Origin of the sequence: Pseudomonas sp. IT-P74, from assembly GCF_949768175.1 — a bacterium.
In the GTDB taxonomy this organism is placed as follows: Bacteria; Pseudomonadota; Gammaproteobacteria; order Pseudomonadales; family Pseudomonadaceae; genus Aquipseudomonas.
On record NZ_CATKQD010000044.1, the window covers coordinates 56,644 to 114,314 of the forward strand.

At 60.3% G+C, this 57,671-nt stretch carries 39 protein-coding genes (2 of these 39 only partly in view); 19 read left to right on the forward strand and 20 right to left on the reverse strand.

Going from position 1 to position 57,671, the window contains the following annotated elements; all coding sequences use genetic code 11:
• On the forward strand, positions 1-991 hold the 3' portion of the coding sequence (guaB, locus tag ACM6J5_RS18775) for an IMP dehydrogenase (RefSeq protein ID WP_008053208.1). The gene continues 479 nt to the left of window position 1, outside the view; the window shows 991 of its 1,470 coding nt (coding positions 480-1,470); its start codon lies beyond the left edge, outside the window; the stop codon is at positions 989-991.
• Positions 992-1,090: 99 nt separating this feature from the next.
• Positions 1,091-2,668, forward strand: coding sequence for a glutamine-hydrolyzing GMP synthase (gene guaA, locus ACM6J5_RS18780; protein ID WP_008053207.1), 1,578 nt, complete (start codon positions 1,091-1,093; stop codon positions 2,666-2,668).
• An 82-nt stretch (positions 2,669-2,750) separates the two neighbouring features.
• Here guaA and ACM6J5_RS18785 read toward each other — a convergent pair whose 3' ends face one another.
• Positions 2,751-5,711: a membrane-targeted effector domain-containing toxin gene (locus ACM6J5_RS18785; protein ID WP_414929128.1), complete on the reverse strand. Its 2,961-nt coding sequence runs from the start codon at positions 5,709-5,711 to the stop codon at positions 2,751-2,753.
• Positions 5,712-5,950: 239 nt separating this feature from the next.
• Between ACM6J5_RS18785 and ACM6J5_RS18790 the strand changes: the two genes are divergently transcribed.
• The gene (locus ACM6J5_RS18790; protein ID WP_150757937.1) at positions 5,951-7,327 is read left to right on the forward strand and encodes a multicopper oxidase family protein; all 1,377 of its coding nucleotides are present in this window, start codon (positions 5,951-5,953) and stop codon (positions 7,325-7,327) included.
• Positions 7,327-7,824, forward strand: coding sequence for a tRNA adenosine(34) deaminase TadA (tadA, locus tag ACM6J5_RS18795; RefSeq protein WP_095943072.1), 498 nt, complete (start codon positions 7,327-7,329; stop codon positions 7,822-7,824). Before ACM6J5_RS18790 ends, tadA begins: the two co-directional genes overlap by 1 nt.
• Before the next feature lie 133 nt (positions 7,825-7,957).
• Here the strand turns inward: tadA and cmoB are convergent, their stop codons facing one another.
• The 7 genes from cmoB to ACM6J5_RS18830 all read right to left on the reverse strand — a co-directional run bounded on the left by cmoB (position 7,958) and on the right by ACM6J5_RS18830 (position 17,842).
• Positions 7,958-8,914: a tRNA 5-methoxyuridine(34)/uridine 5-oxyacetic acid(34) synthase CmoB gene (gene cmoB, locus ACM6J5_RS18800; protein WP_095943073.1), complete on the reverse strand. Its 957-nt coding sequence runs from the start codon at positions 8,912-8,914 to the stop codon at positions 7,958-7,960.
• Positions 8,911-9,690 carry a carboxy-S-adenosyl-L-methionine synthase CmoA gene (gene cmoA / locus ACM6J5_RS18805; protein WP_172435320.1) on the reverse strand — a complete coding sequence of 260 codons (780 nt, stop codon included), beginning with the start codon at positions 9,688-9,690 and terminating at the stop codon, positions 8,911-8,913. Before cmoA ends, cmoB begins: the two co-directional genes overlap by 4 nt.
• A 180-nt stretch (positions 9,691-9,870) precedes the next feature.
• A complete protein-coding gene (locus ACM6J5_RS18810; RefSeq protein ID WP_414929217.1) occupies positions 9,871-10,506 on the reverse strand; it encodes a lysoplasmalogenase in 636 nt (211 codons plus the stop codon).
• Positions 10,507-10,508: 2 nt separating this feature from the next.
• Positions 10,509-10,901: a protease inhibitor I42 family protein gene (locus ACM6J5_RS18815; RefSeq protein ID WP_150672989.1), complete on the reverse strand. Its 393-nt coding sequence runs from the start codon at positions 10,899-10,901 to the stop codon at positions 10,509-10,511.
• A gap of 217 nt (positions 10,902-11,118) precedes the next feature.
• Positions 11,119-13,536, reverse strand: coding sequence for an endopeptidase La (lon, locus tag ACM6J5_RS18820; RefSeq protein WP_095943077.1), 2,418 nt, complete (start codon positions 13,534-13,536; stop codon positions 11,119-11,121).
• A 298-nt stretch (positions 13,537-13,834) separates the two neighbouring features.
• A complete protein-coding gene (locus tag ACM6J5_RS18825; protein ID WP_414929129.1) occupies positions 13,835-16,246 on the reverse strand; it encodes a glucose/quinate/shikimate family membrane-bound PQQ-dependent dehydrogenase in 2,412 nt (803 codons plus the stop codon).
• 213 nt (positions 16,247-16,459) lie between these two features.
• Positions 16,460-17,842: a carbohydrate porin gene (locus tag ACM6J5_RS18830; RefSeq protein ID WP_414929130.1), complete on the reverse strand. Its 1,383-nt coding sequence runs from the start codon at positions 17,840-17,842 to the stop codon at positions 16,460-16,462.
• Positions 17,843-18,212: 370 nt separating this feature from the next.
• On the opposite strand from ACM6J5_RS18830, the gene ACM6J5_RS18835 reads away from it, so the two are divergent.
• Both ACM6J5_RS18835 and ACM6J5_RS18840 read left to right on the forward strand, forming a co-directional pair.
• Positions 18,213-18,443 (forward strand): VF530 family DNA-binding protein, encoded by a 231-nt coding sequence (locus ACM6J5_RS18835; RefSeq protein ID WP_046041003.1) that lies wholly within the window; start codon positions 18,213-18,215, stop codon positions 18,441-18,443.
• Between the two features lie 2 nt (positions 18,444-18,445).
• Positions 18,446-19,105, forward strand: coding sequence for a Pr6Pr family membrane protein (locus ACM6J5_RS18840; RefSeq protein WP_414929131.1), 660 nt, complete (start codon positions 18,446-18,448; stop codon positions 19,103-19,105).
• Positions 19,106-19,203: 98 nt separating this feature from the next.
• Here the strand turns inward: ACM6J5_RS18840 and ACM6J5_RS18845 are convergent, their stop codons facing one another.
• Both ACM6J5_RS18845 and ACM6J5_RS18850 read right to left on the reverse strand, forming a co-directional pair.
• Positions 19,204-19,986, reverse strand: a complete 783-nt coding sequence (locus ACM6J5_RS18845) for a siderophore-interacting protein (protein ID WP_150672994.1) — start codon at positions 19,984-19,986, stop codon at positions 19,204-19,206.
• Positions 19,983-20,558, reverse strand: a complete 576-nt coding sequence (locus tag ACM6J5_RS18850; protein WP_095943083.1) for a PadR family transcriptional regulator — start codon at positions 20,556-20,558, stop codon at positions 19,983-19,985. The genes ACM6J5_RS18845 and ACM6J5_RS18850 overlap by 4 nt, the downstream gene beginning before the upstream one ends.
• 506 nt (positions 20,559-21,064) lie before the next feature.
• Here ACM6J5_RS18850 and ACM6J5_RS18855 point away from each other — a divergent pair.
• The 6 genes from ACM6J5_RS18855 (at position 21,065) to ACM6J5_RS18880 (ending at position 28,118) form a co-directional block, all read left to right on the forward strand.
• Positions 21,065-21,544 carry a CS1 type fimbrial major subunit gene (locus tag ACM6J5_RS18855; protein ID WP_095943084.1) on the forward strand — a complete coding sequence of 160 codons (480 nt, stop codon included), beginning with the start codon at positions 21,065-21,067 and terminating at the stop codon, positions 21,542-21,544.
• A 111-nt stretch (positions 21,545-21,655) separates the two neighbouring features.
• Entirely contained in the window at positions 21,656-24,178 is a 2,523-nt protein-coding gene (locus ACM6J5_RS18860; protein WP_414929132.1) for a CS1-pili formation C-terminal domain-containing protein, read from the forward strand.
• 89 nt (positions 24,179-24,267) lie between these two features.
• Complete coding sequence (locus ACM6J5_RS18865; RefSeq protein WP_414929218.1) at positions 24,268-25,482, forward strand: hypothetical protein; 1,215 nt, start codon at positions 24,268-24,270, stop codon at positions 25,480-25,482.
• 47 nt (positions 25,483-25,529) lie between these two features.
• Positions 25,530-26,273 (forward strand): molecular chaperone, encoded by a 744-nt coding sequence (locus tag ACM6J5_RS18870; RefSeq protein WP_414929133.1) that lies wholly within the window; start codon positions 25,530-25,532, stop codon positions 26,271-26,273.
• 62 nt (positions 26,274-26,335) lie between these two features.
• On the forward strand, positions 26,336-26,830 hold the full coding sequence (locus tag ACM6J5_RS18875; protein ID WP_095943087.1) for a CS1 type fimbrial major subunit: 495 nt from the start codon (positions 26,336-26,338) through the stop codon (positions 26,828-26,830).
• A 25-nt stretch (positions 26,831-26,855) separates the two neighbouring features.
• Positions 26,856-28,118 carry a hypothetical protein gene (locus tag ACM6J5_RS18880; RefSeq protein WP_095943088.1) on the forward strand — a complete coding sequence of 421 codons (1,263 nt, stop codon included), beginning with the start codon at positions 26,856-26,858 and terminating at the stop codon, positions 28,116-28,118.
• 79 nt (positions 28,119-28,197) lie between these two features.
• On the opposite strand, the gene ACM6J5_RS18885 is transcribed toward ACM6J5_RS18880, so the two are convergent.
• A complete protein-coding gene (locus tag ACM6J5_RS18885) occupies positions 28,198-32,847 on the reverse strand; it encodes a dermonecrotic toxin domain-containing protein (RefSeq protein ID WP_414929134.1) in 4,650 nt (1,549 codons plus the stop codon).
• A 171-nt stretch (positions 32,848-33,018) separates the two neighbouring features.
• Positions 33,019-36,141 carry a transglycosylase domain-containing protein gene (locus tag ACM6J5_RS18890; protein ID WP_414929135.1) on the reverse strand — a complete coding sequence of 1,041 codons (3,123 nt, stop codon included), beginning with the start codon at positions 36,139-36,141 and terminating at the stop codon, positions 33,019-33,021.
• A 752-nt stretch (positions 36,142-36,893) separates the two neighbouring features.
• Between ACM6J5_RS18890 and ACM6J5_RS18895 the strand changes: the two genes are divergently transcribed.
• Positions 36,894-38,315, forward strand: coding sequence for an amino acid permease (locus ACM6J5_RS18895; RefSeq protein ID WP_095943091.1), 1,422 nt, complete (start codon positions 36,894-36,896; stop codon positions 38,313-38,315).
• Positions 38,316-38,428: 113 nt separating this feature from the next.
• On the opposite strand, the gene ACM6J5_RS18900 is transcribed toward ACM6J5_RS18895, so the two are convergent.
• Positions 38,429-39,568, reverse strand: coding sequence for an OpgC family protein (locus ACM6J5_RS18900; RefSeq protein WP_095943092.1), 1,140 nt, complete (start codon positions 39,566-39,568; stop codon positions 38,429-38,431).
• Between the two features lie 244 nt (positions 39,569-39,812).
• Between ACM6J5_RS18900 and ACM6J5_RS18905 the strand changes: the two genes are divergently transcribed.
• From ACM6J5_RS18905 to ACM6J5_RS18915, 3 genes are read left to right on the forward strand one after another with little or no spacing between them, the layout of a single operon-like run.
• Positions 39,813-40,187: a GtrA family protein gene (locus ACM6J5_RS18905; RefSeq protein ID WP_414929136.1), complete on the forward strand. Its 375-nt coding sequence runs from the start codon at positions 39,813-39,815 to the stop codon at positions 40,185-40,187.
• The gene (locus tag ACM6J5_RS18910; protein ID WP_414929137.1) at positions 40,184-41,125 is read left to right on the forward strand and encodes a glycosyltransferase family 2 protein; all 942 of its coding nucleotides are present in this window, start codon (positions 40,184-40,186) and stop codon (positions 41,123-41,125) included. The genes ACM6J5_RS18905 and ACM6J5_RS18910 overlap by 4 nt, the downstream gene beginning before the upstream one ends.
• Position 41,126: 1 nt before the next feature.
• Positions 41,127-42,635, forward strand: coding sequence for a glucosyltransferase domain-containing protein (locus ACM6J5_RS18915; RefSeq protein ID WP_150673002.1), 1,509 nt, complete (start codon positions 41,127-41,129; stop codon positions 42,633-42,635).
• A 27-nt stretch (positions 42,636-42,662) separates the two neighbouring features.
• Here ACM6J5_RS18915 and ACM6J5_RS18920 read toward each other — a convergent pair whose 3' ends face one another.
• Both ACM6J5_RS18920 and ACM6J5_RS18925 read right to left on the reverse strand, forming a co-directional pair.
• Positions 42,663-44,282: an FMN-binding glutamate synthase family protein gene (locus tag ACM6J5_RS18920; RefSeq protein WP_414929138.1), complete on the reverse strand. Its 1,620-nt coding sequence runs from the start codon at positions 44,280-44,282 to the stop codon at positions 42,663-42,665.
• Between the two features lie 148 nt (positions 44,283-44,430).
• Entirely contained in the window at positions 44,431-45,231 is an 801-nt protein-coding gene (locus ACM6J5_RS18925; RefSeq protein ID WP_150673004.1) for a helix-turn-helix transcriptional regulator, read from the reverse strand.
• A 124-nt stretch (positions 45,232-45,355) separates the two neighbouring features.
• Here ACM6J5_RS18925 and ACM6J5_RS18930 point away from each other — a divergent pair, with 124 nt between their 5' ends.
• On the forward strand, positions 45,356-46,177 hold the full coding sequence (locus ACM6J5_RS18930; protein WP_095943098.1) for a carbon-nitrogen hydrolase family protein: 822 nt from the start codon (positions 45,356-45,358) through the stop codon (positions 46,175-46,177).
• Between the two features lie 231 nt (positions 46,178-46,408).
• Entirely contained in the window at positions 46,409-47,734 is a 1,326-nt protein-coding gene (locus ACM6J5_RS18935; protein WP_414929139.1) for an APC family permease, read from the forward strand.
• Between the two features lie 7 nt (positions 47,735-47,741).
• On the opposite strand, the gene ACM6J5_RS18940 is transcribed toward ACM6J5_RS18935, so the two are convergent.
• Genes ACM6J5_RS18940 through ACM6J5_RS18960 form a run of 5 tightly spaced genes read right to left on the reverse strand, consistent with a single transcriptional unit; the run spans position 47,742 to position 56,092 of the window.
• Positions 47,742-49,148, reverse strand: a complete 1,407-nt coding sequence (locus tag ACM6J5_RS18940) for an ATP-binding protein (protein WP_414929140.1) — start codon at positions 49,146-49,148, stop codon at positions 47,742-47,744.
• Positions 49,145-50,959, reverse strand: coding sequence for a DAHL domain-containing protein (locus tag ACM6J5_RS18945; protein ID WP_095943101.1), 1,815 nt, complete (start codon positions 50,957-50,959; stop codon positions 49,145-49,147). Before ACM6J5_RS18945 ends, ACM6J5_RS18940 begins: the two co-directional genes overlap by 4 nt.
• Positions 50,956-51,909, reverse strand: a complete 954-nt coding sequence (locus tag ACM6J5_RS18950) for a cytochrome-c peroxidase (protein WP_414929141.1) — start codon at positions 51,907-51,909, stop codon at positions 50,956-50,958. Before ACM6J5_RS18950 ends, ACM6J5_RS18945 begins: the two co-directional genes overlap by 4 nt.
• Before the next feature lie 47 nt (positions 51,910-51,956).
• On the reverse strand, positions 51,957-53,831 hold the full coding sequence (locus ACM6J5_RS18955; protein WP_414929142.1) for a putative bifunctional diguanylate cyclase/phosphodiesterase: 1,875 nt from the start codon (positions 53,829-53,831) through the stop codon (positions 51,957-51,959).
• Positions 53,828-56,092, reverse strand: a complete 2,265-nt coding sequence (locus ACM6J5_RS18960; protein WP_414929143.1) for an EAL domain-containing protein — start codon at positions 56,090-56,092, stop codon at positions 53,828-53,830. The genes ACM6J5_RS18955 and ACM6J5_RS18960 overlap by 4 nt, the downstream gene beginning before the upstream one ends.
• Positions 56,093-56,344: 252 nt before the next feature.
• Between ACM6J5_RS18960 and ACM6J5_RS18965 the strand changes: the two genes are divergently transcribed.
• A protein-coding gene (locus ACM6J5_RS18965) for an HD domain-containing phosphohydrolase (RefSeq protein ID WP_414929144.1) crosses the window boundary here: on the forward strand, positions 56,345-57,671 show its 5' portion. The gene runs 32 nt beyond the window's last position; the window shows 1,327 of its 1,359 coding nt (coding positions 1-1,327); it begins with the start codon at positions 56,345-56,347; the stop codon falls past the right edge of the window.

A 57,671-nucleotide genomic window follows, 5' to 3' on the forward strand; every position in this document is an offset into this window, starting at 1 on the left:
GGTCAAGGAAGGCGCCGACAAGAACGATGTGCGTGAACTGCTGCACAAGCACCGCATCGAGCGCGTGCTGATCGTCGACGACAAATTCGCCCTCAAAGGCATGATGACCGTCAACGACATCGAAAAAGCCAAGGCTTACCCGCTGGCCAGCAAGGACGATCAAGGTCGTCTGCGCGTCGGCGCTGCAGTCGGCACCGGTAAAGACACCGGTGACCGCGTTGCCGCCCTGGTTGCTGCCGGCGTTGACGTGGTGGTGGTAGACACCGCTCACGGTCACTCCAAGGGCGTGATCGACCGCGTTCGCTGGGTCAAGCAGAACTTCCCTGAAGTGCAGGTCATCGGCGGCAACATCGCCACCGGCGCTGCCGCCAAGGCCCTGGCCGAAGCCGGCGCTGACGCCGTCAAGGTCGGTATCGGCCCTGGCTCGATCTGCACCACCCGTATCGTCGCCGGTGTCGGCGTGCCGCAAATCAGTGCCATCGCCAACGTTGCCGCTGCCCTTGAAGGCACAGGCGTGCCGTTGATCGCCGACGGCGGCATCCGTTTCTCCGGTGACCTGTCCAAGGCCATCGTGGCCGGTGCTTCCTGCGTGATGATGGGCTCGATGTTCGCCGGTACCGAAGAGGCACCGGGCGAGATCGAACTGTTCCAGGGTCGTTCGTACAAGGCTTATCGCGGCATGGGTTCGCTGGGCGCCATGTCCCAGGCTCAAGGTTCCTCCGACCGTTACTTCCAGGACTCCTCGGCAGGCGCCGAGAAGCTGGTTCCGGAAGGCATCGAAGGGCGTGTTCCGTACAAGGGCACCCTGAGCGCGATCATCCACCAGTTGATGGGCGGCCTGCGTTCCTCGATGGGCTACACCGGCAGCGCCGACATCGAAGAGATGCGCACCAAGCCTGAGTTCGTGCGGATCACCGGCGCCGGCATGGCCGAGTCCCACGTTCACGACGTGCAGATCACCAAGGAAGCGCCAAACTACCGCGTAGGTTGAGCCTTCAAGCAACAAGCTAAGCAACCGGGGCTGTTTTATTCAGCCCCGAGTTGTTTCTGAATCACGACTGTTTCCGAATTTTTTAGACGAGACTGAATCATGGCCCTCGACATTCACGCCCACCGCATCCTGATCCTCGACTTCGGTTCCCAGTACACCCAACTGATCGCCCGCCGCGTGCGTGAAATCGGCGTGTACTGCGAACTGCACCCGTTCGACATGGACGAAGATGCGATCCGCGAATTCGCTCCTAAAGGCGTCATCCTCGCCGGCGGCCCGGAGTCGGTTCACGAAGCCAACAGCCCGCGCTGCCCGCAAGCGGTTTTCGATCTGGGCGTGCCGGTCTTCGGTATCTGCTACGGCATGCAGACCATGGCCGAGCAACTGGGTGGCAAGGTTGAAGGTTCCGAGCTGCGTGAGTTCGGTTATGCCCGCGTGGACGTGGTCGGCAAGAGCCGCCTGCTCGACGGCATCGAAGACCACATCGACGCCGACGGCCTGTTCGGCCTCGACGTGTGGATGAGTCACGGTGACAAAGTTACCCGCATGCCGGAAGACTTCCACATCCTGGCCAGCACCCCGAGCTGCCCGATTGCCGGTATGTTCAGCGACGAGCGCCGCTACTACGGCGTGCAGTTCCACCCGGAAGTGACCCACACCAAGCAGGGCGGTCGCATCCTGTCGCGCTTCATCCTCGACATCTGCGAGTGTGAAGCCCTGTGGACTCCCTCGAAAATCGCTGAAGACGCCATCGCCCAGGTGCGTGCCCAGGTCGGCACTGACAACGTCCTGCTCGGCCTGTCCGGCGGTGTTGACTCGTCCGTGGTTGCCGCGCTGCTGCACAAGGCCATCGGCGACCAGCTGACCTGTGTGTTCGTCGACAACGGCCTGCTGCGCCTGCACGAAGGTGAGCAAGTGATGGCCATGTTCGCCGAGAACATGGGCGTCAAGGTGATCCGTGCCAACGCCGAAGAGCAGTTCCTGGGCAACCTGGCCGGCGAAGCCGACCCGGAGAAGAAGCGCAAGATCATCGGCCGTACCTTCATCGACGTGTTCGATGCCGAATCCTGCAAGCTGGACAACATCAAGTACCTGGCCCAGGGCACCATCTACCCGGACGTGATCGAGTCGGCTGGCGCGAAAAGCGGCAAGGCCCACGTGATCAAGTCGCACCACAACGTGGGCGGCCTGCCGGAAGAAATGAACCTCAAGCTGGTTGAACCGTTGCGCGAGCTGTTCAAGGATGAAGTCCGTCGTCTGGGCCTGGAACTGGGCCTGCCGTACGACATGGTCTACCGTCACCCGTTCCCGGGCCCGGGCCTGGGCGTGCGCATCCTCGGTGAAGTGAAGAAGGAATACGCCGACCTGCTGCGTCGCGCCGACCACATCTTCATCGAAGAACTGCGCAAGGCCGACTGGTACCACAAGGTCAGCCAGGCGTTCGTGGTGTTCCAGCCGGTGAAATCGGTTGGCGTGGTGGGCGATGGCCGTCGTTACGCCTGGGTCGTGGCCCTGCGTGCCGTGGAAACCATCGACTTCATGACCGCGCGTTGGGCACACCTGCCTTACGAACTGCTGGAAACCGTTTCCGGCCGCATCATCAATGAAATCGAAGGCATCTCCCGCGTCACCTACGACGTGTCGAGCAAGCCGCCAGCGACCATTGAGTGGGAATGATCGAATTGAACCTGTGAAATCAGGTTCAAATCGATAATACCAAGCGAAGCCCCGGTTCGAGAGACCCGGGGCTTTTTGCGTTTCAAGGGACGCGTGTGGGTTTCAAGCCGTTGCGACTCAGCGCTTGCGAAAGCTCGGCCAGGCTGGTGAATCGCTTGTTATTGATGCTGACCCACTGCGGACGCTCAATGTATATGCCTGTGGCGTCAGAGCGGATGAGGGTGCGCACCAGTGAGCCGTCCCGGGCACGGTGAACCAGTTCGAGCTGGTTGCCGTACTTTTCGATGCTGACCATGCCCGGTTGATTGAGTGCTGCGTCGAGTACCTGTTCTCTGGCAAGCTCGGGGGATTCCAGTTCCAGAAGCAGGTCGTTCTTGACCGTGAACACAGTGCTGTCAATTCCGCCGTTGGTACCGGACTCTCCCGGGTCAGGCTCAATGGTCGTGGACTGACCGACCCTGGCACTTTTTACCCGCAAGCCGATACCACCTTCCAGTTCACTGAGGCCCGCGACACCTTCCCAGGTATTGGAATGAGTATTGCCAACCAGTGCAATCCATCGATGAGGCCCTCTGGCAGCCTGATCCCCTTCGATGATGATTTTGGCGAAGTAATTCATCATTTTTTGCCGGTGGAAGGGGGTTACCCCCTGCATGTTATCGACGCGATAGCTTGCAGCGCAGTCGATCGCCTGCACGCGAATGTGGTTTTTCTGCGCGGTCTTGACCAGTTTCATAAAGGTGAATCGGCCAGAGGGATCGGTGAAATGACCTGCATCGAGATTCTTCAGATAGCGTTTCAGGCTTTTCGACATTACGCCGCTCTTGTTGAAAACATCCAGGTCCGCCTGATGGAAGTCGTTGAGCAGGTGTTCCATGTACAAGGTTTTAACCTTTTGTTTGCCGAGTATCTCCATGTTCTCGATCAGGAACTCTTTGCTGCCAATACTGGAGTGGCCTTCGCCGACGACCAGGGCGGGTGACTCTTCGAACAGCGTCTCGATGATGTCCTTGGGTCGGCTCACCGGGCCAAAGACCGGAGTGGTCGGCCTGGGGGGGAGTTCAGGAAGGTTTTGATAGTAGGCCTGAGCGTCTCGATACAAGGTTTTTCTCAGGGCCTTGAACTGCATCAGAGCGCTGTCGGGATTGAAAATGTCGTCGTAAGCGTCACTGAGCTCTTTGTCGGCGCCAGCTTCGGTGACGTAAGGCTTCAACTCGGCCCGTAGCGCCTGAGGGACGTCATAGGCAGTGGCAGGGCTGGCTATCTCAGGCAAAGGCGCAGGCGATCGGCCCCAAGGCCAATTGCCAAAAATCTTGCCGCCGCCATACAGACCGGGGCGGGTCAGCGGTTCCCATTCACCCTCGGCGTTCAAACGAACCGGCAGGCTGCGGTGAAACGAGAACGGGTTGGCGGGGTCGATGATGACCCAGGTCTTCAGCTCGTTGACGTAGCGCACCAGGTAGTAGTCGTCATTGATCCTGACGTAGTTGCCGCCTGTCGCTGGCTGATAGATGTTGCGGTATTTGCCTTCCTCGGCTGCCACCTCCAGGCCGTCAAGGACTTCATTGGTCTCGAAAGGGGCCAGCGGGTTTTCACCTTCCACGACATAGGTTCGACCGGGGGCGGCGACTGTGATTTTCGGTGGGGCGCCTTCGGGGTGTTCGTTTTCGCCGCCGAGATTCTCCTGTGGGGTGAACTCGTCTTTGGCTTCGCCGACTTCCGCCAACTCGGCCGAGCCACCGAGCGCCAGCGCATTGAAGAGGGTGTCGATGCTGCTGAAGATGGCGCCGAGTACACCGGCCTTGCGTTCCTGGGCGTTCATGCCGTTGACGGCCTGGTCGATGTTCAGGCCGATGTTGGCGATGCCGGCACCCACGGCGGCCAGGGCCACGGGCCAGCCGGCGCAGGACATGGCACCAAAGAGTCGGGTGAACGTACTCAGATAGCCGATCCACATTTTCTCCCGCAGGTCGGCATTGGAGCGTAAGGATATATCCGCGTCGTCGAACATGCGTTCCCTGACCGAGTCTCGGAGCCAGGTGAAGGTGTCAACATCGATATCCGGTATGTCTGGTTCGAACAGGCTATGGTCGTATTTGCCCCACGTCACATACAGCAAATCGATGGTGTGGTTCAGGCCAACGTTGTCCTCATCCTGCTGCTGGGCCGACAAGGGGAAGTGCGCCATGAACCGGGCGCGGTTGTCCGGATGGTTGTTCTGGCACAGCAACCACCAGTGCAGGTCGCGGGGGGTTTCTAATACATGGAAGGCATCCGTTTCCCCCGGGGTATAGAGAATCTGCCGTCCGTCTCGGTCGATGATGCGCAGTATGTCACTGGACATGTAGTTGCCGATGCACAGCGGCGTGGCTCGCAGGCCTTCGACAGGCGGCTCGTGGGCCCTGAGCATGTCCAGGGTAACGGGCCAGGTGAGATGGCCGGCCACTGCCTTGAGCACGGTTTTGAGGTTTTCGTTGCTCAGGCGTGAGCCGTCGTGTTCCTCCAACGCCTTGGAAATGAAATTGAGCTTGGCCAGGGTTCGAAAATTATCCGAATGATTGCGCCAGAAAGCGCCCATCTTCTCCCAATAGCGGTCGTGAAAATTGATGCGCCACAGGTCCTTGATGACCACGCTGGGGTGCATCTTCACTTCGTTGGTTTCGTTGTAGATCCGGGCGTTCGCTCCCTCGTTGTAGAACCCGCCATCACTGTCCAGCAGGTCGGCATTGTCCTGGTCGTGGGCCTGAAAGCGCTGGACCACCAGTTGCGGCAAGGTCAGCGACTCAATGGGCTTGGGATAGTGTTCCCAGAACAGGAAGGCTTTGTTGCTGGTGACCGACGTGTTGTCGAAACGGTGCCACCAGACCCGGTCCGGGTCGATGTGCTGGATGCGGTATTTGTCCAGAATTGCCTGAGCCTCGATATGGGCCATGTCGTGCATGTCGGGACAGGCTTCCACGAACGGAAGCACCAGGTCCTTGAGGGCCTGTACATCGTCGGGGTCCGGGAGTGGGAATTGAGTACTTGTATCTGAAGAATTCATCTCTCTCTCCTTGAGAAATGGATGGGTTTGAGGTCGGCACTATGCGCTGCGGACTACAGCCGGATCTGTAGGGAAAGCGGCGCACGGTGTCAGGGATTAATAGATCTTTGTTGTCAGAGGTCGCCCGGCTGCGGCCCGGCGTCACGTCCGCTTTGCTGTTTCTTTCACAACTGCGGGTGTATCGTATTCGCCTTTTGCGGGCCCCGGGCCTGTCGCTGATACGTGAGGTAGTTGAGTTCATGTCGTTTACCCGTCGCCAAATCCTCGGTGGCCTGGCCGGTCTTGTTGTCGTTGGTGTCGGTGCGGGGGGCGCGTCGCGCTACTGGCTGGGCAAGATGGCGGACGCCGAGGCGGGCCACGACTACGAGCTTATCGCGGCGCCGCTGGACGTGGAGCTGGTAGCCGGGCACAAGACCCAGGCCTGGGCCTTCGGCCCGTCGGCGCCGGGCACCGAATTGCGGGTGCGTCAGGGTGAATGGCTGCGGGTGCGCTTCATCAACCATCTGCCGGTCGCCACCACCATCCATTGGCATGGCATCCGCCTGCCGCTGGAAATGGACGGTGTGCCTTACGTGTCGCAATTGCCGGTGTTGCCGGGTGAGTACTTCGACTACAAATTCCGTGTGCCGGATGCCGGCAGCTACTGGTACCACCCGCATGTGAACAGCAGTGAGGAGCTCGGCCGTGGCCTGGTCGGCCCATTGATTATCGACGAACGCGAGCCGACCGGATTCAAGTACGAGAAGACCTTGAGTCTCAAGAGCTGGCATGTCGACGACGTTGGCAATTTCGTCGAGTTCAGCATTCCCCGGGAAGCGGCGCGGGGTGGTACGGCGGGGCGCCTGGCGACCATCAATGGCGTCCCGCAGGCGGTGATCGACTTGCCGGCCGGGCAGATCACCCGCGTACGCCTGCTCAACCTCGATAACACCCTGACTTATCGCCTGAACATTCCTGGCGTCGAAGCGCAGATCTATGCGCTGGACGGCAACCCGGTCGAGCCACGACCGCTCGGCAAGGAATACTGGCTCGGCCCGGGCATGCGCATTTGCCTGGCGATCAAGGCCCCGCCGGCCGGTGAGGAGTTGTCGCTGCGCAACGGCCCGGTGCGCCTGGGCACGTTCCGTTCAGTGGCCAATAGTGATGCGCCGACCGAGTGGCCGCCGGCACTGCCGGCCAACCCGATCGCCGAACCGGACCTGGCCAATGCCGAGAAACTCAACTTCAATTTCGAATGGGTCGGCTCGGTATCGGTCAACGTTGATAACGGCAAGCCGCCGAGCCTGTGGCAGATCAACGGCAAGGCCTGGGACATCACCGACAAGACCTGCGCCGATCGCCCGATTGCCAGGCTCGAGAAGGGCAAGAGCTACATTTTCGAATTGAAGAACATGACTCAGTACCAGCACCCGATTCACCTGCACGGCATGAGTTTCAAGGTCATCGCCTCGAACCGGCACAAGGTCATTCCGTATTTCACCGACACCTACCTGCTGGGCAAGAACGAGCGCGCGCAGGTAGCGCTGGTGGCGGATAACCCGGGTGTATGGATGTTCCACTGCCATGTGATCGACCACATGGAAACCGGCCTGATGGCCGCTATCGAGGTGGCGTGATGCGTCAGATTCGTCCCGCCGCCATCATCGACCGCAGCCGTGATCGCGAATTCATGCGTGAGGCCCTGGCACTGGCGGCCCAAGGCGCGGCCCTCGGCGAAGTGCCGGTGGGCGCGGTGCTGGTGCAGGATGGAGAGATCATTGGTCGCGGCTTCAACTGTCCGATCACTGGCAGCGACCCAAGCGCCCACGCCGAGATGGTCGCCATCCGCGCCGCCGCCCAGGCTGTAAGCAACTATCGTCTGCCGGGCAGTACGCTGTATGTCACGCTGGAGCCGTGCAGTATGTGCGCAGGGCTGATCGTGCATTCGCGGATTGCCCGGGTGGTGTACGGCGCGCTGGAGCCGAAAGCCGGAATCGTGCAGAGCCAGGGGCAGTTCTTTACCCAAGGCTTTTTGAATCACCGGGTGTTGTATGAAGGCGGGGTGTTGGCGGAGGAATGCGGGGCGGTGCTCAGCGAATTCTTCAAGGCCCGGCGCGCGAAACCAGCAATCTAGAAAACGACATCAAACCCTGTGGGAGCTGGCCTGCCAGCGATGGCGTCGGCACATCGAGCATTGATGTCGACTGAACCACCGCTATCGCTGGCAGGCCAGCTCCCACAGGGGTATTCGGTGTTCGGGGATTGGCTTACTTGCGAGCGACGATCACCGCCCGCATCGGCGCCGGCAGCCCTTCAACGGTCTTGCTGTGATCTTCGGGATCAAGGAAGTCGCTCAGCGACTGATACTTCATCCACTCCGTCCCACGCTGTTCCTCGACCGTGGTGGTGCTCACATCCACGCACTTTACATCGGTGAACCCGGCGCGGCGCAGCCACAGCTCCAGCGCCGGCACCGACGGCAGGAACCACACGTTGCGCATCTGCGCGTATCGGTCTTCCGGTACCAGCACCTGATGCTTGTCGCCTTCGACCACCAGGGTTTCCAGCACCAGTTCCCCGCCCTTGACCAGGCAATCCTTCAGCGCCAGCAAATGCTCGATGGGCGAACGGCGGTGGTAGAACACGCCCATGGAAAACACCGTGTCGAAACCTTCGAGGTTCGGCGGCAGGTCTTCGAACGGGAAGGGCAGGTGCCAGGCATTCGGCTCGGAAAGATAACGCTGCACCGCCTGGAACTGGCAGAAGAACAGCCAGTTCGGGTCGACACCGATCACGCTGTCGGCGCCGGCGCCGAGCATGCGCCACATGTAATAGCCGTTGCCGCAGCCGACATCGAGGATGCGCTTGCCTTTGAGGTCCAGGTGCGGGGCGACCCGTGACCACTTCCAGTCCGAGCGCCATTCGGTGTCGACGTGCACGCCGAACAGGTCGAACGGCCCTTTGCGCCAAGGCGACAAGCCCATCAGCGCAGTGCGCATTTGTGCGCGGGTCTCGTCGCTGCAATCGGTGTCCAGCTTCAGGCCATTGAGCAAGTCGACTTCACTTGGCTGGATCTTCGGCAGGGCGTCCAGCGCACTTTGCCAGCGCTCCAGATCGCCGTGGCCCTTTTCCATTTTCTTGTCGAGTTGTGCTTGCAGGGTGTTGGCCCATTCGGCCAGCGGAGTGCCGGCCAGTCGGCGGGCGAGGGGGGACAGATCAATCATGGCAAGGCAATCAACGAGGCAAAGTTAAGACACTGGAACCACGGCACGACTTTCGAGAACCCGGCGGCCAGCAGGCGTTCGCGGTGTTCTTCGAGGCTGTCGGGCTTCATGACGTTTTCGATGGCGCTGCGCTTCTGGGCGATTTCCAGCTCGCTGTAGCCGTTGGCGCGTTTGAAGGCGATGTGCAGGTCGGTGAGCAACGCGTGTTCCTGCGCGTCTTCGAAGCGCAGTTTTTCCGAGAGGATCAAGGCACCGCCAGGCAACAGCGACTGACGGATGCGCGACAGCAACGCCGTGCGCTGGTCCGGGGCGATGAATTGCAGGGTGAAGTTCAGCGCGACCACCGAGGCCGGCTGGAACTCCAGCGCGAGGATGTCGCCTTCGATCACCTCGACCGGCAGCAGCTCCTGGAACATCGAATCCTGACCGTTGAGGTACTCGCGGCAGCGTTCGACCATGGCGGCGGAGTTATCCACAGCGACCACCCGGCAACCGTCGGTGCGTACATGCCGGCGCAAGGCCTGGGTCACGGCACCCAGCGACGAGCCCAGGTCGTAGAGCACGCTGCCCGGCTGGGCGAACTGCGCGGCGAGCACGCCGAGGTTTTCGACGATGGTCGGATAACCCGGCACCGAGCGCTTGATCATGTCCGGGAACACCCGCACCACGTCCTCGTTGAAGGCGAAGTCGGGCACCTGGGCCAAGGGCTGGGCGAAAAGGCGATCGGATTCTTTGCTCACGGCGGTTCCAGCGGTGTAGGTGGAAAAGGCCGGCATTTTAGCCAAGTTGGCGCGCGGATGCGCGGGTTGTCTGATAAACCGGCGGGCTGAATCAGGAATCTTCGTTGCCCGTGATATGGCTATCGCGAGCAAGCTCGCTCCCACAATGGATCTGTCGAACACAAATCATGTGTTCACAGTCGATCAAATGTGGGAGCGAGCCTGCTCGCGAAGAATTCAACGCGGTCTTTGGCTGAACGCCGAGGCAGTGATACCCCATTGCCCCAGCCAGTAACTGAGGATGATCACATAAGGCGCCGCGTCGAACGGCACCACAAACCGGCTGATACCAATCACGCTGTCGGAGAACACGAACGCCACTGCCCCCGCCGCCGCCAGCAACGCCGAGCGTTTGGGCACATCGGTCCCGAGTCGGGCCAGGGCGCGCCAGAGCATGGCGCTGATCGCCGTGCCATAGACAATCACGGGCACCAGCAATGGCCCGAGGCCGTTGGAAATCAGAATTCCCAGCAGCACGGCGCCGACGCCGAGGGCCAGCACCAGCGGCAGCACGGCCAGGCGTCGGCAATCACTCAGATAAGCCTTGAGATAAGCCAGATGCGCGACCAGAAACGCGCCCAGCCCAAACACGAACAAGTCCCCCGGCCATGCCAGCAACACGTCGCCGACCAGGGAGAAAATCAAGCCCAGGCTGATCCAGCGCCGATATTCGCCGGGCGGTGCGTCGTGCAGCCAGCCGAGCAGGGCCAGTACCGGCAGCGGCTTGACCAGCAGGCACAGCAGAGACGCATGCACGCTCACGCCGTAAAGAAAGGTCACTGCGCCCATCAGCGCCAGAATCAGCCAGCCCACGGTCAGTTCACCGAGATCGTGCAGTCGAATGAATCCACCGGCAGCACTTCGGGTGCCCATGGCTGTTGCGAAGTCAGGCGCAAACGCCCGGTGCCGGTCGCAAAAGCCTGAAAGCGCCAGGTCGAGACCCCGGCCGCGCCGACGATGCCGGCATCTTCCGGGTTTCGATAAACCTCAGGCCCCAGTGCGTGCAGCACACCGCCGGCCGAATCCTGGATCGCCCAGCGATAGCCCGTGGTCGGATTGCTCGGCAGGGTCAGGATCAGGTTTTGCCCGTTGCTGAGTTGCACCGGACATTCGCTTTGTTTTTCCACGGTCACGTTGTGCGCAGGTTGCGTGGCGCATCCAGCCAGCAGGGCAAGGGCGAGGGGGACAAACAGGCGAATGGGGGACATAGGCTCAAGGGCTCCGGCGTTCACGACGAACGGCGAGCATAACTTAAGATGAGACAAAGTGTGACAGCCGCGGAAGGAGGCGGTGGCAGGGCTGACGCCATCGCGAGCAGGCTCACTCCTACAGTGGTTGGCGGTGTTCACAAATTGTGTGTTCATCGCAACACCCTGTAGGAGCGAGCCTGCTCGCGATAGCGATGGAGTAGGCACTACATCACTTTCAGAACAACACCTTCGCCACATCCGCAAACCGCTTGGCAAAGTGCACGGTAATGCCTTCCTTCAGATACTCCGGCAGCTCCTCGAAATTGCCCTGGTTCGCCTCCGGCAGAATCAGTTCGAAAATCTTCTGTCGCCGCGCCGCAATCACTTTTTCCCGCACGCCGCCAATCGGCAGTACATGCCCGGTCAACGTCAGTTCTCCGGTCATGGCCACGCCTTTTTTCGGTGGCTGGTTGCGCGCCAGCGAAAGCAGGGCACTGGCCATGGTCACGCCGGCGCTCGGGCCGTCTTTCGGCGTGGCGCCTTCCGGTACGTGCAGGTGGACGAAGGCTTCGTCGAAGAACTTCGGATCGCCGCCATAGGACTTCAGGTGCGAGCTGACGTAGCTGTAGGCGATCTCTGCCGACTCTTTCATCACGTCACCCAGTTGTCCGGTGAGTTTGAAGCCACGGTTGAGGGTGTGGATGCGCGTGGCTTCGATCGGCAGGGTCGCGCCACCCATGCTGGTCCAGGCAAGGCCGGTGATCACGCCGACACCCGACAGCACCTGTTCGTTGCGGAACACCGGTTTGCCGAGGGACGCCTCGAGGTCCTTCGGGCCGAGCTTGATCACGGCTTTCGGCTCGTCGAGCAGTTTCATCACCGCTTTGCGCACCAGTTTGCCGAGGTTTTTTTCCAGCTGGCGCACGCCGGCTTCACGGGCGTAACCGTCAACCAACGCCTTGAGCGCACTGTCGCTGATGCTCAGGCTGCCCTTGGATACGCCGGCTTTCTCAAGCTGCTTGGGCCACAGGTGACGCTTGGCGATGGCGACTTTTTCTTCGGTGATGTAGCCCGACAGGCGTATCACTTCCATCCGGTCCAGCAACGGGCCGGGGATCGAATCGAGGGTGTTGGCGGTGCAGATGAACAGCACTTTCGACAGGTCCATCCGCAGATCCAGATAGTGGTCGAGGAATTCGACGTTCTGCTCAGGATCCAGGGTTTCCAGCAGCGCCGAGGCCGGGTCGCCCTGGTAGCTCTGGCCCATCTTGTCGATTTCGTCGAGCATGATCACCGGGTTCATCACTTCGACGTCTTTCAACGCTTGCACCAGTTTGCCCGGCTGTGCGCCGATGTAGGTGCGGCGATGGCCCTTGATCTCGGCTTCGTCGCGCATGCCGCCGACGCTGAAGCGGTAGAACGGCCGGCCCAGGGATTCGGCAATGGATTTGCCGACGCTGGTTTTACCAACGCCCGGCGGCCCCACCAGCAGTACGATGGAACCGCTGATCTCGCCCTTATAGGCGCCGACCGCGAGGAATTCGAGGATGCGGTCCTTGATGTCGTCGAGGCCGGCGTGGTGTTTGTCCAGCACCTTGCGCGCGTGCTTGAGGTCGAGTTTGTCCTCGCCGTACACGCCCCACGGCACCGAGGTCGCCCAGTCGATGTAATTGCGGGTCACCGCATATTCCGGCGAACCGGTTTCGAGGATCGACAGTTTGTTCATTTCTTCTTCGAGGCGTTTCTGCACCTGCGCCGGCAGGACTTTACCCACCAGCCGCTGCTCGAACTGTTCGAGGTCGGCGCTGCGGTCGTCCTTGGTCAGCCCCAGCTCCTGCTGGATGACCTTGAGTTGTTCCTTGAGGAAGAACTCGCGCTGATGTTCACCGATCTTGCGGTTAACTTCGGCGGAAATCTCTTTTTGCAGGCGCGCAACTTCGACTTCCTTGCGCAGCATCGGCAGGACTTTTTCCATGCGCTTGAGCATCGGCACGCAGTCGAGCACTTCCTGCAGCTCACTGCCGGTGGCCGAGGTGAGCGCGGCGGCGAAATCGGTCAGCGGCGACGGATCGTTTGGGCTGAAGCGGTTGAGGTAGTTCTTCAACTCTTCGCTGTACAGCGGGTTGAGCGGCAGCAGTTCCTTGATCGCATTGATCAGCGCCATGCCGTAGGCCTTGACCTCGTCGGTCGGCTCGGTGGGCTGGTGCGGGTATTCGACTTCCACCAGGTACGGCGGGCGGTGGTGCTTGAGCCAGGTCTTGAGGCGTACGCGGGTCAGGCCCTGGGCGACGAATTGCAGCTTGCCGTTCTCGCGGCTGGCGTGGTGCACCTTGACCAGGGTGCCGTAGAGCGGCAGGGCCGAGGTGTCGAAGTGGCGCGGGTCTTCCTGGGGCGTGTCCATGTAGAACAGGGCCAGGCAATGGTGTTCGGACTTGGCCACCAGGTCCAGGGTCTCGGCCCACGGCTCTTCGTTGACGATGACCGGCAGGACCTGGGCCGGGAAGAACGGTCGGTTGTGGATCGGGATGATGTAGACCTTGTCCGGCAGGTTTTGGCCAGGCAGGGCCAGGCCTTTGCCAGGTTTGTGCTGCGGGGCGTTTTCCGGATCGGCGTATTCGCTTGGGTCTTCGGGGAATTCCTGCTGGTCGCTCATGGGGGCACCTGCGCAATGGGTATGGGTCTTAGATGGGGCAGGTTGGCGGTGGTTTCAACGGTCATTTTCTGCGAAGCTGTGTTTCGAAGGTGTGTTCAGCGCAGAGACAGGTTAGCTGGGATTCGGCGCGACACCGGCCCACTGTAGGAGCGAGCCTGCTCGCGATGGTGTGTCAGTCGGCATCAATTTGGCTGACACACCATCGCGAGCAGGCTCGCTCCTACAGGGGAAGGCGGTGGTGGCAATAAAAAGGCGACGCCTGTGAGGGCGTCGCCTTTGTTTTGACTGCCGCTAAAACTTACTCGGACAGTTTGTACGCAATCACATAGTCACCCATCTTGGTGCCCAGTGAGCCGTGGCCCCCGACGACCAGCAGCACGTACTGCTTGCCGTCCTTGCCGGTGTAGGTCATTGGCGTAGCCTGACCGCCAGCCGGCAGGCGCGACTTCCAAAGCTCGTTGCCGGTGTTGACGTCATAGGCGCGCAGGTATTGATCCAGCGTGCCGCTGAGGAAGCCGACGCCGCCGGCGGTGACTATCGAACCGCCCATGCTTGGCACGCCGAGTGGCAGGCCGATAGGCAATGGCGAGCTGTCGCGGCTGGTGCCGTTCTTGCGTTTCCACACGACTTTGCTGGTGGTCAGGTCAATGCCGGCCACATAGCCCCAGGCCGGAGCCTGGCACGGTACGCCGAACGGCGACATGAACGGGTGCATGATCACCGCATAAGGTGCACCCGTGTTCGGTTGCACGCCCGCGGTTTCGCTCTCGCGCTTGCTGCCGGCCGCGACTTCGGCGCGGGGCACCATTTTCGAGACGAAGGCCATGTAGTTCGGGCTGGTGAAGAGCATCTGGCGAACCGGGTCGACCGAAACGCCGCCCCAGTTGAAGACGCCGACGTTACCCGGATAGATCAGGCTGCCCTGTTCCGACGGCGGGGTGTACTGGCCTTCGTAACGCAGTTCCTTGAACTGGATGCGGCACAGCATCTGGTCAAACGGGCTGGCGCCCCACATGGCTTTTTCGGTCAGTTCCGGGGCCAGCAGGTTCAGGTCCGAACGGGCCTGGGTCGGCGCGGTGTGGTCACCTTTCACGGCGCCTTGCGGTACCGGGATTTCCTTGATCGGGATGATCGGCGTGCCGTCACGACGGTCGAGGACGTACAGGCTGCCTTGCTTGGTCGGCTGGATCACAGCCGGCTTGATGCCGTCGGCGGTTTTCATGTCCAGCAGGGTTGGCTGGCTGCCGACGTCCATGTCCCACAGGTCGTGGTGAGTGAACTGGTAGTTCCAGCGCACCTTGCCGGTGGCCAGATCCAGCGCGACCAGGCCGGCACTGAATTTCTCGGCGCCCGGGGTGCGGTCTGCGCCCCACTGGTCAGGGGTCTGGTTGCCCAGTGGCAGGTAGACCATGCCGAGTTTCTCGTCGACGCTGGCCAGCGACCACATGTTGGCCGAGTTGCGGCTGTAGTGCTCGCCCTCTGGCAGCGGTTCGGTCGCGTCGGGATTGTTGCTGTCCCAGTTCCACACCAAATGGCCGTCGTGTACGTCAAAGGCACGGATCACGCCGGATGGCTCGTTGGTCGACTCGTTGTCGGTGACGTGGCCGCCCATGATCACCAGATCGCGGGTGATCGCTGCCGGCGAAGTGGAGTAGTAGCCACCGGGGGTGAACGGCCCGATGCCTTGAGTCAGGTCAACCACACCGTTTTTACCGAAACCTTCGCAGACCTTGCCGGTGTCGGCGTTGAGCGCGATCAGGCGTGCATCGGCGGTTGGCAGGTACAGACGACGCGGGCAGGCCTGGGCGACGGCTTTGCCGGCCTCGGAAATCACTGCCGAAGCAGCGTTTTCAGACTTGGCGTAGGCCGCTTCGTCGTAGTACGACACGCCACGGCAGGTCATGTGGGCGAAGCCCTTGAAGCCCACCGGGCTCTTGATCTGCGGGTCGAAACGCCACAGTTCCTTGCCGGTGTCCGGGTCCAGCGCCAGCACCCTGCTATGGGCGGTGCACGCATAGAGCATGCCGTTGGCCTTGAGTGGGGTGTTTTCGTTGGTCAGCTCCACCGGATCATCGGCGGTTGGCAGATCGCCGGTCTGGATGCGCCAGGCTTCTTGCAGCTTGCCGACGTTGGCCGGGGTGATCTGTTTGAGCGGCGAGTAGCGGTCACCGAATTCGCTGCGGCCATAGGCCTGCCAGTCGCCTTCGGGCATTTGCGGTGCAGCGCTGGTCATGTCAGCCGAGTCACGACCCAGTTCGCCCAAGATCTCGCCCGGATGGGTGAACTGGCTGGCCGCGGCGGTGGCGCCGGCCAGGACCACGGCCACGCTCAAGGCACCAGTGCCCAGGGGGGCAGGGCCGTTGATCAGCAATGGACGACGGAACCACGGCAGCAGCATCACTACACCGAGAGCGAACCACAGCGCCAGGCGCGGCACCAGTTGCCACCAGTCCAGGCCGACTTCCCATAGCGCCCAAACAGTACTGGCGAACAGCACCAGTGCGTACAGGCCCAGCGCCGCACGGCGGGCGGCGATCAGCAACACGCCACTCAGCGCGATGCCGATACCGGCCAGCAGGTAATACAGCGAGCCGCCAAGCATGCTCAGCTTGATCCCCCCGGCCAGCATGGCCAGGCCCATCAGTAGAAGCAGAATGCCGAGCAGGGTCGGCCATAGACGGCTTCGACTCGAGGCACTATCAGTGCTCATAGTGTGATTCTCCGTGACGTTTCAAGTAGTCCTGCGCAAGTTCACTGTAGATGACGATCCGGCGCGGGCAGGTTCAGATAAAACTGGTGTGGTTTACGCATACCCCTGTAGGAGTGAGCCTGCTCGCGATAGCGGTGGGTCAGGCAACATCAATGTTGGCTGTGATGGCCTCATCGCGAGCAGGCTCGCTCCTACAGGGTTTTTCGGTGTTTTTTAGAACGAGGACTGGACCTTGATCCCGCCGATCAGCGCGTCATCGACCTCGTTCACGCCACCGGGATGGCGGATGTATTGCAGGTTCGGGCGCACGGTCAGCCAGTGGGTCACATGCACGCCGTAATAGAGTTCGGCGCTGTATTCGGTGTCCTGGGGCGGCAGGTAGGACGGATTGTCGTAGTCGAAGACGACATTGGCCTGGTTGGTCGCCTCGGCATTCTTGCGAAAGGCCGGGTTGACGTGGACGCGGGCCATGGCGAAACCGATGTCGTCCCTGGCGCGCGCGTCGAACGGGCCTTTGTAGACGAGGCCGGCCTGGACATAGTTGTCGATGGCGTTGGTCTTCTTGTCGTGCATCGTGCCGTTGGCGAACAGGCTCAGGCCCCGGGAGTGGTCACTGGCGAGGCTGGTGACTTGCTGCTGAAGGCCCAGCCACACGCCGTGTTTGCTCGAAGCGCTGCGGTAGGCTTCGCCACTCAGGGCGGCAGGCTGGCCATTGCTGTCCTTGTAGACGTCGGTGGCGCTGGCGCTGCTGTAGTAGTAACCGGCGCGGTATTCACCCGGCAGGCCGTTGAGTTTCGGCGTCCACACCAGCTCCACCGGTACGACTGCGCCCTGGGTGCCGCTGCCGCTGAGCTTGAAACCGTTGTCGCGGTCAAGGTTCGACGGGTTCTGCTCGTACGCGCCGATCTGTGCATAAAGCTCTGGCGTCAGGTGATATTTGACCCGCATCGCCCACTGGCTGACCGGCCAGTTGTACCAAATGTCGCCCGCCCAGTTGCCGACCTGGGAGCCGCAGAACGCCAGGTTCTGGAAGTCGCAGGGGAAGCTGTTGAAGTCTTCGCCTTCGCCGAATCGGCCGACCTTGATGTCGAGTCTTTCATCGAGGAACTTCTGTTGATACCACATCTGCGTCAGGCGCCAGGTCTGGCCGCGGCCCCAGACTTCCTGGGCCGAGGTGAAGCCGCCGACACGCGGGTCGTTGATGCGGTCGTTGCTGATGTTGTTGCCGCTGCGTTCGGTGATGGTCAACTGGAACTCGGCGTCGTCCCAGCCGAGGATCTTCTGCAAGTCCAGGTGGGTGCCCAGGCCGAACTGGTCGCTGTAGCGGGCCGTGCGGTCATGGTCGTAGCCGCCGTGAAGATTGCTGCCCATTTCACCGGTGTAGTCGACTTTGAAGTCGTAGCCTTTTTCCGCGAGTTCTGTGCGAGTGCCGTTCCAGTCGCCGAGCATCCACGGTGAATCGCTATCGAAGGCCGGCGCCGCCTGAACATAGGTGGCAAGGCCCAGCGCGGTGAGGCCGCCGATCAGGGGCAGGATGTTTCGGTGGGCAGCGGTTGTAAAGACAGCGCTGTCTCGCAAGGATTTGAAGTCAGGCATAGAGACGGAGTTCTTGATCTTTTTCTGGGGATAAACGGAAAGCAGCAGGCGTGAAGCGAAAGCAGAAGCGTTTCAGCAGGCAGCGGGGCGCAAGGATAATGATCTGTTACAAATAGAGAAAGTGCTTTCGCTGACATGCAGCCTTTCGGATTTTGTAACAGTCAGCTCGTTGTAGGAGCGAGCTTGCTCGCGATGGTCGTGAACGATAACGCGTCAAACCAGATACCCAGCGGCGTCGTTGCGTTTTTCGCGAGCAAGCTCGCTCCTACAGGATTCCAGGATCACCTACATTTAACAGATCGCTTCCACCCAACGAAACCCTCGGCTAAGGTGCGCGACTTCCAATTCACACTCTGCTCGAAGGCCCGGCATGACCGAACACAACACCGATCCGTTGCATGGCGTGACGCTGGAACAGATCCTCAACGCGCTGGTTGAACACTACGAGTGGTCGGGGCTGGCCGAGCGCATCGATATCCGCTGCTTCAAGAGCGAACCGAGCATCAAGTCAAGCCTGACGTTCCTGCGCAAGACCCCGTGGGCGCGGGAGAAGGTCGAACGCTTGTATGTGAAGTTGATGCGCACTAAACGACCGCTTTGAACATGGTCAATCCGCCCGGCTTACGCCGTCGTTTTGTGGCGGTGGCTGCCATGCTCGGCTGGGCGGGATTGAGCATCCAGATGTACCTGATTTTCCATTCACGCTGGACGCTGGGCGCCAGCCTGATCGGCGGGCTGGTGAGTTTTTTCAGCTATTTCACCGTGCTGAGCAACACCCTGGTGGCGACCGTGCTGACCTGCGAATGGACATCCCGCGAGTCAGCCGCGCGTCGCTGGTTCCTGCAGCCCTGGGTCAGCAGTGGGATTGCCGTGAGCATCGCCGTGGTGAGCCTGGCGTACAACCTGCTGCTGCGCCACTTGTGGCACCCCGAGGGTTGGCAATGGCTGGCCGATGAGCTGTTGCACGACATCATGCCGCTGCTGTTCCTGGGGTATTGGTGGCGGTGTGTGCCCAAGGGCACATTACGCGGGTGGCATATCGCGCCGTGGGTGATTTATCCACTGCTGTATTTCGCCTATTCACTGTTGCGCGGGCATCTGCTGGCGGTTTACCCGTATCCGTTCATCGATGTCGACAAGCTGGGTTATCCACAGGTGTTCATCAATGCGGGCGGGTTGTTGGCGGGGTTTGTGGTGATTGCGTTGCTGGTGATCGGGCTGGATCGGTGGCTTGGGTCTCGTACCAAGAGTCAGCGTTGGTAGTGTCTGAGGCGCCGCCATCGCGAGCAAGCTCCCACGTTGGATTGCGTACATCCGCCCTTTGTGGGAGCGAGCTTGCTCGCGATGGGGTCTGACGCCCGTCACTCCTCGTCGCTGTCAGCCAATTTCCAGTACCCCACCGCCTTGACGAACTGCTCGTCCAGCCCATGCTCATCGAGCAACACCCGACGAATCTGCCGCGACACTTTGCTCTCGGTCGCCACCCATGCGTACAGGCTACCGGCCGGCACCTGGATCTGGCGCACGGTGGTCAGCAGGTTGTCCTTGCCACCTTCGCGCAGCACCCAGATCACATTGACCTCGGCTGCACTGTGCAGCACTTGCTGCTCCTTGCCGTTTTCCACTTCGACGATCACCAGCGCACGGCGATTGGCCGCCAGGCCTTCCAGGCGGCGGGCGATGGCGGGCAGGGCGGTTTCGTCGCCGATCAGCAAATAGCTGTCGAAGATGTCCGGCACGATCATCGAACCCCGTGGCCCGCCGATGTGCAGGAACTGCCCGGGTTGGGCCTGCGCCGCCCAGGTCGAGGCCGGGCCGTCGCCGTGCAGCACGAAGTCGATGTCCAGTTCCAGGGTATCGAGGTCGTAGCGGCGCGGGGTGTAGTCGCGCATCTCGGGCAGCGGACCGTTGTCCTTACCGGCGCCCAGCACCAGGGTTTCCAGGGCCGCCGCCTGCTCGGCGTTCTGCGGGAACAACAGTTTGACGTGATCGTCCGTGCCCAGGCTGACGAAACCTGCCAGCTCAGGGCCGCCGAGGGTAATCCTGCGCATGCGTGGAGTCAGGTCGACCACGCGCAACACCTCCAGGCGACGGCGTTTGATCTCATGCATGACGCGGTGAATGGTGGTGATCACTTCAGTCATTCGGCTTTCTCCTGAACGGGTTGAACGGCGGGGCCGTCGACGATGGCCTTGGCGGTGTCGTTGAGCAGGTCACGTACCCGCAGGATCTCGTCAGGGCTCCAGCGCCCATGGTGCATTTGCAGGGCGTGGCGCAGGTTATGCACAGCCTCATGGATTTCCGCCGGGCGATCATGGCCGCGCAGCGAACGCTTGCTGACGTCAATGCGCATCCGCACGCCATCCAGGGCAACGGCTTGCTCTTGCAGGAACAGACGTCCGGCGTCGGTGATGGTGTAGCGTTTTTTTCCGCCTTCGGCGTCGCCCAGGATCAGTTCGCTTTCTTCCAGGAACGTCAGGGTCGGGTAGATCACGCCGGGGCTGGGGCAGTAGGCACCCTCGAACATGCCTTCGATCTGGCGGATCAGGTCGTAGCCATGGCACGGCTGCTCGGCGATCAATGCCGGCAGCAACAACTTCAGATCGCCGGGGGCAAACACCCGGGGCCCGCGGCCGCCGCGTTCGCGGGCGGGGCGTTTCTCGAAGCCGTCACGACCGTTGCCGTGGTCGCGGTGGGGGGAATGATGGTCTCTCATTTTTTGCTTTCTCTCGTCGCGTTTAGATACAACTTAAGATATATCTTTGCGAGAAGGCAAGACCTCCCGACCAGCGGCCACTCCCGGCAGCGGACTGGAAATCATCTTCAAATCACAAAAAACAAGGGTCAGCAGAGCAGGTGCAAATGCCAAAATTAGTGTTAACTCTCTAATCTGTTGTTTTGGGCCATTGTTTACGGGGAGTGTGGTATTAGTCTTACAGAAGCTACTTTGTTAATATCGCCCAGGTCGTGGTGGTTAAAAGGCTGTTTGTAGTCTGTCTCTTACAGTCAAACATTGAGTTTATAGTCATTTCCGGTTTTTTCTTTCTAGAGTCATAGCACTTTGGCTACGCACTTGCAGGAACTTGCCTGCTTACTTTCAAGATAAATTTCACGATCATCTTTCGGCGTTGAAAGTTCAGCTGGGTAAATGACTGCTCGTGACGGTTTTTTACTCGAGATGAATTTTCAGCACTCATCCTTTTTAAAAACAGGTACTGAAAGATGTTCAAGAAAATTGCGTTCGCTGCTCCCTTGGCTGTTCTGGCTCTGAGTTCTTCCATGGCATTTGCCGCTTCCGAAGCCAAGCACTCCATCAGCCTGATCGCCCATGTTCCTTCCGATGACTTCTACGCAGTGCCGGTTGATTCCGACCTGGTCAACAAGGATCAGGACATGAGTTACAACCCAGGCATCGACGCCATGAAAACCGTCGACGGGCATTTTGACGTCCTGCATACCGCCGGCAAGGTCAACGCGCGGCTCGAAGGCGTGCCAAAGCTGATTGCCGGTAGCAAAACCATTGATTTGAAAGTCGAACTCAATGGCAAGACGCTGACCACCACTTCGCAAGAAGTCGTTGGAGATACTGAGTCCAATACGCGTTATCGTGCACCGTTCAAAATCAGTGCAGTTAATGGCGGCAAACCTGATGCCGGCGACTACACCGGTGTTGTCATGTTGGTCGTTGAACCTTCTGTTTAATTAAGGTATTCGACGCTAAAACGCTTACTTGTTCCAAGTAACGTACCCGGTCGGCAAACGTTCCGGTTTGTCGGCCGTGTTTTGACTTCTTTGCAATCAGAGTATTCGTTCATGTTCCCGATGACGCCCATCGCGGCGGCGCTTGCGCTGCTGTTATGTAGCAGTGCATTTGCGGCGCCCACTTCCATTGATAACACGCCGCGGAGTTTGCTGGCACAGGCCAAGGGCCTGCCGGCTGAGTTCGAGGAGCATTTCTTCGATGTTCCGTTGGCGGTTCGGGTCGAGCTCGATCAACAACCCCTCGGCGAGTCGATGATCGTGTTGTCCCGCGATGACCGGGTGACGTTGCTCGACTTCACCGACACCAGCGAAAGCCGTTTCAGTGCCAGCGAGCGCGAGACCTGGGCCGATATCCTGAAACCCGGCGTGACGCTGGGCGCCTGTAGCGGGCAATGTCCGGAACAGATGCTGGCGGTGCACTACAACCTTGAAAATTCATTGCTGTCGATCGTCACCGAAAATGCCGAGCGCGACAGCGAAGCCAAGCGTTATTACGAGCAACCGGAAGGCGGCAGCAGTGGCCTGATGGTGCGTAACCAACTCAATCTCAACGGCGGCCAGGATCAAGATCTGGGCAGTCGTTACGGTCTGGAGGCCAGCGGCAGCCTGGGCAACTGGACCCAGACCTTCAACATGCAACTGTCTCGTCTTGGCGGTCCGGACGACAAGACTTATCACGCGGTGCATGAGCTCTATAGCCAGCGTGAACTGGAAGGCCGTTTTTTCCGTCTGGGCTACTTCACCCCCAACTCCGAAGGCCTGACGCGCGAGCCCCGTTCGTTCGGCACAAGCCCCGATACGGCAGTGGGTGTGATGTTCGGCAGCTCCGACAGCCTGGCGATCGACAACCCCAAACCCAGCGTGTACCCGGTTTATGTCACGGCCAACCGGCAAGGCTCCGTGGAAATCTATCGCGATGGCCTGCTGATCAACACCCAGTCAGTCCCGGCCGGTTTGCAAACCCTCGACACCCGTCCGTTGCCGGGCGGTATCTATGAAGTGGAAGTGCGACTGATTGAGGATGGTCAAATCACCTCGACCACACAGGAGCTGATTTACAAGCCGAGTAACTGGCGCAACTTTGATGAGCGCTGGCGCTACAACCTGTTCGCCGGGCAGGAAAGCAAATTGCTCAGCAACTGGGATCAACAGGCCAGTGGTGATGCCACCGTCGGCGCAGCGATCAACTACTTGCTGCATCCACGGGTGATTCTCGGCCTGTCGGCCCGTCAGGTGCAGGAAACGCTGCAATATGGCAGCTCCATTGACTGGACCCTGGGCAACAGCGTCAGTCTCTACGCCAACCTGTACCAGACTGAAGACCACGGCACCGGCACCGACTTGCAAGGCCTGTACAACTATGGCGCCGGCAGTCTGGTGATCAGCCACAACCGCAGTTGGCTCGACACCACCAACACCTACGAGACCTTGCCCGACGGCACCCGTGTGCGTCAGCGCAACGTATTCACCGGGCAGACCAGCAATTCATCGCTGGCGCTCAATCACCGGATCAGCCGTAAAAGTTCGTTCAACGCGCGGGTGTCTCACAGCGAGGGCAACGTCGAAGGCGTGGGCGCCGATCTGGGCTGGACACAACGCACCGTGTTGTTCGGCAGCGACGCCAACTGGCGGTTGTCGCTGTTTGATCGTCCGGGCAGTTTCAGCAGCGGTGATGCGCGCAATCGTGGCGTCGACCTGAGTATCAACATGGCGTTGGGCGGTCCGGGGCAGCAGATTTCCGGCAGCATCGGCAGCCGCACGGCCCGCGATGGCAGCCGTGACAATAATGGCTCGCTCGGTTACCGCAAGGACCTGCAAGACCACGTGCTGCAAAGCGTCTCGGTGACGGCGCTCAGCGATACCTATGGTGTCGGTCTTTCGAGCCTGGCGAACTTTCGTACCGACGCGATCAACGGCGATGGCTTTATCCAACGCTCGTCGTTCAACGACAACTTCACCGGCGGCCTGAACCTGGACAGCACGCTAGTGGTTGGTGCCCGGCGCATGGCCTTGACCAGCCGGCATCAGGGACGCGGGGCGGGGATGATCGTCGACGTCGAGTCCGACATCGACGGCATCGCCTTGCGCGCCGACGACCTCAGTGGCGGCAGCGCGGCCTTGCGCCCGGGGCGCAATTTCATTCCGCTCACAGCCTACAAAAACAGCTCGGTGAGCTTCGACTTCGAAGGCAATCACGTGCCGGCGGCAAGCATCGAACCGGCGCGTACCCGCTATCACCTGAACAAGGGCGGCGTGGAGTACCGCAAGGTGCGGGTGATGAAAACCCTGACCGTGCTCGGTCGGCTGGTCGACCCGCAAGGGCGGCCGCTCAAGGGGCACCACGTGATCAATCACGCCAGCCGCGGGGTCAGCGAAGTCGATGGCTTCTTCTCGATGGAAATGAATGCCGGCTCGCCCACCCTGGAAGTGCGTTATGCCGACCAGTTGCTGTGCCAGTTCCGACTCGACGTCGATCAGCACCGCAGTGAAAACAACGTGCTGATGATCGGTGATCTGCGTTGTTCGCCGGACACCTTGGCGGATGCCTCTTCCAACCGGCGTACGGCAGGTTGAGCGGCCCCGATTCCGATGTTCAAGAGAGTGTGATCATGAAACCAACCTCTACATGTTCCCGCTTGCTGCGACGCGGTCGCTGGCTGGGGATGCTGGCGGTCGTAGCGGCGCCTTCGGTACAGGCGGTGAATCAGGAGATCCGGGCGCTGTTCACCCCGGACTCTGCCAACCCACAACGAAACATGTTCGTCAATAAAACGCCGGTCAGTGGCTATTGTGCCGACTATCCAAGTGAATGCCGGGACAACGAGACCTTCAGCATTCGCCTGCCCATGCGTTTCGAGTCGACGAGCCCCATGCAACCCAATGCGTCGCCGCGCAACAGTGCGATGTTCAGCATTCCGGCTCTGTGGCGTCCGTTAACGGTGACGAACAGGGAAACGGGCGAAGTGGAAACCGTCGAGGTGCGTATTGCCGGTTTCGGTTCCCGATACATCCTCAGTGATACCGCGGTCAATCTGACAGGTGCCGCCACGGCCATTGAAGGGCATCGCGCCTTATGGGGCGGTCCAGGGGGAGGCTGGGTAAACGCGGCACCTCCGTGTACCTACAGTGGTGTCGGACTGTATTCGGACAACTACTACCGGTTCTTCTGGAAGACTCCGGTACAAGGGACTTGCGTCAAGACTGCGAGTTTTCCGATACCGGCCATGACTTATGACTACCTGGACTTCTCCTATGAACTTAAAACCCCCAATCCGCTGACGATGTCGTCCGGTCTCTATACGGGGGACGTGAGTTATCGCATCGGCCCCGGAGGTGACTTCGACATGGGCGACGTGATGCTGCCGAACGACCCCGATTTGACCCTGAACTTTGTGCTGGACGTTCAGCACACCCTAAAGGTCGACATCCCGCCCGGCGGTGAAAAAATTCAATTAGTGCCGCAAGGCGGTTGGCAAAGCTGGCTGCAGGCGGGACGCAAACCTGTGCGGTTGTTCCGTGACCAGACCTTCAACATCTCGGCGTCGTCGCGCTTCAAGATGCAGTTGATATGCGGAATCAGCGGCGGCCCCTACGACTGTGTGATTGGGGATCGGGTCGGGAACCGTCGGGTCGAGTTGCAAGTCAGCGTCAGCCTGCCTAACGGTTTGACTGATATGGCTGGACAACCCGTCAGGCAGAGGCGCTTGCGAGCGGGGGCGGCTAATGCGTTGCAATTTCAGCCAGGTTTCTATGTCGATAGAGCGCCGGGCGTACTGCACTTCGAAGTACCGCAAAGCCAGATGGAGTTCATGTTGGCCCCTGGTGCAGGGCCCTTCTACAGTGCCAACGTCACTGTGATCTGGGACTCGGAAGTCTGATGGGCCGCGGGGCCTGTGTTGTATTCAATGGGATGAGGTTCAAGGGTATGAAACGTCTGTGGGTATTGTGGGTGTTGTGCGGTTTTTCCTTGGGTGTTCAGGCAGGGCCACAGATAAATGTCGGGACGGTGTACGACTATCTGGACAGCGACAAGAGCACCTACCTCAAACGTGTGTTCAACAGCGGCGACAGCACGGCATTCGTCAAGGTCAACATCCTGGAAATCGTTTACGACGCCGATGGCAGTCATCGCGAAATTCCGGTCAAGACCCAGGCGGACGGCAGCGGCCGGGATGGTTTGATGGCCAGCCCAGCGCGGCTGATCGTGCCGGCCAAGGGCATGCAGGGTACGCGTCTGTTGGTCATGGGCGACCGTGACACCGAACGTTACTTCCGTGTGCGCTTCGTACCGGTGGTGCCGGAAAAGGAAGATGAGTTCGCTGTGTCGGCTGAAGACCGGGAAGCCTACAAGGAGAACCTGTCGGCGGGTGTCAACGTGATGACCGGGTTTGGCACGGTGTTTTTCGTGCGACCGAAAAACAGTCGGTTCGACACTGTGATCGATGACAGCGCCGGTGTTTATCGACTGCGCAACAACGGCAACACCGTGGTGTTGATCGATGAGTTTCGCAACTGCTCGCTGAAAAACGAAACCGAGTGCGAGCCGGTCACCAAGCATCACATTCTGGCCGGCAAAACCTTCGAATTCGAGAAGAAGCCCGGTCGTGAGTACCGCTTCAATCTGGTCGAGGGCGCGTCGAAAAAAGAGCTACGCATCGCCAGCCAGTAACACAGCAGGGGCGAGTCGCCATGGCGGGCTCGCGGCATTTTTTGACGTAACAGGTAGCTGACATGATCAAGCAATCGGCCATTGCCGTGTGCGCAGGTGTTATGGCGCTGGTGACTTCCCTCACGTTCGCGGCACGGGAAGAGCGCACGTTCGAGGTGCGGGTGGATATCCCGACCTTGGGGTTTTACGTGATACCTGCCGAGACGAACTGGATACATCGCGAACAGATATTGCCATGGAACATTCACACAAAAACGCTGGAGGGGCTACGCAAGAATTTCGACGTCAAGCACGACACCAGTGCCATCGAGGCACGGCTGGAGGCCGAGCCTTACTTGTCCAACGGGCGCGACGACCAGAACATCTATTTGCGCGTCAGCTTCAACGGCAAGGAATTGAGCCATGACCCACGACCGCAAGAAGTGGTGCCTGTGGCGCAGGCCGTGGCGGGTGGACGCTTCCCGCTGGAGATCCAGCCGAAAGTGCCCGCTGGCGGTTACAAGCCGGGCCATTACTACGGCAATGTCCAGTTGATATTCACCGCTGCCGCGCCTTGACGTGAGGCAGACTGACGGAGTTCATATGAACGTCTCGCGTTCTTTCGTTTCACGCCCTTTTTGTTGGTTGGCGGGCGCTTTGCTTGCTTGTGCAGCAGCAAGCCCGGTCGAGGCTCAGGTGGCTACGATCACCGCGTTATTCAAGCCGGACTCGGCGCGTCCGCACCTCAACAAGTTCACCAATACCACGCCGCCCAGCGGCTATTGCGCGAATTACCCGCAGCAATGTGAGGCGAATCAGTTTTTCAGCCTGCAGGTGCCGATTCAATTCAATTCCCGTGCGCCGATCCCGGCCAACCATTCTTCCCCCAGGCAAGGGGCAATGTTGAAAGTCCCGGCGCAATGGCGCGAACTGACGGTGCATCACGAAACCACCGGTGACCCTCAGAAGGTCAGGGTGCGTATCGCCGGCATTGGCTCGAAGGCCGTGACGGATGATGTGAAGGAACTGGTGGGGGGCGCCGATGACTACCAGATTGCGCACAATCGATTGTGGGGGGCGAGTTGGGTATACGCACCTTCACCTTGCCAGACCAGCGGGAATGGCTATTACGGTACGTACTTCTACTTGTTTTTCTGGAAAACGCCCATTGTGGGTGCATGTGCAAAACAGGCCAAATTCGACGTCCCCTGGCTGCGTTTCGATTACCTGGATTTCGGCTACGAACTGGAGACCCCCAATCCCCTGGGCATGGCTTCAGGGCAATATACCGGTTCGCTCACCTATAGCGTCGGACCCAATGGCGATTTCGATTTCGGCGATGTCCTGTTGCCGACCGATTCGGCATTGACCCTGGACTTCAACCTCGATGTGCAACACACCCTCAAGGTCGACATTCCCCCCGGTGGCGAAAAACTCCAGCTGGTCCCGGCGGGCGGCTGGCAAAGCTGGTTGCACGCGGGACGCAAACCGGTGCGATTGTTCCGTGACCAGACTTTCCATATTTCAGCGTCGTCGCGTTTCAAAATGTATTTCGAGTGTGAGCGATGGAGTACTTATGATTGCGTGATCAAGGATGCAATCGGCAGGCGACCGGTCGAACTGCGGGTCGGCGTGAGCCTGCCCAATGGTTTGACGGATTTGTCCGGTCAACCGGTCAAGCATCAGCGACTCAAGTGGGGACCCGAAGGCGCGCAAATATTCCAACCCGGTTTCTATGTGGACAGGGCACCCGGCGTTCTGCACTTCGAGGTGCCGGAGTATGAGGTGGAGTGGATGCTGCAACAGCCCAACATCGCGAGCCCGTACACCGGTCGTGTCACGGTGATCTGGGATTCGGAAGTCTGACGGGCTGAATATCAATGGCAAGCAGGCGGCCTGACGCTGTTGCCAGTCGTCAGGCTGCCCGCGGGTCATGTCGGGATGGTCATTGTCCGGCTTTACGCAGGGCCGCTCGGGTCAAGCGCCTGGCCAACTCTTTCTCGCTGTCACCGAGGTCGGTGAGCATCCTGTCGAATTGCGCTTCGCTGATGGGTTCATCGGCAAAGACCACGGTATCGGGCGCCGGCAGATCATTCATGAGTGTCCGGAGCCGGTTGCGCAGTTCGGCGCGCTGGATGTCCGAGGTCGACTCCACCCATTCAAGCTGGGTGGCGCGCAGCGTTTCGAGCGCTTCGTACTTCTTCAGGTACAGTTGTTTGTTGGATTCGATCTGTATCGGCCAAGTGTCCCGCAGATAGCTCTCCCAGAACTCCTGTTCGAGCATGGCGTTGACCAGACCGTCGCCTTCGCTGAGGGCCAGAACGGTGTCGTAGGCCTGATCGATCATCTCGTCAGTGACGCCGGACACCGGCCGATACAGCATGCCTTTGGATTGCCATGGCAGGTTCAACCGCGAGGCGAGGCCGGTCTGGTAGGCCAGATAGACTTCGACTTCGTCCGGGTTGCCGCCACGACTGGCGACATCGGCCCGGGCCACCTCGTTGACCAGTTCCAGGCGCGCGGCGCCTTTGGCCAGGGTCACCAGTTTTTGCTCAAGCTGCGCCGGGTCGGTGGAATACGAATAGGCCTCGGAGACGAGCACGCGAATGCCCATGTTGTTGAATAACTGCGCACCGGCATCGGCGCAATCGACAGGGGCGATGGCCATGGTGTAGAGCTGCTCGCGCAGCTGAGTGTCGATGTACACGGCATCGACCATGCGCGCCATGCGCTGTTTCAATTGCTGGCGAGCAGGGCCAACTGCGGCAAAGTCCGCAGAGCGTTCCTGTTTGAGCAAAGCCTCGATAAACGCATAGGACCGGGGGTCGTCGGACAGTTCCCGGAAAGAGGCGATCCGCTCTACCCCAAACCCGGGGACGTCGGCCCAGTCATCGGCAGTGGTGCTGTAGTCAGTCGGGTCAGAAATCACGAGAGGTTCGGGCGGCAATCCCACTGAGCGACGAGTCTCCTGGTATTGCAGTTGGTTCATCTCCGACAGATCACCGACGTTGAGTCGGGTGCGCGCAATGACCCAGGCTTCTGGCCTGCCGGGCACCACCTCAGGAATGACGCTGAGGGGATTGTCCCGCAGGTCCAGGAGAAACCCCCTTGGTCGGGTTTTGGCCAGGGTGCCGGCGGGCCAGGTGGTCAGGCCGGTGTTTTTCAAGGCCACAAGTTTGAGCCTGGGCATGCGACCAATGTCCGGCACTCTCCCCAGGGGGTTGCCGTCGAGCTTGAGTATTTCCAGGTAGGTCAGTTGCTTGAGCCGTAGGACTGCGTCGGCATCGAGCACAATGGCATTGTCGCTCAACTGCAGGCGTTCCAGCCGATGCATGGCCCCGATCCTGTCGGGCAGCGTCTTGAGCTCGCAACGTCTGGCGCTGAGTTGGCGCAGATTGGGGAAGTCTTGCAGCAAGCCATCCGGCGTTGCCATAAAACGCGTGTTGTCGAGCTTCAGCACCGTGACTTTATCCAGAAATTTTTTCAGCTCCGGTCGTTTCGGCCATGAAGCTTCCAGGTCCACGGGCGAAAGCTCCCGTGATAGATCCAGCGCATAGCCATCCGGATTGGCACGGTTGCCGAGTTCACTGTTTTTTCGCTCGAAACACTTGAGCAGGCTCTCGGCAATGTGCAGGCGCGTGCCGCGTAGCGGCATCGGATTATCGGCATCCAGCCCGGCGAATTGGTGCTCCCAGAGCTCGACAGTTTTGCGTAGTTCGTCGAGATCCTTTTCCTGTTCCTCCAAAAGCTTCATCGGTTCGCCCTTTTCGATCAGGGCCTGGGCAAAGATGTCGACCTCGTTGTCGCTGAAGTGTGGATGCAGGTCGTGAATCCGCTCGTGCAACGTTTCACCGGACCTGCTGGTACCGGCACCACGTACCAACAGCACGGTCTCGTGCTCGGCCACAGTACGAATCGGTGGCGTGGCCAGAACCGTCCGGCGCTCGCTCGGTGTTTCGATCTTTGCGATGATCCACTGCTTGAAGAACTCGGTATCGCCCGGTCGATATCCCACCGCTCTCATCCCATCCCTGCCCATGGCCTGGAACAGGGCTGGAAGAAAATCATCGGCCGCATGGATCTGCTGATCTTCGGCGTCACGCACTTCATACTTTCCGGATTCGTCGCGGATCATCAATCGCACCCGGGTTGCATCTTCCGGCCCGGCGCTGCATCGCAGTTCGCCGTCGATGGCGCCCTGGCGGATCTCGATACGCAGGTTGCCGAAGGTATCGGTTTGCATCCGCAAGGTGCCCAGCACCAGGCGTTCGGTATTGCCGCTGACCAACGCGTCGTCGTACAGGCCGTGGGCGGCGCGGACCGCCTGGGTCTCGAACTGAAGCTCCCGGGCCTGGCTTCTCAGACGCAAGGGCAGGCGCTTGTGCCGGGTCATCTGCTGGCGTTCCGACGGGGTGGCGCCAGCGAAGATTTTTTCCGCGACGGTTTCAGGCAGTTCCGGAAAATCGCTGAAAAGTGCGGCCATTTCGGAGGACAACGCAGGAGGCGGATTCACCGGTGCCCCCAGACGTTGCAAGGTGTCGGTCAGCAAGGGCGGTGGAGGGGCGTGCTCGATGTGCATCCTGCGCAGCGCGGCCTCTTCAGTACCGCTGATCTGACGGATCTGCTCCAGTTGCGTGTCGCTGAAGGCATCGGTCGTATGGCCCAGGCGGCGCATCAGTGTCGTGCCTTCCCAGCTCCGCGGATTCTCCGTTTCGCAGACCCAGGCACCCTGGCCGTTGTGTCGCAGAGTCGGTGCATAGGCGTCGAACCGCTGCGGATGGCGGATGCGCTGTTGCCCGCTGACCGGGTCGTCCAGCACCTCGAAGTGTTGATTGTTCAGGCGCAAAATTCGCCGGCCGTGATGCAGGTGAATACCCTGTCCATCAGGCTGTGCATCCGCCGGCAAAACCACGTCGGCTCGTTGATAAGGGCTGAGATCAGGGTTCCACAGGCGTGTCTCACCGTTTGCCAACTGCACCGGTTTCAGGCTTTCGAAAAACGGCGAGAGTTTCGCTCGCGCCACATTACCGATTGCGCCACCCGCCGCAAATGCGCCCAACTGGACGATGCTTTCCAGCACACCGATGGTTTGCTCACCGGCCTCTGCCAGGCGACCTTCGGCCAGGTCGACAATGCCCTCGACCACCTCATTGGTCAGTTGATACGCGGTGTACGCCAGCATCAACTCGCCCATGCCGGGCACCAGCGGCGTGACCACCAGCAGTGCGGCGTTGAGTATGTCCGAGAGCATTTTTTCCAGGTTATCCCACCAGGCCCAGCGGGCCATGCGGTCGGCGTACTCGGTGGAAATCGCGATGTCCCGTGCGTCGTTGAACACCTTGTTGATTTTTTGCCGGTGGAAGTAACCCCACAGATCGCCTTTGAAAACGGTTTCCCGATCGATCCTGACGCTCGACAGGCCATATTGCAGGTTGGGGTTATCCACAGGGGTTTCACGCCAGCTCGGCAGGTTGGAGCCGGGCGCAACCGGTTGCCATTTGACCTTGCTCAGCCGGTCGTTCAGCCCGGCAAAGAAATGTCCGCGCTGCTGATGAGGCACGAACTGGCTGAAGAATTGTTGATAGCTCCCGGGGGCGCTGGCATCGCGCAACTGGCGCGTCAGTTCAGCCATGAATTCGAGCGACGACGGGTATTGTTTGAGTGGGTGTTGCGGGTCATGGGGGACATACGCGATGACGGGAACCGGGTTGGCCGCAGTGTTTGCTTCAGGGGTGATCAGAACGATGCCGGTCAGGCGAATGTCCATCATCGTCAGGTTGTAGCAGTCGACGGAGCGACCGCTCCAGCGCAGGTTCTTGCGGTCATCGAGCAGACCCTGCACCACGTCGAAGGCGTCCTGCTCGATGTCGTTTTTCATCAGTGCCATGTGCGCCGCGATGTTGAGCGCAGTCTTGTGGCTGAGGGTGACTCTGTGGCGCAGGACGTTGCTGGCCACGCGGTTGTGCGGCAGCAGGAATTCGTTCAGGTGCTTTTGATATTGCGCACCAATGTCCAGTTCACGGCACAACGATTTGAACTGCTCGATGCTCAGCTTGTGCTTGAGCTGGACCACGTCGAAATGCCCACGGGCGTTGGGGCGGGTGATGAACTCGGAGTCCTGGGTGAACGCCTCGTCACGGGAAAAATTATGCAGGGCGGCATCCAGCAGCGAGACGGTGCGGCTGGTGGTCCCGGCAGAAAAGTCATGCACCCACCATGACGTTTTTGCCGGTGCATACAACCGCAGCCAAGTCTCTTCGACGTCCTCTTCAACGCCGAAACGCTCCTTCAGTGCCTGTTGCAACAAGGGTTTGGCGAAGGCGTAAACGTCCTGCAGTTCGCTCAGGGCCCGGTCGACATCGTTTTGCGCATACCAGCCAAGCTTGATGCCATGTTTCAAGCGTTCCTGTAGCGCTTGTGCCGCGTTCGCCTGCCAATCGGGAATGCTTACCCGGTCAGCCTTCAGCGCAGTGATACGAGACAGTGGAGCTTCTGAGAGCCAGGAAGGGATGGCCTTTCTGACCAGGTCGAAATGAATGCTTTGATCCGCCAGGTCGTTGGCGAGTGAGTCTGAAAATCTATACGGGTGGGGCATTGCCTGATCGTCCGTTGATCATGGATGGAACGAACAGACTAGATAGGCGGCAGCCCCAAAAAAAGCGCAAAAACAGGTTGGAAACAACGTCTATTGCTCCTCGATCCCCGCAAAATCCAGGAGTTAAAAATATATGGTTACCGCCACGCGGGCGTATCTGTCGATCCATGCCTAGCGGCGGACGGTTGCCTCGGTGGCCGCGGTTGGTTGGCACATCGTGTGGGTACCCGGTTGCAGGTACGGCGTCAGAATCGGTGCCATGCCCTTGAGCACCTGCACCGGCAACGCCGAGGTGAAGGTAAAGCTTTCCGCCGAGCGGCCCGGCACGTACGCGGTCAGGGTGCCGAAGTGGGTATCGCCGATGTAGAACACGAACGTGGCCGTGCGGTTGAGCGATTTCGAACTCAGGATCCGCCCGCCAGAGCCAATGGCTTCGATACGGTTGTCACCGGTACCGGTCTTGCCGCCCATGGCCAGCGGAGTACCGTCGGGCAGCTTGAAGCTGCCGGCCACGCGTTTGGCCGTACCGGCATCCACCACTTGTGACAGGGCTTCGCGCATGGCCGTGGCGACCTCGGACGGCATCACCCGTTTGCCGACGTCCGGGTCGTTGATCAGTTGGGTTTCAAAGGGGGTGTGCGCGGCGAAATGCAGGCTGTCGATGCGCAGGGTCGGCATGCGCACGCCATCGTTGAGGATGGTGCCGATCAGTTCGGCCAGGGCGGCGGGACGGTCACCGGAGCTGCCGATGGCGGTGGCCAGCGACGGTACCAGGTGGTCGAACGGATAGCCGACTTTCTGCCAGCGCTGATGGATGTCGAGGAACGCTTCGATCTCCAGCATGGTGCGGATGCGACTGTCGCGGGCGCCCTTGTGCCGGCTTTTGAACAGCCAGCTGTAGACCTCCTGGCGCTCGAATTGACTGGCTTTGACGATGTCGCTCCACTTGGCGTCGGGGTGATTGAGCAGGTAGCCCATCAGCCACAGGTCCAAGGGGTGGACCTTGGCGATGAAGCCCTGGTCCGGCAAGTCGTAGGAGCCTGGACCGTAGGCCTCGTAGAGCCGCACAAGACGTTCGTCGGTGAGTTTCTCCGTGAGCGTGGCGCCCTTGAGGTGCGAGCGCACGAAGGCGTTGAAGCTTTCCTGGCTGGCCTGCGGCAGCAGGTAGCGGTGCACGGCGGCCATGCGGATCGGGGTCGGGCGCATGCTGTCGAGGAAGGTGTCGAGGCGGTCCTGGGTATCCTTGTTCTTGTACTTCTTCCAGAACTTGAGCAGGAACGAAGTGCCTTCGCGGTCGGCGAATTCGGCCAGGTACTCCTGACGCCGCGGGTCGCGGTCGTCCTTGAGCAGTTCGGCACTGCTGTTGGGGCCGGAGTAGATGGTGTAGCGCACCAGGTCTCGCATCAGGCGAATGAACGGCAGGTTGATCGATTCGCGCAGGGCATCGCGCAGGGGCGGTATCCGGCCGTTGTCTTCCTTGCGGAAGTTGTTGAACACGTGCAGGCCGCCACCGGTGAAGAACGCCTCGCCGGGGCTGGCGGAGTATTTACGGTCGAGGGCGGCGCCGAGCATTTTTTTCAGGTCGCGGTCCTTGTTCTCGATCAGGTAATCGACCGCCCAGCGGCTCAGGCGGTCCTGGTCCGGTACGTCGACTTTCTTCAGTTCCGCAACGGTCATGCCGACGTATTTGTCGTGCAGTTCGGCGATGATTTGCAGGTAGGTGGTCAGCACGCGCATTTTCGCGGTAGAGCCCAGTTCCAGTTTGCTGCCTTCGTTGATGTCGAATGGCTGGTCGGTGCTGTCGGTCTGTACCCGAACCCGCGAGCCGTCCGGGGTCAGTTCGAACAAGGTGAAGCTGTAGCGTACCTGGGTGGTGCTGGTGGGGGTCAGGAGGCGTTCGCCGATCAGGCCGATTTGCGTGGCAAACTCAGGGTCGGCCAGTTTTTTCAGGTACTCGGTGGCTTCGCTTTGCAACTCGCCTTGCAGGGTGCTGGTGGCGGAGAGGTCGAGGCGGTCGAGGTCATACAGCGGGCGATTGAGCATGCCGGCCAGACGGCTTCGCGCCACACTGATGCCCTTGTTGGTTTCAATCGGTTGAATGGTCGGCTGGGTGGCCCAGTCGCGGTAGGTCACTTTGCTGGCCAGGGCGGCGGCGGCGAACTCGGCGTCGATCACATGGTTTTGCGCCAGCAGGCGAATATGGCTGTCGGTGAGGTCGGCCAGTTCATCATGACCCTTGGTCAGGTAGTGCGACGGACGGCGCTGGGCAATCATCAACGACAGCATCTCGCGCAGGGCCAGGCCTTTTTCCGCCATGGTCTTTGGATCCGTCGCGGTGCTGGCCAGCGCTTCGTTGGCCTGATTGAAATCGGAGCCGTACCACACGCGCAATCCTTCAGCCATGCCGTGCACTTCACCGTGGCCCGGTACGGCCGACAGCGGCACGCTGTTGAGGTAGTCGCGAACCACGTTCTGCCGGGCTTCGAGGGTTTGTGGCCCGGCCTGATAGGCGCGTACGGTGGCGGAAATCATCTGGCGAATCTTTTCCGCGCCATTGACCGTCAAGCCATCGGGAGAATGCCGGTACTTCTCAAGTTGCGTGGCCAGGGTACTGCCACCGGCGGATTGGCCGGGCACGTGCAACATCTTGGCCAGTTGGGACCACGCCGCCATGCCGAACCTTGGCCAGTCCACCGCCGGGTTGGCCAGTGGTTGTCTGGGGTCGAGCAGGAAGCGGTTCTCGATGAACAGCAGGCTGTTGACCACCACCGGCGGGATCGAGGCAAAGGTCGAGTAAAGCTGCTGTGGATAGTTGTACTGGTACAGCGGCGCTGCACGGCAATCGGTGATCGACAGCCCGGCCTGGATTTTCTCGGCATAAGGCACGAACAGGCCCTTGTCGCTGTACTTCAACAACGCCGGGGAAAAGCGGGTTTGCGCCTCGACGACGAAATCGCGCTTGATCAGGCGCGGCAGGAATTCATCCAGAGAGCTGTAGCCCAGGCGCCGATCGAACGGGCCTTCCCCCGGATAGCGAATCGCATCGCTGGGGCCGGGTTTGAGCTCATAGCTCAAGGAGGCGGCGTATTTGCTGACTTCCCGGGCCTGGAACTTCGATGTACGCATCTCCCTTGCAGCCGCCAGCCCCACGACAACCGCGATGATCAACAGCAATAGCCAGAACGCTCCCCATCCGTGCCTGGAACGACGGGGTTTTTCAGGTATAGGCGCTTCATCCTCACATTCATTCGGAACCACGGTTTTACTCGAATCGGTTTGCCACAAAGCGCCCATAGTCGACTGATCCATTCACGCAGATTGATCGGACTTGAATGAAGCTTAGACGGTGGTTGGCGGGGGGGAAGAAAATGTGAAGGGCAAAACGTCGGGTAATGGCTAATTCTGTTCAGTTAAGGAAATTGTAGGAGCGAGCTTGCTCCGGGCGGCGTTCCGACGATGGACTTAAGAGCACCGCGTTTAGCCAGTAAATACGCGTAATCGTTAACGACCATCGCGAGCAGGCTCGCTCCTGCAGAGGACCACATTCGTTTAAGTGAACAGCATTAGGGTAATGGCCTCTTTTATGTGGCGAGCTTGCTCCCGCTGGACTGCGAAGCGGTCCCCATACCAGCAACTCTGATCTGTCTGGAAGATCTGGTTTTTTGGTTTTGCATCTGCTGCGCCAGTAGGCAGGAAGGCTGAAACACTTGAACTAGAGCTTTATAGGCTTTGGCTGGGGGCATGACGACGCACCAAGGCTGTGCAATACTCCGCGCCCTTTAAATGGCGAAAATTCCTACATAATCTAGGTGATGCCCCTCCGTAAGTCGGGTTTTTGCCGGGATTTATGGCTGAATTTTGTGATTTATAGAGTGAATATCTCTGTCGCCAGCTTTTTATACTGCACGACCCGCTGATCTTGCAGGTTTTGTCCTGCAGGACGGTTCTGCTTACAAAGCAGGCCCGGTTACACGAAGCCATCGGCCTATCGGTCGGTGGCTTCAATGCTCGGTGGTCATATCCAACAACAAGATGAGGTGCCCCTTATGCCCGTAGGCAATCACCAGCCCAACGGCGAGACCGCTCAGGGCGGTCCGCTTAAACGCGAACTTGGCGAACGGCATATTCGCCTGATGGCACTCGGTGCCTGTATCGGCGTCGGCCTGTTCCTGGGCTCGGCCAAGGCCATCGAAATGGCCGGTCCTGCCATCATGCTGTCTTACATCATTGGCGGTCTGGCGATCCTGGTGATCATGCGCGCCCTCGGCGAGATGGCCGTGCACAACCCGGTCGCCGGCTCGTTCAGCCGTTACGCCCAAGACTACCTTGGCCCGTTGGCGGGCTTCCTGACCGGCTGGAACTACTGGTTCCTGTGGCTGGTGACCTGCGTCGCGGAAATCACTGCCGTGGCGGTGTACATGGGTATCTGGTTCCCCGACGTGCCACGCTGGATCTGGGCGCTCGCTGCGCTGATCAGCATGGGCTCGATCAACCTGATCGCGGTCAAGGCCTTCGGTGAGTTCGAGTTCTGGTTTGCCCTGATCAAGATCGTCACCATCATTGCAATGGTGTTCGGCGGCATCGGCATCATCGCCTTCGGTTTCGGCAACGACGGCGTGGCCCTGGGGATTTCCAACCTGTGGACCCACGGCGGCTTCATGCCCAACGGTGTGCAAGGCGTGTTGATGTCGCTGCAAATGGTGATGTTCGCCTACCTGGGCGTGGAGATGATCGGCCTGACCGCCGGTGAGGCGAAGAACCCGCAAAAGACCATCCCCGACGCCATCGGCTCGGTGTTCTGGCGGATTCTGCTGTTCTACGTCGGCGCGTTGTTCGTGATCCTGTCGATCTACCCGTGGAACGAAATCGGTACTCAGGGCAGTCCGTTCGTGATGACTTTCGAGCGCCTGGGCATCAAGACCGCGGCGGGTATCATCAACTTCGTGGTGATCACCGCGGCGTTGTCGTCCTGCAACGGCGGCATCTTCAGTACCGGGCGCATGCTCTACAGCCTGGCGCAGAACGGCCAGGCCCCGGCGGGTTTCGCCAAAACGTCGAACAACGGCGTGCCGCGCCGTGCGTTGCTGCTGTCGATTGGCGCGTTGCTGCTGGGCGTACTGCTCAACTATCTGGTGCCGGAAAAGGTGTTTGTCTGGGTGACGGCGATTGCCACCTTCGGCGCGATCTGGACCTGGGCGATGATCCTGCTGGCCCAGTTGAAATTCCGCAAAGGCCTGAGCGCCAGCGAAGCGGCCGGCCTGAAATACCGCATGTGGCTGTACCCGGTCAGTTCGTACCTGGCGCTGGCGTTCCTGGTGCTGGTGGTCGGCCTGATGGCGTACTTCCCGGACACCCGCGTGGCGCTGTATGTGGGCCCTGCGTTCCTGGTGCTGCTGACGGTGCTGTTCTACGTGTTCAAGCTGCAACCGACCAATGTTTCGCAGGGGGCGGTGCGTTCGGCTTCGTAAGCTGTAATGCCTGAAAACCGTAGGAGCGGGCTTGCTCGCGATGGACTCAAGGTCAACACACTCGTCCAGACTGCAAGCGTTATCGTTGACTTCCATCGCGAGCAAGCTCGCGCCTACAGGATTGCGGTTGATCCCTGGGCTGCTTGAGCAGTCCGGTTCAACCGCTTGTTGAACTCAAGCCACGCCCCCAGCAACGCCATCAACCCGGCACCCACCAGCGCCGTGAAGATCTGCATGGCAACAGCGTCGTCGGTCAACGCATTGACCATGTCCGCCAAGGGCGCCAACAGCACGCCCAGACAGAAAATCTCCAGTGAGAATCGGCCCATGCGGCAACTTTGCTGCGCGAGCCAGTTTTGCGTCCATCCGCTGTCGGGAATCAGTTTCGCCGTGACATAGGCCAGTGCGAGGAAGTGCAGCAGGCGCACGGGGGACAGGTCGGTCTTACTGATCGGGTACAGGAAGTCTCGCAGGCTCGCCGGCACCATGGCATCGTGTATGTCCGGCCAACGCCACAGCACGGTCAGCACCGCCGCGACCACGACATACAGCGCCGCACCGACAAACAACGGCTGGCGAATCAATGGGCGGATCTCGGGCAAGCGCGGGCGCTGGCTGTGGATCGCAGCGGCACCGCCGAGCACAAACAGCAACTGCCAGGCGACCGGGTTGAAATACCACACGCCGTCCTTGATGGCCGCCAGGTTCCAGCCGGCCAGCGGCACCATCAGATACAGCGCCAATGACATCGCGACCACCACCCAGGCCTTGCGCACCAGCAGCGGCAGCACCAGGGGCAAGCCCGCCAACAGCACGATGTACAGCGGCAACGGGTCCATCAGGTTCGGCTTGAAGCGCAACAGCAGCTCATCGATCAGGGCCTGCTGAGGATTGCTGATGAAGTGATGCATGCCCATTTCTTCCACCAGGTCCCGTGTTTCCACGTGGCTGTTGGCGAAAAACACAATGCCCATCAGCATCGCCAACAGGAAGATGTGCACCACGTAGAGCACCCACGCCCGGCGCAGGATTTTCACGCAGGCGATCAGAAAGCCTTCGCGCGCCAGGACTTTGCCGTACGCCAGGACGGACGCGAAACCTGCCAGAAACACGAAAACCTCGGCCGCATCGCTGAAACCGAAGTTACGCAGGGTGATTTGCCCCAAGGGGTTGTGGGGCACGTGATCCCAAAAGATGAAGATCAGTGCCAGACCACGGAAAAAGTCGATCCGGTGATCGCGCGCTAAGGTCATGACAGCAGGCTCGTAACAACGGGTGAAAATGGGATTGGCCACGGGCGCAAAGGCCACGCGCCCGATCGGCGGCGCGCAGGGTGGACTGATTCGCGGGCAATTGCAAAGTCGGGATATTACCGGATGTCTCGGGCGTTGCTTCAAGGCTCAACCGCTGGTCTGAAAGGTCGGTCACCCTGCGATTTCTGACAGTAGACAGGCTCCAATATTAATGAGTGCGTCGTTCTTGAAACGGGAGCCTCCCATGAGACTGTTGTGGAAAGGGCTGTCCAGTTACACGGTGATCGGGGTCGCCAACACCCTGATTCACTGGCAGATCTTTTTCCTGCTCAGCGTGGCGGCCGGCTTCAGCCAAGCGGTCAGCAACCTGGCGGCCTTCTGCGTGGCTGCGTCGTTTTCCTTCTACATGAATGCGCAATTCACCTTCGCCGCCAGTGCCACGGTCGCAGGTTACCTGCTGTTCCTTTTGGGCATGGGGGCATTGAGCCTGGGGATCGGCCATCTGGGCGACATCTGGCGATTGCACGGTTTGCTCACGGTGGCCGTGTTTTCGGCGTTGAGCCTGGTGTTCGGCTTCCTGTATTCCAAATACGTGGTGTTCCGCGAGCGTGATCAATGAAAATCTCGCTCATTGTCCCGGTGTTCAACGAAGAGCAGTCCATCAACCTGTTTTATCAGGCGGTGCGACGGGAGTTGAGGCTGGGCGACACCGAAGTCGAGATCGTGTTCATCAACGACGGCAGCTCCGACCGCACGGCCGAACAGGCTACGGCACTGACCCAGACGGACGATCAGGTCATGCTGATCAATTTTTCGCGCAACTTCGGCAAGGAACCGGCACTGTTTGCCGGCCTGGAGCATGCCAGCGGCGATGCCGTGATACCGATGGATGTCGACCTGCAGGACCCGATCAACGTCATTCCGTTGTTGATCGAGCAATGGCAAAAGGGTGCCGACGTGGTCCTCGCCAAGCGCCGCAGCCGGGCCGCCGACGGCTACCTCAGGCGCCACAGCGCGTCGATTTTCTACCATGTGCTCAATCGCATCGCCTACACCCGCATCGAGGAAAACGTCGGGGACTTCCGGCTGATGGATCGCAAGGTGGTCGATGTGATCCGGTCCCTGCCCGAGCACCAGTTGTTCATGAAAGGCGTGCTGTCGTGGGCCGGGTTCAACACCGTGGTGGTGGAGTTCGAGCGGCCAGGAAGGGTGGCGGGGAGCAGCAAGTTCAATGGCTGGAAGCTGTGGAACCTGGCCCTGGAAGGCGTGACCTCGTTCAGCACCGTGCCGCTGCGCTTGTGGACTTACGTCGGTGGCGGCATTTCGATTTTCGCGGTGCTTTACGCGGTGTACATGGTGCTGGACAAGATTTTCTTCGGTAACAGCGTTCCCGGATACCCGTCACTGATGACCGCGATCCTGTTTCTCGGCGGCGTGCAACTGATCGGCATCGGCATCCTCGGCGAATACATCGGACGCATCTACATCGAGGCCAAGCACCGGCCGCGTTATGTGATCAAGGACATCGTCGGCGGTAAAGACCGGGGCGGACGCTAGCATGGGCCGGTTTGGCGATTTCTTCGTTCGCGAGCTCAGTCGGCATCAGGTCTGGCGGTTTTTTCTGTTTGCGACCTTCTTGTATGTCCTGCCGTTGATCCTCGCCGATTATCCCTACATCGATGATAACTGGCGCTCGCTGGCGGCGGGCATGGCCTGGGCCGAACAGGGCCGACTCTTTGCCCAGTTGTTCTACAACGCGCTGACCTTCAGCCATGCCGCGCCGAACATCTTTCCCTTGCCCTTGCTGATCGCCACGCTGGCCATGGCGTCGGCACTGAGCAGTCTGACGTTCCACTATTTCCGCCAGCCCACCATTGCTTGCTGCCTGGTGCTGTTACCGCTCTGGTACAACCCGTTCTTCCTGCAAAATCTGTCCTATCAATACGACGGTCCCACCACGACGCTGAGCCTGGTGGCGGTGATCTACGCCATCACCTTTCGTCACCCGTGGCGCAGCGTACAATGGCTGGTGCCTTCGTTCCTGATTGCACTGGCGCTGGGGTTGTATCAGGTCAGCCTGAATGTGTTCCTGGGCCTGTGTTGCCTGGAGTTGCTCAGGGCCGCCAACGATAAGACGGCCCCGGTGCCATGGCGCGACCTGCTGGGCTGGAAAACCGCCCAGGTCATCCTCGGCTTGTTGATCTACAGCGTCAGTGCCGGTCCGTACATGGACTCCAGTCGCACATTGCTGCTCGATTGGACAGCGCATCCCTTATTGCAGATCCAGATCAACATTGGCCGGGTCCTGGAAAAAGTCGTGCTGCTGTTCCATGGCGGATGGCTCTGGGTGTTCGGCGGGTTGCTGTTGATTGCAATGGCCGGGGTGGTGCGGTTGGGATTGAACGTAGCGGCGCGTCAGGACGGCGGGCCGAAGAAGCTGTTGATCGGCCTGATGTGTTTGCTGACCGTGCCGGTGGTGACGCTGCTGGTGTCCGGTGTCGCGCTGATTTTCCGCGATTTCAACGAGGGCGCGCGCACCTTGATGGGTTTCGCCGTGCTGCTGGTGTTGCTGTGCTATTTGAGTCATCTGGCGCTGGCGTCGATCCATGAACGACTGCCACTGCTGTTGATCATTCCACTGCTGGCCATGTTGTCGTTGTCGTTCGCCTATGGCCGGGTGCTGACCGTGCAGAAAACCTTCGCGTCCACGGCGCTGGCCAGCCTTGATTACGACATCGCCAGCCGTCAGGCACTGCGCGAGGCCAGGCGGATCTACATGTCGGTGAGTTATTCCGACTACTGGTTGCTGGCGGCGGCAGGCTCGTTCAAGCAGCTGCCGGTGCTGCACTACCTGCTCAATACCGACTTTTACATGCTGGCCGAGAATCTGCCGAAAGCGGGGATCACCAACGTGGTGGCGGAGCGGGAGCGGCGCAATGCGACGCGGGTGGGTTATCAGGGCTATGCGCCGCTGGTGGACAGCCAGTTCTACCGGATTTACCTGATCGGTGATTACGGTTTCATCGTGATGAAGGAGCCGACCCCGAGTAAAACATTGCGTTGGTGACGCGCGATTTCGATCGGGGTGGCGAGGTCATGCAGCCGCTATGTCTTGGGGTTCGAAACTGTCGGCCCGGGCCATTTGCCACATCCGCGAATAGAACTCGCCGTTCACTTCACCGGTCAGCAACTCGCCCGGTTTGAGGAACACATGCAGTTGTGAGAACAGCTTGATCTCGGTCGCCGACATGCGTCGCACCAGGTGCTTGGCCGACAGCTGCGACGGATGATCGAGGCCGGCGGCAGCGAGCATTTCCGCCAGAGCCTTGAGGGTGTTGCGGTGGAAGTTGAACACGCGCTGGGCCTTGTCCGGCACCACCAGCGCGCGCTGGCGCAGGGTGTCCTGAGTGGCGACGCCGGTCGGGCATTTGTTGGTGTGGCAGCTCTGAGACTGGATGCAGCCAATGGCGAACATGAAGCCGCGCGCCGAGTTGGCCCAGTCGGCACCGATGGCCAGCACGCTGGCGATGTCGAAGGCGCTGACGATCTTGCCGCTGGCGCCGAGTTTGATCTTGTCCCGCAGGTTCAGCCCCACCAGGGTGTTGTGCACGAACAACAGGCCTTCGCGCATCGGCACACCGATGTGGTCGGTGAACTCCACAGGCGCCGCGCCGGTGCCGCCTTCCTTGCCGTCGACGACGATGAAGTCCGGGAGGATGCCTGTTTCCAGCATGGCCTTGGCGATGCCCATGAACTCCCACGGATGGCCGAGGCAGAACTTGAAGCCCACCGGTTTGCCGCCGGACAACTCACGCAGTTGCGCGATGAAATGCATCATTTCGATCGGCGTGGAAAACGCAGTGTGGCGCGACGGTGACACGCAGTCCTCGCCCATCAGGATGCCGCGGGTCTCGGCGATTTCCCGTGTGACCTTGTGCTTGGGCAGGATACCGCCGTGGCCGGGCTTGGCGCCCTGGCTCATCTTGATTTCGATCATCCGCACCTGCGGCGTCCGGGCTTGAGCCGCGAAGCGTTCCGGGTCGAAGTGGCCGTCGCTGGTGCGGCAGCCGAAGTAGCCGCTGCCCAGCTCCCAGGTCAGGTCGCCACCGTTTTCCCGGTGATAGGGGCTGATGCTGCCTTCGCCGGTGTCATGGGCGAAGTTACCGAGCCTTGCGCCCTGGTTCAAGGCGCGGATGGCGTTGGCGCTGAGGGAGCCGAAACTCATGGCCGAGATATTGAACACCGACGCCGAATAGGGCTGGGTGCACTGCGGGCCGCCGACGGTGACGCGAAAACTGCTCGGGTCGCTCAAGGGCGCCGGGCGCATGGAGTGGCCGATGAATTCGAAGCCTGATTGATACACATCGATCAGCGTGCCGAAGGGTTTGTCGGCGGTTTCATTCTTGGCCCGGGAATAGACCAGCGAGCGCTGGGCCCGGGAGAAGGGCAGGGCGTCGCTGTCGGATTCGAGCAGGTACTGGCGGATTTCCGGGCGGATGCCTTCGACCAGATAGCGGATGTTGCCGAGGATCGGGTAATTTCGGCGCACAGCGTGCGGGCTTTGCAGCAGATCGAACAGGCCGATCAGGCTGAGGACAGCGGTGACGGCGGTGATCGGCCAGAGCCAGTCGTATTCAAGAAAAGGCAGGCTGGCGAGGGTGAAGATCACGCAGACGGCAAAGAAGGCGTAACGGCTCAGGAGTGACAGGCTCATACGGTTTCCTTGGGTTCGGACTCAATATTGTGGCTAAAACACAAAACACTGTAGGAGCGAGCCTGCTCGCGAAGGCGGCGGTGCAGTCGACATCGATGTTGGCTGACATACCGCTATCGCGAGCAGGCTCGCTCCTACAGAAAAGCTGTCAGGCATTTTGTGCCTGCAGAAAAATCGAAAACAGCTCGGACTGGGATTTGATCCCCAGCTTGCTGTACATGTGTTTCTTGTGAACTTTCACGGTTTCGACCGAGATTTCCAGCTTACGGGCGATTTCTTTACTGGAGCAACCGCTGAGCATCAAACGCCCGACATCCAGCTCCCGGGCCGTCAACTGCGCGCCTTTGAGCTGCTGCACCGAGGCTTCCAGCTGAACCCGCCAGTCGGCTTGCGGCGGGGTGGGGGCCAGAGCCACGACTTCGTTGATTTCATAGGGTAGACGCTGGCGCAACAGGCCGAGTACCCACGGTTGGATCAGCGACAACAAGGCGATCTGCTGGCCGCTGAAGCGTTGCTTGCTGCCCAGGGACAGGCACAACGTGCGGTCGCCTTCGAGCTGACAATTGAACTGGATTTCATCGGCCACCACATTCAGACGAAAGTAGCGCTGGTAATACTCGGTCAGCTCGAAGTGCTCCGGGGCCACTTCCGACAGGCGATACAGCCCGGTGCGCGACTGTTCGCGGCAGGCGATGTAGAAGGGATCGAGCAGGTACAGGCCGCGCAGGTAATCCTGGAACAACTGGTCGGGGCTGCCGTCTTCGCCGGGGCATTCGGCGAACACCTGCGGGCGCTGATCGGCGCTGAAAAGCAGCGCCACCCAGCTGTCGAAAGGCACGTACTGGTCCAGCAACCGGACAAGCTGAGTCCAGAAATTGGGCTTGTCCAGGGCGTCGATCAGTTGCCCCACCGAACGGTGCCAGGCGATGTCGTCCAGCGAGAGTGTCATGCATCTACCCCTATCGTGTTACCCCGGCGGCGTAATTCCCCGCCCGGTTGCTTGCTGCGCATACTGGCGCACAGACACCGACCGGGCAATCTTTCTGCCGCCCGGCCCATGACAAGGAATACCCATGAAGGTCGAACTCGCCCAATTGGCAGGCCGTGACAACGACACGGCCTACAACCTCGAACGCACCCTGGCGGCGATGGCTGCGTGCGCAGCCGACACGCAGCTGATCCTGTTCCCCGAAGGCCACTTGATGGGCTTCCCTTCGGCGCAGTCCGTGGCGGATGTGGCCGAGGCGCTGGATGGCCCGTCCGTCAGTGCGGTGATCGCCGCCGCACGCCAGCGCAATATCGCCGTGGCCATCGGCATGGCCGAGAACGACAACGGCCGTTTCTACAACACCACGCTGCTGATCACCCCTGAAGGCATCGCGCTGAAGTACCGCAAGACGCACTTGTGGGCCTCGGATCGCGGTGTCTACGAGGCGGGCGATCGCTACGCCACCTGCCTGTGGAACGGCGTACGCGTGGGCCTGCTGATTTGCTACGACATCGAATTCCCCGAAAGCGCCCGCGCCCTGGCGCAACTGGGGGCCGAACTGTTGATTGTCACCAACGGCAACATGGACCCGTACGGCCCGACCCACCGCACCGCGATCATGGCCCGCGCCCAGGAAAACCAGGCGTTTGCGCTGATGGTCAACCGGGTGGAAGCGGGTGACGGTGGTTTGCTGTTTGCCGGCGGCAGCGCATTGGTCGATCCGCTGGGCACCCTGTTGTTCGAAGCCGGACGCGAGGAAGGGCAGTTTGCGCTCGAACTGGACCTGAACCAGTTGACGGCGGCGCGCCAGGATTATCGCTATCTGGATGATCAGCGGCTGAAGTTGCCGGGGGAGGTGATTGAACAGGCTTCTGGATTGCGGGAGTTGCTGATTCCTGCGCGTTGATCCGGGTTCTGTGCTGGCGGGCTGACGCCTTCGCGAGCAGGCTCGCTCCCACAGGGGGCTCCAGTGGATTCAGATTTTGTGATCGACACAAATCCTGTGGGAGCGAGCCTGCTCGCGATGAGGCCCTCCCGGACGACACACCTGCCTGACCAAAGAACAACAACGAAACACCTGTAACTTGCGCCGAACTCGGCTCTGCCATAAATCCAATAAAATCCGGAGTAGTCGCTCATGGCTCGTTTGCAACGCACCCTGTCACTGGGGTCGGTGGTGCTGTTTGGCATCGCCTACATGACGCCGATCATTGTGCTCGGCACCTTTGGCATCCTTGCTCAATCCACCGCCGGCATGGTGCCGGCCGCGTACCTCGCGGCGCTGGTGGCGATGTTCTTCACCGCCATGAGCTACGGGCGCATGGCCTCGGCGTTCCCGGTGGCCGGCTCGGCCTACAGCTATGTGCGCAAGGCCATCAGCCCGAAACTCGGGTTCATCGCCGGTTGGGCGGTGCTGCTCGATTACCTGTTCCTGCCGATGGCGATCTGGCTGATCGGCGCGGCCTACCTCAACTCCGCTTTCCCGGCGGTGCCGCAGTGGGTTTGGGTACTGGCGTTCATCGGCATCACCAGCGCGATCAACATCGTCGGCCTGAAACTGGCCAACGGCATCAACGCCTTGTTGATGCTGGTGCAGTTCCTGGTGCTGATCGCCTTCGTCGCGTTGTGCGTGCATTACGTCGGCGGTGATGGGAGCACGCCGTTGTGGTCGATCAAGCCGTTCTTCAATGGCGACATGCAAATGCCGCTGATCATGAGCGGCGCGGCCATCGCCTGTTACTCGTTCCTGGGCTTCGACGCCGTCAGTACCCTGACCGAAGAAACCCGCGATCCACGCCGCACCATCCCGCGGGCGATCATGCTGATCACTCTGATCGGCGGGCTTGTTTTCGTCGGCGTATCGTACTTCGTACAGATTGCTCATCCGTCGTTCCAGTTCGCCAGCGTCGACTCGGCGGCCTATGAAATTGCCCGCAACATCGGTGGCGACCTGTTCGTCTCGATCTTCCTGATCGGCCTGATCGTCGGCCAGTTCGCCTCGGGCCTGTCAGCCCAGGCCAGCGGGTCGCGACTGCTGTACGCCATGGGCCGCGACGGCGTACTGCCGAAGTCGTTTTTCGGCACCTTGCACGAACGCTTCGGCACGCCGATCAACAGCATCCTGCTGTGCGCGGTGGTGGCTTTGCTGGCACTGAAACTGGACGTCACCACCTCGACCTCGTTCATCAACTTCGGCGCATTCCTGGCCTTTAGCCTGGTCAACCTGTCGGTGATCTTCCATTACTGGATCGGTGGCGAAAACAAAGGTCTGCGCGAATTCGTGCTGTTCCTGCTGTTCCCGTTCATCGGCCTGGCGGCGGATTTGTGGCTGATGGTCAGCCTCGATCACCTGGCGGTTTATCTGGGGTTGAGCTGGCTGGCGATCGGCGTGGTGTACCTGGCGGTGTTGACCGGCGGGTTCCGTCGGCAGCCGCCGGAAATGGATTTCCAGGAAGCGCTCTGAGGCGCCGTCAGGCGGCCGGTCGGGTCTGGCGTAGCGGCAGTTGTACGCGAAACGTCGTACCGGCCCCCAGTTCGCTGCTCACCGAAATATCGCCACCGTGTTTTTTCACAATGCCATAGGACAGGGACAGGCCCAGCCCTGTCCCTTGGCCCACCGGTTTTGTGGTGAAAAACGGATCGAAGATTTTTTGCAGGGTGTCGGGCGCGATACCTGATCCTGTATCGGCGATTTCGATCCACGCCGTCTCGCCTTGCGTCCCGGTACGAAGGGTGATGGTGCCGCGTTCGGGGCCCATGGCCTGCGCGGCGTTTACCACGAGGTTCATGATGACCTGGTTGATTTGCGACGGCAGGCACTCGATTTCCGGCAGCACCTGATAGTCCTTGACCACATCGGCCTTGTACTTGAGTTCGCTGGCGACGATGTTCAGTGTCGACTCGATGCCCTGTTGCAGATTGGCCCATTGCCATTCCTGACTGTTGTCGACCCGGGAGAAATCTTTCAGGTCCCTGACGATCTGCCCGACCCGGCTGATTCCTTCCTTCGATTCCTTGATCAACAGCGGCACGTCCTCGCGCAGATACTCAAGTTCGATCTGCTCGCGCATGTGCTCCAGTTGCAGAGCGGTCGGGCTGCCCGCCAGAACCTGTTCAGCGCTGTGGTAGGCGTCGAGCATGGTCAGCAATTGCTGAAAGTAACCGTCCAGGGTGCCAAGGTTGGAGGAGATGAACCCGATCGGATTGTTGATCTCATGCGCGACACCGGCCGCCAGTTGGCCCAGCGAAGCGAGCTTTTCCGATTGCACCAACTGGCCTTCCAGTTGCTTGCGCTCGTCGATTTCCCGCTGCAAGGCCTCACTGGCCTGCTTGAACTGGGCGGTGCGCTGATCCACCAGATGTTCCAGGTGATGCATCTGCAGCGAGGCCCGTTCGGTCATTTCCCATTTGGTCAGCAAGGTGTTGGCCATCTGCTGGACTTCGATGTTGTCGAACGGTTTCTTCAGGATCAGCAGCCGGTCATGGGCATTCAGGCGATTGAGCAGATCGTCCCAGGAATAATCGGAGTAGGCGGTACAGACCACTACCTGCAGTTGCGGATCCTGCTGCCACAGGTGTTCGATGGTTTTTGCCCCGTCCCAGCCGTCGGGCATACGCATGTCGACAAACGCCAGCGCGTAGGGGCGTTGTTCCTGCAGCGCGCGGTTGAGTTTGCCCAGGCCTTCTTCGCCACCATAGGCCGAATCCAGTTCGAACATCGGGCGCTCGGGTTGGGCCTGTTCGCCAAACAATGCGGCCTCCATCTCGTCGAGTTCTGCCGAGTGAGCCTGGGGCGGGGCGAGGATCTTGCGAAAATCGTCGTGGATCGACGGCATGTCGTCGATCAACAGAATGCGGCGGTTCGAGAGCTCACTCATGCGTTCTCCGTTACGGTGATCAGCGGTATCTGCAAGGTAAACAACGCGCCCAGGCCCGGGCCATCGCTGTGGGCGGTGAGGTGGCCGTTCATCTCGATGGCCGCCAGCGCGCAGCTGTGCAGGCCGAAACCATGACCTTCCTTGCGGGTGGTGAAACCGTGGGCAAAGATCCGCGTCATGTTTTCCGGGGCGATACCTTCGCCATCATCCCTGACGCTGATTTCCAGGAAAGTGTCATCGACGATTCGCACACCGAGGGTCATTTCCCTTGAGCGGTTGCTGAGGTCGGACATTGCGTACTTGGCATTGCTGATCAGGTTGATCAGGATCAGCAGCAAGCGGTGCTTGTCCCCCATCACCTGAGGCACCTCGCTGTATTCCTTGATCACCGTGACGTGATGCCGGGTCAGCGCGCCGGCATTCATGCGCAGTGCGTCTTCGAGCAGTTCGCTGATGTACAGCGGTTCGGTGATGCTGTTGGCCCCGGCATAGGATTGCTGGGTGGCAACGATGTCCTTGATATGGTCGACGCTCTTGCTCATCTGCCCCAGTTCGTCGGTCATCTCCTGCTGTTCCTGGGCGATGGCGCCGACCAGTTGATTGAGATAACCGGGCAGTAGCTTGCCCTTGTCGTCCTCGGTCAGGAAATGGCCAAGATCCTCCGGATGGCCGTTGATCAGTTGCATTGCCTTGCCCAGTCCGAGGGTCTTGCTGCTGCGAAGCTTTCGCGCGATCAGGTCGGCAGAGATGTTCACGCTATTGAGCACGTTGCCGACGTTGTGCAGCACGTTGGTCGCGATTTCGGCCATGCCGGCCTGGCGTGCGGTGGCGAGCAATTCGCTCTGGGCATTCCTGAGCTCGCGGGTACGTTCCTCGACCCGCTGTTCGAGCACGTCGTTGGCGGTTTGCAGAGCGCTGTTGACCCGATTGATCTCGGCGAAGCTGCGGATCAGGCGAAAGGCCAGCCACATCAGCAGCAACACCAGCAGGCCGGAAAACGCCAGCAGGTAGAAATGGTATTTCTTGTCGATTTTCTCGGCCCGTTGCTGATCCTGGTTGAGCATGTTGGTGATGTCGTCCAGACGATCCGCCACGGGAACCTCTTCGATGTCTTCGAGCAAAGCGTTGACAAGCGGCTGCTCGCGCAGGATCAGGGCGACGTGATTGCTGAGGATCCTGATCGGGGTATGAAACTCCCCAGGCAAGCGTTGCGCGTTCACCGCCAGTTTGCTCAGCCCCACCTGAATGTCGGCGGCTTTGTCGACGGAGGTGACCTGGGCGAACTCCAGGGCACTGAGCAACAGGTCATAGGTATCGGTGGCGATGTTTTGCACTTGCAGCTTGTCGAGGTCAGGCAGGTCGGCCAGTTGCGCCTGGATGTCGTCCTCGGCGGTGGGCAGGAAGGCCAGCGAGTTGCGCAGTAAGGCGTTGTGCGACTTGAACTGCTCCACCAGGCGGGTCTTTTCCTGCATCGTCTGCAGAAAAGCCTCGTGGGCATCGTTCCATTGCTGTGACTCGTTGCGCCCATGACCTGACTCCATGGTTTCGAACTGCTCCCATAGCCGGTTCATCTCGTTCATTGGCGAAACCAGAGGGTCGTAGTTATGCGAAATCGCCACCCGGGCCTTGAGGACCTCGTTTTCCCACTGGGCGTCCTGCTGTTTCATCAGGCGGATCAGATCCCGGGATTCCGAGTAGTTCACGGTCTGTTCCGAGTTGGATTTGAAGTACAGAAAAACCAGGGTCGAGGCCAGGAGCACGGCGACGAGCGCGAGTAACAGCAGGCTGAAGCGGCGTGACAGCTTTATCATGACTTACCCTTCCATTCGCCGGTCAGGGTCTTGAGAAACTTCACAATCAGCGCTTTGTCTTCAGCGCTCGGCATGCGTCCCAACTGATACTGGAACATGACGTCCACGGCTCTTTCGAGGGTGGGCGCCGAGCCGTCGTGAAAGTAGGGGGCGGTCAGGGCGACATTGCGCAGGCTCGGGACCTTGAACACCGAGCGGTCCGCTTCGTCACCGGTAATGTTGAACCGTCCCTGGTCGGCGGCGGTCGGGTTGCCGCGATCGGCGATGTAATCACCGAACACCCCGAACTTCTGGAACATGTTGCCACCGATGTTCACGCCCTGATGACAGGCGATGCAGCCGTAGTCCTTGAAGCGCTGATAGCCGTATTTCTCGTCGAGGGTCAGGATGCTCGTATTGCCCAGCAGGTATTGATCGAAACGGGATCCGGGTGTCAGCAGGGTGCGCTCGTAGGCGGCCAGTGCGCTCTGTATGTTGGCCTTGGTCACTGCATTCGGGTACGCCGCGCTGAAGCCTGCGCGGTAGTCTGAATCCTCGTTGATCCGCTGGACGATGGTGTTCCAGTCGCTGCCCATTTCGTGGGGACTGGTAATGACGATGTTGCTTTGCGCCTCGAGCGTTTCGACGCGGCCGTCCCAGAATTGGCGAAAGTTGAGGCTGGCGTTGAACACCGTCGGCGTGTTGATCGATACCGGTTGTCCATCGAAGCCGAGGGACAGTGCACGGGTGTCCGCTCCGCTCTTGTCCAGTTGATGACAACTGGCGCAGGACAGGGTGTTGTTGACCGACAGGCGCGGATCACTGAAGAGCTTGCGACCGAGTTCAACCTGACCGGGGTTCTGTTTCGGTATTTCGGGCAAGGGTTTGAGCGGTTCGTCCAGCGGCGCGGCACCGGCGATTGCACTGAACCCGTAAAGCAGGATCGCAAGGGAGCGGGGGACAAGGGACATGGGCCATCGTCTCGCGAATTTACCGCCGGACTGTCGTTTCTGCCTGTTCATGAGTCGTCTCGCTGTTCTGCCCAGCCAACGGCCAGCAGCCGCGCAAAAGCGTCTGCCGGCAGGGCCTTGCTGAAGTAGTAACCCTGGCCTTCCTCACATTGATGGGCCTTGAGAAACGCCAGTTGCTCCTCGGTCTCGACGCCTTCGGCGATGACATTCAGATCGAGGCTCCTGCCCAGGCTGATGATCGCGCTGACCAGGGCGGCATCGTTGGTGTCATTGCTCAAGCCACGAATGAACGACTGATCGATTTTCAGCACATCGATGGGGAACCGGCGCAGATAGCTCAAGCTGGAATATCCGGTGCCGAAGTCATCGATGGCCAGCCGCACCCCCAGCGTCTTCAGTCGGTTCAGCGCGGTCATGGTCGTCTCGACGTTCTGCATCAGCACACCTTCGGTGATCTCCAGTTCCAGCAGGCAGGGGGGCATTCCCGTCTGTTCGAGTATCTGTTCGATGCCTTCGACGAAATCACGTTGACGAAAGTCGATGGCCGATGTGTTGACCGACATGCGGATCGCCGGCAGTCCGGCCGCTTGCCAGAGCCGTGTCTGGCGACAGGCTTCGGCCAATACCCACTTGCTCAATGGCACGATCAGACCGCTGTCTTCGGCCACGGGGATGAACTCGGACGGATAGACCAGGCCATGCCCGGGTTTTTGCCAACGCACCAGCGCCTCCGCACCGACTACCCGTCCGCTGCTCAGTTCGATTTTCGGTTGGTAGTGCAGGACGAATTCGTGCCTTTGCAGGGCCTGACGAATGCCCGATTCGATGCTCTGCTGCTCCCTGGCACGCTGGTTCATGGCTTCGATGAAGAAACCGATGTCGTTCGGACCGCTTTCCTTGATGTGGCGCATGGCGGATTCGGCTTTTTTGATCAGATCAATGGCCTCGAACCCGTCATCGGGGTAAACGCTGATGCCCAGACTGGCGGTGATGCTGATCTCCTGGCCGGCGATCGACTGTGGGCTGCGCACGGCACTCAGCAATTTTTCGGCGATGCCGCGGGTCTGCTGGGGGTGGTTGATGTCGCTGAGGATCACCACGAATTCGTCGGCGCCATAGCGAAAGACCGAATCGGACTCTCGCACGTACTTGAGCAGTTGTTGCCCGACCCGTTTGAGCATTTCGTCCCCTGCCGGGTGGCCCAGAGCGTTGTTGATGCGCTTGAATCGGTCCAGCCCGAGAAACATCACCACCAGATGCTTGTCATGGCGTCGGCAAGTGGCCAGCGACTGGCTCAGGCGATCACCCAGCAATGTGCTGTTGGGCAACCCTGTAAGGGCGTCGTACTGCAGCAGGTGCGATACCTTGAGCAGTTCGTGTACCCGTGCCTCGATGGTCTGCTCAAGGCTCAACAACTTCAGCGCCGCGTCCTGTGCCAACTGCCATTTCCAGGTCAGGGCGTTGGCCATCTGGCGGATTTCCAGGATGTCGAAAGGCTTTTTCAGAATCAGCAACTGGTCACCGAACTGCAGTCGTTCGGCCACGGCTTCCCAGCTGTAGTCGGAATAAGCGGTGCACAAGGCAATTTGCAGGTTCGGGTCGGCATTCCACAGGTGTTCGATGGTTTCCAGGCCGTCCCAGCCGGGCGGCATACGCATGTCGATAAATGCCAGGGCATAGGGGCGGCTATCGGCCAAGGCACGTTCGACCAGCTCCAGGGCTTCCTTGCCCTGATAGGCGGAGTCGATCTGGAAGCTGAGACGCAGTGACGGCCGAGTCCCGAACAGCGAATGCTCGAGACTGTTCAGATCTGCTTCGGAGCCGGTATCCGGGGTGAGGATCTTGCGAAAATCGGCATGGATCGCCGGTGTGTCATCGATGATGAGAATACGTCGGTTGGTCTGGGGGGAAAGTGTTTTCATCCCTCATCCTCCCTGAGGGACGGAGGAGCGATGCTGCCGTCCTTGAGCAATCGGGCCGCTTGTTCAGGATTCACGGCCTCGCTGAAGTAGAGGCCTTGTGCGCTTGATAGCGGGGCGGCTGACTCTGGCGTGCGGGGCCGATCCGACGGCTGGACGCCTTCGGTAATGATGCCGATTCCCAGGTCCCGGGCGAAGTTGACGATTGCCCGCAGGCTGTTGGCGCCAGCCGCATCCTGGGTCGCGCCGTCGATAAAGGATTGGTTGAGCTTCAGGTGATTGACCCGGTAGGTTTTCAGGTAATCGAATGATGAATATTCGGTGCCGAAATCATCGATGGCGATTTTTACCCCCAGCTCACGTAGCCGTGGCAGTACATCGTTTTGGGTCCACTTGGTTTGCGCCAGAGTCGCTTCGGTCACGTCGAAACGCAGGTCCCAGGGGGCGAGCTCCCATCGCGCAGTGGTGCGCAGCACGTCGTAAATGAGCTCCGGACCACTCTTTAGCTGCGCCAGGGACAGTTTGATCGCCATCACGGGGGGTGCCATTCCCTCGTTACGCCACAGGCTCATCTGCCGGCAGGCCTGGTTCAGCACCCAGCGTCCGAGAGGGATGATGGCGCCGGTCTTTTCCGCCGCGGGCACGAAAGCCGGCGCCTGCAGTTCGCCGCGCTGGGGATGGCACCAGCGCACTTGCGCTTCCATGCCCAGGATCCTGCCGCTGTGCATATCCACTTCCGGAACGTAATGCAGCGCCAGTTCATCGCGCTCGATGGCCGTCATCAAGTCATTGGCGATGGTCATGCGCTCGGCCACCTCCTGAGTGATCTCCTGCGAGTGGAAGTGATATTGGTTGCGGCCCATTTCCTTGGAACGGTACAGCGCCATGTCCGCCTGGCTCAGCAGGCTGTCGGCGTCGAGGCAGGCGACGCCGTAGCTGCTGATGCCGATGCTGACTGAAATATGCAGGGCATTGCCGGCGAGGTTGTACGGCGTCAGCAGCGCATCGCGGATATTGGCTGCCATGGCGGCGGACTGGGTCGGGTCGCTGACGTCCAGTTGCAGGATCGCGAACTCGTCCCCGCCCAGGCGTGCGACCACATCGTTTTCCCGCACGCCGGATTTGATGCGCCGGGCCACTTCCTGCAACAACAGATCACCCACCGGATGGCCGAGGGTGTCGTTGATCCGCTTGAAGTGATCCAGGTCCAGATAAAATACCGCGAATGCCTCTGCGCCTCGACGTGCGGCAGCAAAGGCCTGATGCAGGCGTTCGATCAGGGTGGCGCGATTGGCCAGGCCGGTGAGCCCGTCGGTGCGGGCGAGCAGGGCCATTTTTTCTTCGGCCAGCCGGCGTTCGGTAATGTCGAGAATGATCCCCTCGACTTCCAGCAGGCGACCGTCATGGTCGCGTACGGGAATGTAGCGGTTCTCCACCCAGCGCCATGTACCCTGGCCGGTGCGCAGGCGAAACTCAATCGAGGCGCCCAGCGCATGGCGGTCCAGCACCCGGGCCATGGCCGCATCGACACTGGCCTGGTCTTCCGGGTGGATCAACTGCTGGGCCCAGTTGGCCGAGCTCACCAGATCGGCGGCGACGTGTCCGTAGCGGGTGATGTTATGGGAAATGTACATCAGCGGAAACGATGGCTCGCCGCGCAACCGGTAAAGGATCGTCGGGCTGTTCTGCACGATGATATTGGCGTCGGACAGTTCCCGGGTACGCTCCTGGACCGCCTGTTCCAGCAGGTTCATCTTGAGCGCGGCATCTTCGGTCATCTGCCATTTGACCGTGAGTGCGCTGGCCATCTGGCGTATCTCGATGGCGTCGAAGGGCTTCTTCAGAATCAGCAGGCGGTCGTTCAGCGCCAGCCGTTGGTCGATGTCCTCCCAGGAATAGTCGGAGTAGGCGGTGCACAGCGCCACCTGCAATTTGGGATCGACCTGCCATAACCGTTCGATGGTCTCCAGGCCATCCCAGCCAGGTGGCATGCGCATATCGATGAATGCCATTGCATAGGGACGATCATCGGCCAGGGCGGCTTCGAGCTTGTCCAGGGCTTCGCGGCCCTGAAACGCCGAGTCCAGCTCAAAGTGTTGGGTCTGAGTGGGGGACTGGGTGCCGAACAGGAGGTTTTCGGTTTGTCCCAGGCTGTCGTCCTCGGCAATGCCGGGGCTGAGTATTTTGGCGAAATCGGCATGAATCGACGCGGTGTCGTCGACAATGAGGACGCGGCGATTGATTTGCGGCGGCCGGATATTCATTGATCGGCACCCGCCGGGGTACACGCGTTCAACTTCGGGAGCATCCTTTTCCCCTCCACACGTCTGCACACAGGCCGGTTGTATCATCCAGTGTGCTGAGCATAGTTGCCAGTTCGTCATTTTGCCTGTCGGGTTCAAGCGGTGATTTGCGCCCATGGCGGAAAAATCATCTAGCCTGTCACTCAAGCAAGGGCAAGAAAGGACGTAGGCCCGCGCCAACTGACACATTCACGGTTCACTTGAGGCCATGCCATGGAAGAGCAGTCCGCCCCGCCTTTGCCCCGTCGACCCAAGGTGTTGCTGGTCGATGACGAGGAATCGATCCTCAGCAGTTTGCGCCGCCTGTTGCGCGGCCAACCCTACGATGTGCTGCTGGCCGGCAGTGGCGCGCAGGCGCTGGAAATCATGGCGCAGCAGCCGGTGGATCTGGTGATGAGCGATGCACGCATGCCCAATATGGACGGTGCCACGTTGCTGGCGCATGTCCATCGGCTCTATCCGCAGACCACGCGGATCATGCTGACCGGGCACGTCGACCCGTCGGCGATCATCAAGGCCATCAACGAGGGGCAGATTCACCGCTACATCAGCAAACCCTGGAATGACGACGAAATGCTCCTGACCCTGCGCCAGGCCCTGGAGCACCAGCACTCGGAGCGTGAACGCCAGCGCCTGGAACAATTGACCCGGGTGCAGAACGATCAGCTCAAGCTGCTCAACAGCACACTGGAAAAACATGTCGTCGCCCGCACCGCTGAATTGCAGCAGACTGCCGACATGCTCGACCTGGCTTACGAGGAGCTCAAGCACAGCTATGTCACCGGCACCGAAGTGTTCTCGCTGCTGGCCAACCTGCGCCTGCCACCGACCAAGCAGACCAACCGGCAGATCATCGAACTGTTGCGCGGCTACTGTACGAAACATGGGCTGGATGAAGCCGCCAGCCGCGACCTGACCATGGCGGCCGCGTTGTACAACATCGGCAAGCTGAGCTGGTCCGACAGCATGATGGTCACCCCTTCGGATCTGCTGAGGCACACTGACCGCGACCGCTATCGTGGCTATCCGAAGCAGAGTGAATCGCTACTGATGACCCTGGATCCGTTGAAGGACGCGGCGCAGTTGATCCTGCACCATCAGGAACGCTGGGACGGCAGCGGTTTCCCCGACCGGCTCAAGGGCAATGCCATTCCGTTCGGCTCGCGATTGCTGAAGCTGGCGGTCGACTTCGTCGAGTTGCAGCGCGGATTGATTCTCGAACGACAGATGAACAGCGACGAAGCGCTGCTCTACCTGCGCCAGTACGCCGGACGGCTTTACGATCCTGATCTGCTCGAGGATTTCATTCAGGTCTGCGTCACGTTCGTGAGCGATATCGCTCAGGCCGATCCGCAGGTCAAGGTCCTGACTACCCGCGAGCTGACGGCCGGAATGCTGCTGGCGCGCAATCTCAACGCCGACAACGGCATGCTCCTGCTCAATGCCGGAAAGGTGTTGAACGGCCCGCTGGTGGAAAAACTGATCGCGTTCGAAGCCATGGAAGGCGGCAAGTACAGGATTTTCGTGAAGGTCCCGCAGG

Coding starts and splice junctions, on each gene's coding strand:
- ACM6J5_RS18845 (WP_150672994.1), bottom strand. CDS start 19,986: ATGACTGAAGTGATCACCACCATTCACCGCGTCATGCATGAGATCAAA.
- ACM6J5_RS18875 (WP_095943087.1), top strand. CDS start 26,336: ATGATCAAGCAATCGGCCATTGCCGTGTGCGCAGGTGTTATGGCGCTG.
- guaA (WP_008053207.1), top strand. CDS start 1,091: ATGGCCCTCGACATTCACGCCCACCGCATCCTGATCCTCGACTTCGGT.
- ACM6J5_RS18960 (WP_414929143.1), bottom strand. CDS start 56,092: ATGAATATCCGGCCGCCGCAAATCAATCGCCGCGTCCTCATTGTCGAC.
- tadA (WP_095943072.1), top strand. CDS start 7,327: ATGCGTCAGATTCGTCCCGCCGCCATCATCGACCGCAGCCGTGATCGC.
- ACM6J5_RS18785 (WP_414929128.1), bottom strand. CDS start 5,711: ATGAATTCTTCAGATACAAGTACTCAATTCCCACTCCCGGACCCCGAC.
- lon (WP_095943077.1), bottom strand. CDS start 13,536: ATGAGCGACCAGCAGGAATTCCCCGAAGACCCAAGCGAATACGCCGAT.
- ACM6J5_RS18925 (WP_150673004.1), bottom strand. CDS start 45,231: ATGACACTCTCGCTGGACGACATCGCCTGGCACCGTTCGGTGGGGCAA.
- ACM6J5_RS18830 (WP_414929130.1), bottom strand. CDS start 17,842: ATGCCTGACTTCAAATCCTTGCGAGACAGCGCTGTCTTTACAACCGCT.
- ACM6J5_RS18850 (WP_095943083.1), bottom strand. CDS start 20,558: ATGAGAGACCATCATTCCCCCCACCGCGACCACGGCAACGGTCGTGAC.
- ACM6J5_RS18825 (WP_414929129.1), bottom strand. CDS start 16,246: ATGAGCACTGATAGTGCCTCGAGTCGAAGCCGTCTATGGCCGACCCTG.
- ACM6J5_RS18920 (WP_414929138.1), bottom strand. CDS start 44,282: ATGAGCCTGTCACTCCTGAGCCGTTACGCCTTCTTTGCCGTCTGCGTG.
- ACM6J5_RS18870 (WP_414929133.1), top strand. CDS start 25,530: ATGAAACGTCTGTGGGTATTGTGGGTGTTGTGCGGTTTTTCCTTGGGT.
- ACM6J5_RS18955 (WP_414929142.1), bottom strand. CDS start 53,831: ATGAAAACACTTTCCCCCCAGACCAACCGACGTATTCTCATCATCGAT.
- cmoA (WP_172435320.1), bottom strand. CDS start 9,690: ATGCCGGCCTTTTCCACCTACACCGCTGGAACCGCCGTGAGCAAAGAA.
- ACM6J5_RS18860 (WP_414929132.1), top strand. CDS start 21,656: ATGTTCCCGATGACGCCCATCGCGGCGGCGCTTGCGCTGCTGTTATGT.
- ACM6J5_RS18945 (WP_095943101.1), bottom strand. CDS start 50,959: ATGATAAAGCTGTCACGCCGCTTCAGCCTGCTGTTACTCGCGCTCGTC.
- ACM6J5_RS18930 (WP_095943098.1), top strand. CDS start 45,356: ATGAAGGTCGAACTCGCCCAATTGGCAGGCCGTGACAACGACACGGCC.
- ACM6J5_RS18890 (WP_414929135.1), bottom strand. CDS start 36,141: ATGGGCGCTTTGTGGCAAACCGATTCGAGTAAAACCGTGGTTCCGAAT.
- ACM6J5_RS18790 (WP_150757937.1), top strand. CDS start 5,951: ATGTCGTTTACCCGTCGCCAAATCCTCGGTGGCCTGGCCGGTCTTGTT.
- ACM6J5_RS18950 (WP_414929141.1), bottom strand. CDS start 51,909: ATGTCCCTTGTCCCCCGCTCCCTTGCGATCCTGCTTTACGGGTTCAGT.
- ACM6J5_RS18900 (WP_095943092.1), bottom strand. CDS start 39,568: ATGACCTTAGCGCGCGATCACCGGATCGACTTTTTCCGTGGTCTGGCA.
- ACM6J5_RS18880 (WP_095943088.1), top strand. CDS start 26,856: ATGAACGTCTCGCGTTCTTTCGTTTCACGCCCTTTTTGTTGGTTGGCG.
- ACM6J5_RS18910 (WP_414929137.1), top strand. CDS start 40,184: ATGAAAATCTCGCTCATTGTCCCGGTGTTCAACGAAGAGCAGTCCATC.
- ACM6J5_RS18865 (WP_414929218.1), top strand. CDS start 24,268: ATGCTGGCGGTCGTAGCGGCGCCTTCGGTACAGGCGGTGAATCAGGAG.
- ACM6J5_RS18835 (WP_046041003.1), top strand. CDS start 18,213: ATGACCGAACACAACACCGATCCGTTGCATGGCGTGACGCTGGAACAG.
- ACM6J5_RS18885 (WP_414929134.1), bottom strand. CDS start 32,847: ATGCCCCACCCGTATAGATTTTCAGACTCACTCGCCAACGACCTGGCG.
- ACM6J5_RS18915 (WP_150673002.1), top strand. CDS start 41,127: ATGGGCCGGTTTGGCGATTTCTTCGTTCGCGAGCTCAGTCGGCATCAG.
- ACM6J5_RS18895 (WP_095943091.1), top strand. CDS start 36,894: ATGCCCGTAGGCAATCACCAGCCCAACGGCGAGACCGCTCAGGGCGGT.
- ACM6J5_RS18940 (WP_414929140.1), bottom strand. CDS start 49,148: ATGAGTGAGCTCTCGAACCGCCGCATTCTGTTGATCGACGACATGCCG.
- ACM6J5_RS18840 (WP_414929131.1), top strand. CDS start 18,446: ATGGTCAATCCGCCCGGCTTACGCCGTCGTTTTGTGGCGGTGGCTGCC.
- ACM6J5_RS18855 (WP_095943084.1), top strand. CDS start 21,065: ATGTTCAAGAAAATTGCGTTCGCTGCTCCCTTGGCTGTTCTGGCTCTG.
- cmoB (WP_095943073.1), bottom strand. CDS start 8,914: ATGATTGATCTGTCCCCCCTCGCCCGCCGACTGGCCGGCACTCCGCTG.
- ACM6J5_RS18815 (WP_150672989.1), bottom strand. CDS start 10,901: ATGTCCCCCATTCGCCTGTTTGTCCCCCTCGCCCTTGCCCTGCTGGCT.
- ACM6J5_RS18935 (WP_414929139.1), top strand. CDS start 46,409: ATGGCTCGTTTGCAACGCACCCTGTCACTGGGGTCGGTGGTGCTGTTT.
- ACM6J5_RS18905 (WP_414929136.1), top strand. CDS start 39,813: ATGAGACTGTTGTGGAAAGGGCTGTCCAGTTACACGGTGATCGGGGTC.